The sequence below is a fragment of the Lysinibacillus xylanilyticus genome (genome assembly GCF_001708185.1).
Lineage (GTDB): Bacteria > Bacillota > Bacilli > Bacillales_A > Planococcaceae > Lysinibacillus > Lysinibacillus xylanilyticus_A.
This window is the reverse complement of the sequence record NZ_MDDN01000005.1, coordinates 1-57,671: the sequence shown is the minus strand read 5'-3', so window position 1 is coordinate 57,671 and position 57,671 is coordinate 1. Positions and strand designations below refer to the sequence as shown.

Below are 57,671 nucleotides of genomic sequence, written 5' to 3'. Positions count from 1 at the left end.
ATCTTTATGTTGAAGGATCATGAAAAATTTGCACCATCAATTTATAAATATTTCAGCGGTGAGCGCCGTGAATGGGTGAAGAAGACGTTAAGTGAAATTGATAGTGTATTACGTAGCTATATTCAAGGGCAGCTGCAAATTAGTTTTTTACTAGCGCTCATTATGTTTGTCGGGTATTTAATGATGGGTCTAGAGTATTCGTTGCTACTTGTTATATTCGCGTTCTTTATGAATATGATTCCGTTTATTGGACCTTGGATTGCCTTTGCACCAGCAGTAGTTGTAGCAGTTATTCAGGATCCCGTTCTAGTAATATGGGTATCGGTTGTCACACTCGTGGCACAGCAAATTGATAGTAACTTTATAACACCTAATGTTATGGGGAAAACACTCGATATACATCCGTTAACAGTTATTACGATTATTTTAGCTGCGGGTAATATTGCAGGCTTCATCGGCATTCTTATTGCTGTACCATTCTATGCCGTATTAAAAGTGATTGTATCCAATATTTATGATCAGCGTAACGCGATTAAGAATAAGGCTACGAAGTCAGTATAGGAGTCGAAAAAAATGGAACAGGAAATTGTGAAAGTTTTTAATGAGCAGCATGAACAGATTGGGACAGCAACAAGAGCAGAAGTACATGAAAAAGGGCTGTGGCATGAAACATTCCACTGTTGGCTTGTCAATGAGGACTATATTTATTTCCAAATCCGTAGTGCACAAAAAAAGGACTACCCTGGTTTACTTGATATTACAGCGGCAGGGCATCTGTTAGCCGCCGAGACAGTAGAATCAGGAATACGTGAAGTGAAGGAAGAGCTAGGACTTGATATTCACGTTCACGAGGTTGTTAAAATGGGCATGACGTCTTGTAGTATCGTTTCGGAAAATATGATCGACAATGAATTTTGTCATGTTTTTACATATCCATTCAAACATGATTGGGATTCGTTTGAACTTCAATATGAAGAAGTATCAGGGGTCGTTAGAGCAAAGCTTGATGAGGCAGAGGCATTCTTTTTAGGCGGAACAGCTACTCTTAATATTGAAGGCTATGAATATTTCCCTGATGGTAAACGAGTGAAAATTGTGCGCCCAGTTAGTATTGCACAATTTGTCCCTTATCGAGAACTATACGTTGCGCATGTTATTCAGTTTGTAAAAGAAAAAATGTTTAATAAAAAGTTATGAATTGTGGAGGATGTCTGAGAAAGCACTTCATAAGAGTTCTAGCATAATTGTAAATGGTAAAATCCGCTTCGCCTCCTGCGGGCAAGGTACGAGCCAAAGTGCTGTGCTCCTGACGCTGCGTCTAATCACGCTTCGTCGCACAACATAGTTTCGCTAACTCCATGGTGGGTCTGGTCTCGTTCTCTGGCTTTCCCCGCAGAGGCATACGCGGATTTTTATCTTTATATCAGAAAATAATTAGTATCTTCCCGCATAAAAATACTATTTTTGCCTCATTATTAAAAATTGAGAATAAAATTTTTTAAAAAACAAATCTCATGTATATAAGTTGATTGGAGTGGAAACAGGGCGACTCCTTGGGGATCAGCGTCACAGATGAGACCCTGCAGCGAAGCGAAGCGGCTCATCGGACGCCCCCAGGAAAGCGCCCTGTTGGAACGGAAATCAACCACACACTATGGACAAGAAGCCACTATTTTCACTTTTAGAACTGCTTATTTTACTTCAAACTAACAGGAAAAATAAGTTATACTGTAAGGTAGATTGAATAGAAAAGGAGCATTTTTATATGCTAACATTTGAACAAAAACAAACTATTATTGAGTCATTTCCTGAACTTACAAAGAAGGAGATTTCATTAAAACGCTTAAATTATCACTTGATGGATAGCCTTTATGAGAAGACCATTGTTGTAGAAAAGCTACATCCAAATGGCAACGGCTTTGTCTTTGTTGGTGATTTATTGCGCTATGAGGAAGAAGCAAACGATAAAGGGCTCGTAAATATTCGTGACTACAATGAACAACAGCTTCGTGAGATTATTGAAGATGCCATTCAATATTTATCGGAAGAAGAAGAGCAAGAGCCAATTGAAGAGATATGGCAAAGTCGTGAAGGTGTTCAATTAAAGCTAGCCTTTGAGCAACGTTCATGGAATGTTTATCATGGCGAAAATTTAGAGGAAGCCTTTGGTACACATGATGCTGCGAAAGAATATTTACTAGAAGAGGGCTTTCGTAAAAAGAAATAAGTAACCCGGGGGATCATAACAAATGAATGGGAAAAAAATAGTGGGAATAGTGATTGTTTCTGTTATAGCTGTATGTTTAATTTCAGTATTTTCGATAAAAAACTTTTATAAAAACAATGTGGAACAGCCAAATCGTGAAAATCGAGAAATTAATAAGTCCAAGAGCTTGAATTTAATTTTGCCACAGGCTACAATTATCTCGAATTCAAGATAATCGAGAGGTGGACTGTCAATGCAGCACGTTTTTCATAAAGGAACAGATGAGACAAAGCCGATTCTTTTACTGTTACATGGTACAGGTGGAAATGAACAAAGCTTAATTGGTCTTGCAAAGGAAATTGATGATACAGCAAGCATTTTAAGTGTGCGTGGAAATGTGCTTGAAAATGGCATGCCACGCTTTTTCCGTCGATTGGCGGAGGGTGTTTTTGATCTAGAGGATTTAATTTTCCGTACGAAGGAATTAAATGACTTTCTATTAGAGGCAGCGCAGCAGTATGGCTTTGATCGTAATCGAGTTGTAGCTATTGGCTATTCAAATGGTGCAAATATTGCTGCTAGCCTATTATTCCATTTTGAGGATGCTCTAACAGGCGCAATACTGCATCATCCAATGGTGCCTAGACGTGGTATTGAGTTGCCTGTACTTTCTTCAATCCCTGTTTTTATTGGTGCTGGAACGAATGATCCAATGTGTTCTGCACAGGAATCGGAAGACTTACAGGCGCTTTTAACGGCAGCAGGGGCAGAGGTGACGACGAAATGGTTTCATTATGGTCATCAGCTAACGATGCCTGAGGTAGAAGCAGCAAAAGAATGGTACGACCGTATTTATTCAAAATAAGACAAATCCGCAACCTTTGAGTGAGGGAGAGCTCACGGAAGGTTGCGGATTTTTTTACTTCTTTCAGTCGACTTCGGACGTAATTATGCCAAGCTATAATTGATCTCTATCTATTCTGTTTCTTCGCAAAGGGTAGCCACCAATTCCAATCCCCGAGGAGCTTCATAAGACTTGGTACGAGCATTAGACGAATAATAGTTGCATCGATGGCGACTGCAATGGCTATACCAACACCAATTTGCTTCACTGGCATCACATCTGTGAAAGCGAATGCCCCTGTTATGACAATCATAATAAGCGCTGCTGACGTAATGATACGACTTGTAGAGGTTAGACCCTCAATCGTAGCGCGTGTATTATCCGCACCTTTTTGATATTCCTCTTGAATACGTGATATTAAAAAGACTTCATAGTCCATACTTAAGCCGAATACAAGACAAAATACAATGACTGGAATTATGAGTACAATCGTTCCAGCTTCAATTCCCAAATGTCCGTATTGGAAAATATAGACGAGAATACCGAAGGCTGATGAAAGTCCAATGATATTCATAATAATCGCTTTCAGTGGGATTAAAATCGAACGGAAAGCGAGCATTAAAATAAAGAATGTTGATATGATAATAATGGATACGGCCAAGAGAATTTTACTAGAGATTTCATCAAAAATTTCTTGGTTGAATTTCGCAGGACCGCCGAGTGCAAAATTGACACCTAAATCTTGATCTTTCCAAGTTCGAGCGAATTTTTGAGCGGTAGTTGATGAACCAGCTGCATCCAATGTAATTGGGATAAAGAGTTGATTGCCCTTAGAAAACGTATCTTGAATTGGTTTTAATTGTTCTGCCACTTGTGGAATTTCCAAAGAAGCAGTTAGTTCCTCGGGTGACTTAATGTTCGCAGTCGTATAAATGGTTGCGACATCATTTACCAGTGGGTCATCGAGTAGCTTTTCTTGAATAGTGTAAATAAGCTCTCGGGCCTCACTATCTTCCCAGCCTTCCTTACGTTCTGCTAGTAAATATAAAGTTGAGGTATCACCAAGTCCGAACGTTTCATCTAATTTATCATACGCTGCACGTGCCTCATATTTTGTTGGTAATGAATCCACCTGAGGAATGGTAAGTTTAATATCCTTCAATGGAATCATACCAATACCTAGTAATAATAATGCTACAATAACGATGGTCACTGGATGTTTCATAACAAAACCTGCAAAGCCACGCCAACGATTTGCGCCACCAGGCTTTACACGTAATAATCGCCATTTATTTAGGCGGTCCCCTAATAGTGTCATAGTAGCAGGAAGCAAGGTTAAGCCAGAAAGTACGGCAAGTAATACAACAATGGTGCCTCCTAAAGCGATATTGTGAAATATTTCGACGTCAATGACAATCATGGCACCTAAACCGATCATGACGCAAACAGCAGAAAAGATGATAGAACGGCCAGCTGTCTGTATAGCGGTTTGAATAGCTTGTACAATGGATGTATGGGCACGTTCTTCGCGATATCGGTTAATAAACAATAAGGCGAAATCAATGCTTAATGCTAGTCCAAGCATAGGTACTATATTTAACACAAAAATCGATAAATTCACATTACCGCTAAGCAGTGTTAAAATTCCGAACGCAGTTACAACAGTGACAACACCAATAATGATCGGTAAGATTGAGGCTACAACAGTACCAAAAGCTAGTAATAGCACTATGATGGCGATTGGTAAGCCAATTGCTTCCGCTGACGCCAAATCCTTTTGACTGGCTGTATTAATGTCCTCTGAAATAACAGGCCCACCTGTAATGCTCACTCCGTCATCCTCTATTAAAGAACGGATGTCCTTCACTACATCAGGTAGATTGTCAACATCATTTTTAATATGAACCATTGCATAGGCTATACCATTCTTTTGTAAAGAAGGATCATCAAGCGGTGACTGGATTGAATGAATCTCCTTTACTTTTTCTAACTTTTTTAAAGTATCTTGAATTTTCTTATCCTCGGCCGGATCAAATACGACTAAGATTGTATCAGAAGGCAAATCAAATGTTTCTGCCAGCTCATTTGTGACGTAGGTATGATCTCCTTCAACAAAAAAGCCGTCTCCTTGAAGCTTGCTTGGAAGTTGTATGGCAAACATAGCCATCGCTATAAAAATGACGAACCATATTGCCACGATAGCTTTTGCGTGAGCTGTAATAAAGGCTGAAAAAGTTTTCATAGTAGTGTACGATCCTCCTTATAAATAGTGTAAAGGATGTGTCACATTTTGTCGTGTGATAATGTAAAAACTCCTGTCCGATAAGGAACAGGAGTCTTAGTATGCGATCAAAATCAATTATGCCTTGGCATAATTTCGTCCGGAATCGGCTTTAACTTCTTTCAGGAAAGAAGTTAAAAGAATAAAGCTAACAAGAAGTAAATAACAGCTGCCATAACGGCTGAAATTGGCATTGTAATAATCCAAGTAGTTACGATTTTACGTGCCATTCCCCAGTTTACACCACGAACACGTTGTGCCGAGCCGACACCCATGATAGAGGAAGAAATAACGTGTGTTGTGGATACTGGCAGGTGAATTAATGTAGCACCAAAGATAACTGAAGCAGAAGCTAAATCTGCTGCTACCCCATTTACAGGACGGATTTTCATGATTTTACCGCCGACTGTTTTAATAATCTTATAGCCACCGATAGAGGTACCAAGCCCCATTGCAGTTGCTGCTGATGCTCGTACCCAAAAAGGAATTTCATCTCCTGTATGCAAACCAGCGGCGATTAATGCCATCGTCATAATTCCCATTGCTTTTTGTGCATCGTTTGTACCATGTGTAAAAGATTGAATGGCAGCAGTGAAAATTTGCATTGTACGGAAACCTTTGTTCGTACGATATAAATTCAAGTTTTTAAACAATAATTTAAATAGTGTCATCATAATAAAGCCAGCGCAAATCGCAAGGATTGGAGATAGCACTAGTGCCATAATGATTTTAGTAAAACCGCTATAGTTTAGAACTCCGAAGCCGGAAGATGCAACTGCTGCACCAGCAATGGATCCAATCAGAGTGTGAGAAGAACTTGATGGAATACCGAAATACCATGTTAGTAAGTTCCAAACAATAGCTGAAATTAATGCTGCTAAAATAACGACTGAGCCTGTCGTGTCTCCTGGAAAGGCATTTAAAGCGAATGGATCTACAATGTCTTTTGTTAGAGCCTTTGCAACTCCGACGAAGGTAATCGCTCCGATAAAGTTCATCGTTGCAGCCAGCAGGATAGCTACACGAGGTTTCAATGCTCTAGTGGAAACTGAAGTTGCGATAGCATTTGCTGTATCGTGGAAGCCATTGATAAAGTCAAATGTTAGGGCAAAGATAACGACCAGTACGGTTAGAATAATGATTGTGTTCATTGTAAGTGCCCATCTCCTAATTACGCATTACGCATGATAATTGTTTCCATTGTATTTGCAACGTTTTGGCAATGATCAGCGATATCTTCAAGTTGCTCATATATATCTTTATATTTAATAAGTCGAATTGGATCTTTTTCATTTACAAATAATTTTTTAATAGATGAACGTTGTACTTCATCACATTCACGCTCGTAGTCTTTAATAAGAATTGCGTGTGGGCGCATGCCAATAAGATTCTTTTTCTTTAACTCTTCTGTTGCTTTAACAATTTCGTCAGCACTTTTTGAAATATAGCCTAAGAAAATACGCATTGATTCATCAACTTCTGTTAGGGAAAACATTTCAAAATGAGCGATACAATGCTCTGTACCATCTAATACATCGTCCATACGAATAGCAAATTCGAGAATATCTTCGCGTTCGATAGGTGTCATAAATGATTTGTTTAGCATCACGATCAGTTCATGAATAAGTTTATCACCAGCTGTTTCGTAATTTTTCATAGTAATGCTAATCTCTTTTAGGTCAGCTACACTGTTAATACGAAAATCATTTGCGTAATGTACGGCCTCTCTCATATTCTCAGCAATTTTATGCAAAGCTATAAAGAAAGGGTCTTGTTTTTTTGAGTTAAGCATGTAAATCGAATCCTCCTGGATATAATTAAATTGGCCTCTAAACTTTACTATCATAACAAAATCTTTAAATTATCTACATAAAATTCTTCGATTCTACAAAAAAATTTACAATCCTGTAATATACAATTTGTTCACAAAATAATAAAAGTATCACTGTATTTGTTTTTATTAATACAGATAAACACTTTAAAAATAGTGTTTTTAAAGATTCATACCTGCTGTTTAATACACAAATTATACTATCTGGACATAATATTTCAGAAAAAATTTTCAGTTGAATTGTAAAGGAAATGTAAAGGTGTCGCTTTGCTAAAAGTTTTCCCTTTTTCTTAAGAATATCTTCATTTTTATCCTTCAACTTTATTAAGAATTCTTGACTACAATGGAGAAAGCATGAGGAAGGGGCGTTTATTTGACAATGATTCAAGTCGAGAACTTACAACATACATTTTTAATAGGAAAAAAAGGCAAGGAAAAACAGGTTCCGGTATTAAAAGGTGTCAACTTCGAGGTGAAAAAAGGGGAAATTGTCGCAATTGTTGGTAAAAGTGGCTCTGGAAAATCAACTTTATTACAAACGTTAGCTGGATTTATGAAATCTGAACAAGGTTCTATTAAGATCAACGGAAAGGAAATAGCTAATCTCACGGAAGCAGAGAGTGCAGCTTTTCGCTTGCAACAGTTCGGATTTATCTTTCAAAACTTTCAACTGATGCCTGGCTTAACGGCGTTTGAAAATATAGAACTGCCATTAAAATTACAGGGTACTAAGAAAGCTGTGCGTAAAGCAAAGGTGAAAAAAATAATGGACAAGGTGGGTCTAACGGAGGTGGCAGACCATTATCCAAATGAATTATCGGGTGGTCAGCAACAGCGTGTTAGTATTGCCAGAGCTCTGATTACAAATCCACCTATTTTGTTGGCGGATGAGCCGACAGGAAGTCTTGATTCAGAAACAGAGCAAGATATATTGTTGCTTATTCAAAGTTTAAACCGTGAGCTTGGTTTAACATTTGTCATTATTACTCACGACGAGGAAGTAGCGACAATAGCACATCGACATTTCCGTATGTACGATGGTGAGCTTGTGAAGGAGGAAGTATAGCATGTTATTTAAAGATCAATTAGATTTTGTAACACAGCATATAAAGAAAAATAAAGTACGCGTTTTTATGACTGTGTTAGCAGCAACAATGGGCTGTGCATTTTTAATTGTCCTTGCATCAGTCGGATTTGGGCTTCAAGATTCATTACGCAATGAAATACTATCAAATGAAAAAGTTACGAAAATTCAAGTGTTTGGCGATAAACAATTTACTGAAGATGAAATACATGAAATAAAAGGTATAGAGCATGTGGAAACGGTGCTCGAAACGATTACTGTCAATGCGTCAGCACACTCATTTTTTGAGGGACGTGATACAAACTCTAATTTGTACGTTACTAATATGCAGAATTTTGAGCAAGTGAATGGCAAGCTTGCGGAAGGGAAGTATCCATCAAAGCCAAACGAAATCATTGTAGGTTATCATTTTGCTCAAACATTATTAAATGATGCTGAGCGCAATATTATTGTTGAAAAAAATAAAAAAGCTGAAGTGGAAGGCACGTATTATGATGGCAATGAAGAAGGGTATAAGGAATCTTTAATCGGTAAAGAGATTGAAATGTCTTTAGTTCCTAATACGGGTACTGTAGAAGAGACAGAGAAGATGAAATATACAATTGTCGGTGTGATGGAGAAGCCTTCTAATGATTGGATGATAAATAACTCAATTTATGTGGATGTAGAGCAAAAGCCTGTGCTAGCTGCAAATTTAGTAGCAGGTGATGTTAAAGAGGATGAAATGTTTTATTCGGAGTTTAATATTTTTGCTGATAGTATGGAAAATGTTAAGCCGATATTAGACAAACTAAAAGATAAAGGTTATAGCGTATACTCGGTTACTGAAGAACTGGATCAAATGAATGTATTTTTCCTAGTGTTAAAAATCGGTTTAATATTTGTAGGAACAATTGCTGTATTAATCGCATCAATTGGTATTTTCAATACTATGACAATGGCAGTTACAGAGCGTACTCGTGAAATCGGTGTTTTAAAGGCAATCGGGGCAAGTCCGAAGCTTATTCAACGATTGTTCTTAATGGAAAGCACCTTCATCGGTATTGTGGGTACTTTGATAGCTGTAGCAATTTCGTATGTCATTAGCTTTGTGGCAAATGCTGCATTGCCTTTAATTCTTGAAGCAGCAACAGGTGAAGATGCTTTTAGTAAAAGTGATATTATATTTTCATTAATTCCGTGGCAGCTTGTTATCATTGCATCAGCGATTAGTATTGGTGTAGCGATGATTTCAGGCTATCGCCCAGCGCGTAAGGCCACTAAAATTGACGTAATCCAAGCGTTACGACAAGAACTATAATTTGAAAGGGCGGTCCAGATGTTTTGGACTGCCCTTTCCATTTGATTGAACAAAATTTAGAAATACGAGCAGCAAGAAGACAAATACGCTCACTTCGATCACAAATATTCGTGAATAGGTTACAAGTACTCTTGTAACTCTTTTGCTAAAAATGGTGTAGCATTTAGTAACTTTAAAAATGCATCATAGTGAGCACGTTGTTCTAAGCTTGGCTTTTTGCCTGTACGATATGCTCGGATGAGAATGTTTTTCGGTGTATTTTCCATATCAATAAATTCCAGTAATTGAGCCTCGTAGCCAACAAGTGATAAAATTTCTGCTCGGATTGCGTCGGTTGCGAGCGCTGCGAAACGTTCCCGTACTAGGCCGTGCTGAAGCATGATATCAAGTGCTGGTGTGTTAAGTTGGCGATTTAGCTCATGTTGGCAACAAGGAACACTTAAAATAACACTCGCTCCCCATTTTACAGCGCGAGCTAATGCCATATCTGTAGCAACATCACAGGCGTGAAGCGTCACCACCATGTCCACAGCAGACTCATCATTATAATCATTAATATCTCCTACTTGAAATTCGAGTTGCTCATAGCCTAAATCCTGTGCAATTCGTGAACATTCTTCAATGACTTCTTTCTTTAAATCTAAGCCAGTGACACGGATATCTAGGCCTTTTTCAACTTTTAAATAATGGTATAGGGCGAATGTTAAATAGGATTTACCTGAGCCGAAATCTAAAATACGAACCTGACGATCCTTTTGTAAATATGTTAATGCATCATCTATAAATTCGATGAAGCGGTTAATTTGTTTAAATTTATCGTATTTTTGTTTTTTTATTTTTCCTTCTTCTGTTTGCACCCCAAGACGAATTAAAAAGGGGTATGGCTTATCCTCAGTTAGTAAATAGTTTTTCTTACGATTATGTGCTAAGTTTACTTGCTTTGGAGCCGAGGATTTATCAGATTTCCATAGTACTTTGTTCTTTTTTGATAGTTGTACATGTACTTTTTCATCCATAAAATCAATATGTGCTTGACGGTAATCGTTCAAAATGGCTTCTAGCTTCGCAGGGAAATCTTCTAATAGAATGTTTTCGTGTTTTAAAATACGTTCAAATTGGTATTCAATTTGTATATGATAAACATCCTTAAGCAACAGAGGCTTTAGTTTGATGCGTTTTACTTCGTTTGATTTCATACGGGGTTGACTGATTGTAGCAGTAACGAGCTGCTGTTGTAAAATTAGCTCCATAAGCTGTTCTTTCATTTCTTCAAATGTCATACATTTCGCCTTCTTTATCGTGTAATAGATGGCACTAGTTTATCACATTTTATGCAGTACAATGTTACTTTACATTTCGGAATTAGTTTTCTGAATGATTATAGGTTAAATTGTCTATTTGTTAATCTTCACCCAAAGTTGTGGATGACATTTGTTAAGATATATGTATTGTGTATAAGTTGATTGGAATGGAGACTGGGCGACTCCTTGGGGATCAGCGATAAAGGAACGAAGGCTAAGAGCATCACGTCCTGTGATAACGCCTTCGTGACCAACATCCTGCTGCTGCCGCTACGTAGCGTCAGCAACAAAGCGCCCAGTCGGAATGGAAATCAATTACACGTTATGGTGCTGAGCCATATTTATGGTATTTTTATTATAAGGTTTTTACTAAAGAAGACTAACTGGGAAAGAGGGGGAGAAATATGTCAGCAAACATGTATCAATTACTTGCGATTATTATTTATATGGTCGCTATGCTAGGGATCGGTTGGTATGCATTTATTAAAACATCGAATTTAACGGATTACATGCTTGGTGGGCGTTCGCTAGGTCCTGCTGTCACAGCGTTGAGCGCAGGTGCGGCAGATATGTCTGGCTGGTTGTTAATGGGTTTACCAGGTGCAATCTATTTAAATGGACTTGTTGAGGCTTGGATTGCCATTGGTTTAACAATTGGCGCTTATTTGAATTGGTTATTGGTAGCACCAAGGTTACGTGTATATACACAAGTTTCTAATGACTCAATTACCATTCCGAGTTATTTAGACAATCGTTTACGTGACAATACAAAGTTAATAAGAATTGCGTCAGGTATTATTATTTTAATCTTTTTTACATTTTATGTTTCTTCAGGAATGGTAGCGGGAGGCAAATTTTTCGATAGTTCCTTTGGATATGACTATCACACAGGCTTACTAATTGTATCTGGGGTTGTTGTGGCATATACATTATTTGGAGGATTTTTAGCAGTAAGTTATACAGACTTTTTACAAGGTCTAATTATGTTTTTAGCGCTTATTACTGTACCGTTATTCGGATTATTTTTAACAGGTGGAATTGGAGACACAATAGACTCTATTAAAATGGTGGATCCTGAACATTTGAGCTTATTACCATCCACTGTAACAGCGGCAGTCGTTATTTCATCACTTGCATGGGGACTAGGTTATTTTGGACAACCACATATTATCGTACGCTTTATGGCCATTAGCTCAGTAAAAGAAACAAAGCAGGCTCGTCGTATCGGTATTGGCTGGATGATGTTAAGCCTATTCGGGGCACTTGCCACAGCATTGGTAGGTGTGGCGTATTTTGAGCAAAATGCAGGTGAGTTAAAGGACGCTGAGACAGTATTTATTGTGCTTGGTCAAATATTATTCCATCCATTTATTGCAGGCATCATGCTAGCTGCTATATTAGCCGCAGTAATGAGTACCATTTCATCACAATTAATTGTTACTTCGTCAGCGCTTGTAGAAGACATTTACAAAGCGTTGTTTAATAAAACAGCGGACGATAAGCATTATGTCTTTATTGGCCGTGTCGCTGTTTTAGTTGTAGCTATTGTCGCAGCGATTTTAGCATGGAATCCAGACAGTTCTATTTTAAATTTAGTGGGCTTCGCTTGGGCAGGCTTCGGTGCGGCATTTGGTCCTGTAATATTGCTGTCACTATATTGGAGAAAATTGACGAATTACGGAGCACTCAGTGGGATGGTGGCAGGGGCTGCGACAGCTTTCATCTGGGGGAAAATTGACGTTTTATCAGATGCTTTATATGAGATTGTTCCAGGTTTCTTAGTGTGCTTAATCGTTGCGGTAGTTGTCAGTATTGTAACTTATAAACCGAATAAGGATATTGAAGACGAATTCAATCGTACTGAAGTATTACTAAAAGAAGAACGGTAGTAAATGAATGAGAATGCGCCTTTTGCATAGGAGGGCGCATTTTTAGGTATGAACGTTAGTAAAAGCAAGAGTTAGCTTTTAAACGACATGGATTTGTGCATTATATGGTAAGATGGAGAAAATTTGTCGTAGTAGTACTAAGGTATTAGTGGGAGGTTTGTGGATGGATAGAATTAAAGAAGTAGATATTTTATTGGAAAAAGCCATTTTGGTTGGCGTAAATTTACGGAATGATGAGCATTTTGATTATTCAATGGAGGAGCTGAAAAATTTAGCTGAAGCTTTAAATGTTGAAGTTGCTGGCATTATCACGCAAAATTTAGAGCGCATTACGCCATCTCATTATGTTGGTACTGGTAAAATTGAAGAAATAAAAAACTTTTATGATGAAGCACAAGCGAATTTAGTGATTTTTAATGATGAATTATCACCTTCACAAATCCGTAATTTAGAGCGTGATTTAGAAACGAAGGTTATTGATAGAACAATGTTGATTTTGGATATTTTTGGACGTCGTGCTAAAACACGTGAAGCACAGATGCAGGTCGAGTTAGCTCAATTGCAATATATGCTACCGCGATTAGTCGGCTTGCATGCGTCGCTCAGCCGTCAAGGTGGTGGCACAGGTGGTGGCTTTAAAAACCGTGGTGCTGGTGAGACAAAACTAGAACTAGACCGTCGGAAAATTGAGGATCAGATTACGAAAATTAAGAAGGAGCTAGAGCATGTAAAGGAACAACGAGAGACGCAGCGTAAGCAACGACGCAAAAACGCTATCCCTGTCGTTTCCATTGTTGGTTATACGAATGCTGGTAAGTCAACTATTATGAATCAGCTACTTGCTAAGATAGGGCAAGAAGATCATAAACAAGTGTTTGAAAAGGATATGCTTTTTGCCACACTTGAAACATCTGTCCGTCAAATAGAATTGCCAGATAAAAAGACATTCTTATTAACAGATACAGTTGGTTTCGTCAGCAAACTACCACACCATCTAGTAAAGGCGTTCCGCTCAACATTAGAAGAAGCTCGTGATGCCGACTTATTACTACATGTTGTGGATGTTTCTAATTCTGAGCATGGCTTTATGATGGAAGTAACAAATGAAACGCTTAAAGCGGTCGGTGTTGAGGGGATTCCGACAATTTATGTATATAATAAAGCTGATATAGCAAACGTCCCATACCCTGTTGTCAGCGGTGATAATATTTGGATCTCAGCGAAGCAAGGGATTGGATTAGAGGAATTACTGCAAATGATACGTCAGCATATTTTCTCTGATTATATAACATGTAAAATGCTTATTCCGTATGAACAGGGGAATATTGTATCTTATTTAAATGAACATGCCTCTGTCTATGAAACAGCATATGAAGAAAATGGTACGTTACTAACACTAGAGGTAAAAGAAGCGGATTATGCAAAATATCAGCAATATGTAATTAAATAATCAACTACATCATTGATCTAAAAGTATGCCAGAGGTACTTCGCTTCTAGCATGCTTTTTTTGTTAAAATGCGTCGTCGTGAAAGCAGTTTTATGTCGCGGTGCATGAAATTTTAGATAATCCTAGCTAGTTTGTTAAAATAACGAAAAATCTGACTATAATGTATTTTAGAATAATTTTATGTGAGGTTTGTAATTTAGTGGGTATCAAGGAGTAAAGAAACTTAGGAATATCAATGGTTTTGGTATAATTGCAGGAAAAACGTTCAGAATTTATAGAAAAGTGATAAATTTTCAACATTTTTTAAAACTCTTGAAAAAGTTTTTAAAACACTTTAGTATGATAAAACAAAGTTTTTTATCCTTATCAATGGGTAATAATATTTTTATTAAATAATGAAATTGGGAGAGGATATTTTTATGTCTACTAAAGATGAAATTGTAAAATCCGTCCCTCAAAATGGCTTTGTCGGACACCCTAAAGGGCTCTTTACATTATTTTTCACAGAATTTTGGGAACGATTCTCATACTACGGTATGCGAGCAATTCTGATTTTCTTTATGTATTATGAATTGAATGAAGGCGGTCTAGGTCTGGATCGTGGAACAGCGAACTCCATTATGGCCATCTACGGCTCACTTGTTTACATGTCGGGAATAATTGGTGGCTGGATTGCCGATCGACTGTTAGGTACACGTAGAACTATCTTCTATGGTGGCGTGTTCATTATGATTGGTCATTTACTGCTAGCGTTACCTGGTGGTGTGGGCATGTTATTTGCTTCAATGGCCTTTATTGTCATCGGGACAGGCTTATTAAAACCGAATGTTTCTAGCGTTGTTGGAGATATTTATGCTGAAGCTGATAATCGTCGTGATGCAGGTTTTTCAATTTTCTATATGGGTATTAATATGGGAGCATTCATTGCACCATTTATTGTCGGAACAATTGGACAAAAGTATAGTTTCCACCTTGGCTTCGGTGTAGCAGGGTTAGGGATGTTAATTGGTTTAATTGTATATAAATTAACAGAGAAAAAATATCTAGGTGTAGCAGGCTTACAAGTAAACAATCCATTAAAGCCTGAAGAGCGAAAAAAAGTCTTTACACGATTCGCAATTGCTGCTTTACTGATCATCATCGTAGGTGGTATTGGCATTAAAACTGGTGTATTGACAGTGGATGTTTTTAGTTTAATTATTACAGCTCTTGGGATTATCATTCCAACAGTGTTCTTTATTGTTATGTATCGCAGTGAAAAAACAACAAAAGATGAGAAGTCTCGTCTACTTGCATATATTCCGTTGTTTTTATCAGCAGTGATGTTTTGGGCAATCCAGGAGCAGGGCGCTACAATTTTAGCTACGTATGCTGATTCACGTACACAGTTGAATATTGGCGGCTTCCAGCTTCAATCTTCATGGTTCCAATCATTAAACCCATTATTCGTCATTACGTTGGCGCCATTATTTGCAATGTTATGGTTAAAATTGGGTGATAAACAACCATCTACACCTCGTAAATTTGCATTTTCGTTATTCTTCGCAGGATTATCATTCTTAGTTATGATGATTCCAGCATATTTATCAGGTGGAGAAACTTTAGTAAGTCCATGGTGGTTAGTACTGTCATTCTTCTTAGTTGTAGTTGGGGAGCTATTATTATCTCCAGTAGGGTTATCAGCCACTACAAAATTGGCTCCAAAGGCTTTTGCTGCACAAACAATGTCACTTTGGTTTTTAACAAGTGCCGCAGCGCAAGCTATTAACGCACAGCTTGTTAAGGTTTATGAAGCGGTAAGCGAATTCACTTACTTCGGCTTCTTAGGTTTCTTATCTATTGTTTTAGGGATTATAATATTATTACTTTCGCCTATCATTTCAAAAGCTATGCGAGGTATTAACTAATTAAAAGGTGTGAGTACAGTTATTCAAATAACTGTACTTGCACCTTTTTTGTATTAAGGGGCATGAAACATTTAGAAGAGCTGGAGTGGAGAATAGAAGAGCTAAAGTGACGGATAGAGCTATCGAAGCGACGGAAAGAACTCAGAGCGACGGAAAGAAGAGCCAAGGTGACGGATAGAACTATCGAAGCGACGGAAAGAAGAGCCAAAGTGACGGATAGAACTCAGAGCGACGGAAAGAAGAGCCGAGGTGACGGATAGAACCATTGAAGCGACGGAAAGAAGAGCTAAGGTGACGGATAGAACTCAGAGCGACGGAAAGAAGAGCTAAGGTGACGGATAGAGCCATTGAAGCGACGGGAAGAAAAGCCAAGGTGACGGATAGAACCATTGAAGCGACGGAAAGAAGAGCCGAGGTGACGGATAGAACTCAGAGCGACAGAAAGAAGAGCCAAAGTGACGGATAGAACTCAGAGCGACGGAAAGAAGAGTTGAAGCGACGGATAGAACCATTGAAGCGACGGAAAGAAAAGCCAAGGTGACGGATAGAACTCAGAGCGACGGAAAGAAGAGCTGAGGTGACGGATAGAACCATCGAAGCGACGGAAAGAAAAGCCAAGGTGACGGATAGAACTCAGAGCGACGGAAAGAAGAGTTGAGGTGACGGATAGAACTATCGAAGCGACGGAAAGAAAAGCCAAGGTGACGGATAGAACTCAGAGCGACGGAAAGAAGAGCCGAGGTGACGGATAGAACTATCGAAGCGACGGAAAGAAAAGCCGAGGTGACGGAAAGAACTCAGAGCGACGGAAAGAAGAGCTAAGGTGACGGATAGAACCATTGAAGCGACGGAAAGAAGAGCCAAAGTGACGGATTAACTATTAAATAGAACATCATAAAGCATCACGTCCAGTGATAATACCTTCGTGACCAACATCGCGTTGCCACCGCTACGCTTTCGCCCCAACCACCATCCGTTGCCACCGCTACGCTTCGCCCCAACCACCATCCGTTGCCACCGCTACGCTTCGCCCCAACCGCCATCTGTTGCCGCCGCTACGCTTCGCCCCAACCGCCATCTGTTGCCACCGCTACGCTTCGCCCCAACCACCATCTGTTTGCTACCGCTACGCTTCGCCTCAACCCCGATCTGTCGCCGCCGCTACGCTTTCGCGCAAACCCCGCGTGTTGCTCCAAGCAGCTCATCGGACGCTTTACGATAGAGCTGAGTCGGAACGGAAATGAATCCAGCTTTATAGATGGGATCAATTTATCACAATCTGAAAGTGATTGATTTTATCGTGTAATAGATTTGCTGAATGTGGGTATAAGTTTGTAGAAAAGATTTTATTTTAGTTATAATAATCTTAATAGTACGAAAATTCAGGGGGTTGGCGCTGTGAAGGAAGCTTTGGATCGTTTGAGGCCGAGATTAATGGAGATTTTCACGTATTTACACGCGAATGCGGAAATAAGCTGGCATGAGGTAGAAACCACAAATTATATTTTTGATTTACTAACACGTGAAGGTTTTTCGCCGGTGCGCTTTAAAAACATTACAGGGCTTTATGTTGATGTGGGAAATGGTGAGCCTAAAGTTGGTTTGCGTACGGACATTGACGCGCTATGGCAGGAGGTAGATGGCGAATTTCGGGCGAATCACTCCTGTGGGCATGATGGTCATATGACGATGGCAATTGGTGCGCTATTACTTTTGAAAGAGCTTGCTCCATCATTCAACGGTACAATTCGTGTTATTTTTCAACCTGCTGAAGAAAAAGGGACAGGTGCTTTAGCTGTTTTAAAAGAAGGAATCATTGATGATTTAGACTTTTTATTTGGTGTTCATGTAAGACCTGTTCATGAGCTTGAAGATGGTACATATTGTGCTGCGTTGTATCATGGAGCCTCTCGATTGCTCGAAGGAGAAATTATTGGAGAAGATGCCCATGCTGCAAGACCGCATCTCGGCGTAAATGCGATTGAGGTAGGGGCGACTATTATCGAGGATTTAAGAACGATTCATACAGATCCAATGGTTCCAGTATCAATTAAGATGACAAAATTCCAAGCTGGAGGAGACGCTGGCAATATTATTCCTGGTAATGCATCGTTCACCATTGATATTCGCGCTCAAAAAAATGATGTGATGGATGCCCTTGCCCAAGGAGTAAAGCGAGTCATTGACTCCGCTAAGCTTTTGTATAAGGTACAGATTGAATTACGTACTGTAGCAAATGTAGTAGCAGCTGAGGTAGACCTAACTGCTCAAAATATTATGGAACAGGCAATTGTCCAAGCGGTGGGGCTGTCGAAACTAAGAAAGCCAGTACGTACACCAGGAGGGGAAGATTTTCATCATTATGCCGTTCAAAGGCCGCATTTAAAATCTACAATGTTAGGTTTAGGCTGTGGGTTAACACCAGGATTACATCATCCAAAGATGAAATTTAAGCAGGCAAGGCTAGTAACAGGAGTTGAGATCCTTACAAGAGCAGTATTGTTAGCGCTGGCATCGGGGAAAACAAAGGAGGGTTCAGCATAATGTTAAAAAGAGTGCGCATACAAAAAATAATGACATCTACAGAGATTGCGAAAGTACAAACTTTGAACGCGGAAATTTGGGGGAGTCAGGCTATTCCCTTGCATCAATTGTTAGCAGTTGTACAAAATGGTGGACTTGTGCTTGGGGCATATTTGGGTGAAAAGCTAATTGGCTTTAATTATTGTTTTGTTGGTTGCCGTGAAGGGATGATGTATTTACACTCACACATGATTGGGGTGGAGAAAACATATCGTGAACAAGGTGTAGGTGAATTATTAAAGCATGCCCAGCAGGAATATGCAAAAGAACATGGATTTCAACTTGTGCGATGGCTATTTGATCCGCTAGAAGCACGGATGGCTAATTTATCATTTTTGAAGCTCAATGCTTTTAGTTATCAGTATGAAAATGATTATTATGGTCCACTCCAGGATGATTTTAACGAGGGACTACCTTCAGATCGTATTGTAATAGAGTGGTGGATTGAACGCGATCAGATGGAGGATTCCCTGGACGAATTGGAAGAAGAAGCTGAAGGAATTGTATCGTGGTCTTTGACGGTGGATGGTTTACCTGTACTCGATATTGATAGTGAATTTCAGCGAGATCAATCCTTTTATAAGGACGCCTATTTATTACCTATTCCTCAATTTTTACAAAAGATAAAAGTAGAGAGTCCTAAGCTTGCGGAGGACTGGCGTTATAAAGTTCGTACTATTTTAACGACATTATTTGACCAAAATTATGCGATAGTTCGAATGAAGAAGCATGATGAATATGTGCATAGCTATCTGTTAGTCAGACGCTCCTTATTAGCTTTATAATAAGGATAAGGAGTGAATTTTTGTGAAACTAGATCAGATTACAGTGCGACATATAAAAATGCCTATGAAAGCACCATTTTCAACGAGTTTTGGCACAATTGATGAAAAAGAATTCTTACTTATAGAAGCGAAAGATCAATCGGGGAATGTAGGATGGGGAGAAGCTGTTGCCTTTGTAGCGCCTTGGTATACAGAAGAGACATTAAAAACAACATGGCATATGCTTGAAGACTTTTTGATACCCATCTTGTTACATAAAGAGATTGGGCATCCAGATGAAGTCAGTACATTGTTTTCCACTATTCGTCGTAATTGCATGGCGAAGGCCTCTATTGAAGGGGCTATATGGGATATTTATGCTCAGCAAACAAAACAATCACTTGCTCAAGCGTTAGGTGGAGATAAGGAGCGAATAGAAGTAGGCGTGAGCGTAGGTATTCAATCTTCTACAGAGGCATTAATTGATTTATTAAAAAGTCATGTAAATAAAGGCTATAAACGAGTAAAAGTAAAAATTAAGCCTGGCCACGATGTAGAAGTTATTCGTGCTATTCGAGCTGAGATGCCAGATTTACCATTAATGGTAGATGCTAATTCGGCTTATACATTGGATGATATGAATGTATTGCAGCAACTTGATGCATTTAATTTATTAATGATTGAACAGCCATTAGCGGTAGATGATATTGTCGATCATGCTAAGCTGCAGAGAAAGTTAAAAACGCCTATTTGCTTAGATGAAAGCATCACCTCCTATGAGGATGCTCGAAAAGCGATAGAGCTTGGTAGTTGTGGTGTGATCAATATCAAAATAGGGCGTGTTGGCGGTTTAACAGAAGCTAGGAGAATTCATGATTTATGCGAAGCGAATAATATTCCTGTTTGGTGTGGCGGTATGTTAGAGGCGGGAATCGGACGAGCGCATAATATTGCATTAACATCACTCACGAATTTTATATTGCCCGGAGATACTGCCGGCTCTAGCCATTATTGGTATGAGGATATCATTACACCTGAAGTAATTGTAGAAGATGGTTATATTCATGTGCCACAAACGGCCGGAATTGGATACACACCTAATATGAAGGTAATTGATAAGCTAACAATCAGTAAGAAGGTCTATAAATAATAGGTTCATCACCAAATGTTGTAAATGACTTTTGGAAAAATGTCTACTATGTAAATTAGTTGATTGGAGTGGAGGCTGGGTGACTCCTTGGGGATAAGCGATAGAGGAACGAAGGATAAAACCATCACGTCCTGTGATAAAGCCTTCGTGACCTACATCGGTGCTGTTGCTGTCGCTGCGCTTTCGCACAAACAAAACCCTCTGCTGCCGCTTCGTTAGCACTACGCTTTCGCGCAAAAAACATCTGTTGGCCCAAGCGACTCATTGGACGCCCCCAAGAAGCTTTGCTCTGTGCGACAGCGGCAAATGTTTATCTGCGCGAAAGCGAAGCGACAGCGGCAAATGGTTTATCTGCGCGAAAGTGCAACGACAGCAACAACAAAGCGCCCAGTCGGAACGGAAATCAACCACACGTTTTGATGATGATCCCAATAATAGGATAAACGGGGAGAGAACTGATTGAAAAAAAGTTTGCAAATCGGTGGTGCCTATGTAGGAATTATCGTCGGTGCGGGGTTTGCATCAGGACAGGAAATCGTACTATATTTTACGAGCTATGGCTTTTATGGAATTTATGGTGCACTTATTGCTACGATTGGATTTGCTTTAGTAGGGATGTGCATTGCACAAATTAGCTCAAGGCTACGTACGAAATCACATAAGGATTTGATTTATCAAATTTCAGGCAATACTGTAGGTTTTGTGATGGATTGTTTACTGTCGCTCTTCTTATTTGGTGTAGCAGTAATCATGTTTGCAGGAGCGGGTGCTACTTTTCAACAAATGTTTGGACTGCCAGTTTGGCTGGGGAGTATTTGCATGATTGTACTTACAATAGCGACAGTTATGATGAATATGAAAAGCATTATAAACATTATTGCTATTGCCACACCTTATCTGTTAACAATTGTATCGATCATTGCGGTCTATTCATTAGCTACGATGGATTTAACTTTTGTAGAACAAGCTGTTATTGCACGGCAAGCACAGCCAAGCTCTAAAAGTTGGTGGGTTATGGCCTTACTGTATATGTCTTTTAATATCGGTGTATGTTTTTCGCTATTAACTGTTATGTGTGGATCTATCCGCAATGAGAAAGTGGCAGGGATGGGAGGCGTTATTGGTGGGATTTTGCTAGGAGCTTTAATTTTGCTTATTAACCTTTCCCTTCTTGCGAAAATGAATGTAATCGTTGGTATAGATATACCGATGCTAGTCTTAGCAAATGAGATTCATCCTCTAGTCGGTCTACTAATGTCAATTTCTCTATTAGGGATGATTTATAATACAGCAGTGGGGATGTTCTATTCTTTCATGGTAAGATTTTTAAAACCAAGCAGGCCTAGTTTTAAAATAGCTGCTGTCTTTATTGGTGGTTTGGGTTTTTTAGCAAGCCTTGCTGGTTTTACGACGCTTGTAGCAAAGTTATATGCTGTAATGGGGTATGTCGGTTTTGTTTTAGTAGTTTTTATTGTTGTTGCATGGCTCAGAGGAGTTCGACAAATGGCTTAATTGATGAGGTAATTGAGAAGGAATTAGTATGTTATTCTCAATTACCTTTTTATATGTATGGGAAATGTAGAGCTATTCAACCTCGGAAATAATAGAAACTACAAAAATTACGTTATTATAGCGTGGTTTTTATGGTTTCTTGAATAAAACGATAACAATTCTCAATTGAAGGTTGACTGAGAATAGAAACATGCTTATAATGAGAATCGTAAGTAATGATAATCGTTTTCATCAAAAAGTCAATTACGAGCAAAAATGAATCTACCGGGGATTACAATGAAAATAAGATATCTTTTAACAGCAACTGTAGTGTTGTCAATTGTGTCACTATTTATCGGTGTAGTAGATATTAAACCTAGCGACCTTTTAGACTTCGAATCAGAAGAAACTAGACTATTCTTAATTAGTCGTATACCGAGACTTGTAGCAATTTTGTTAGCAGGTGCAGGTATGAGTATTGCTGGTTTAATTATGCAAAGCTTAAGTAGGAATAAGTTCGTGTCACCAACAACAGCAGGTACTTTAGATGCTACTAAGTTGGGTATACTAATTTCGATGATGTTTTTCTCAAATGTCACATATTTTCAAAAAATTACCTTCGCTTTCATATTTGCTTTAGCCGGCACATTATTGTTTATGCAAATATTAAATCGAATAAAGTTTAAAGATGCGATTTTTATACCGCTTATTGGCTTAATGTTTGGGAATATCCTTTCGTCGATTACAACGTTCTTTGCGTATAAGGCGGATATTATCCAAAACATTTCTGCATGGTTACAAGGAGATTTCTCATTAATGATGAAAGGTCGTTATGAGCTTTTATACATAAGTGTACCCGTGCTGATTATAGCTTACATGTATGCGAATCGCTTCACAGTGGCTGGAATGGGGGAGGATTTTGCAAAAAACCTTGGTCTCTCCTATAAATTCGTTATGAATTTAGGTTTAGTGTTAGTAGCACTTATTTCAACGACAGTGGTACTTACTGTTGGCGTGATTCCATTCCTTGGTTTAATCATTCCCAATATAATTTCCTTGTTCAAAGGGGATAATCTCGCTAAGACATTGCCTCATACAGCGTTACTTGGGATGTCGTTTTTATTAATATGTGACATTATAGGGCGTGTACTGATTTTCCCTTATGAAATTCCAATTAGTATGACGGTAGGCGTCATCGGAAGTGCGATCTTCCTATTTATGTTGTTTAGGGGGAAAGCATATGCGTAACCGTACAAAAATGTTGATTTTACTAGGGTTGGCTGTAGCTTCTATTTTACTATATGTATTTTATGAACTTAATGGTAACTATCATTATGCGTTTCCACGTCGCCTTATTAAAGTGTTTGCGATGTCGTTAACGGGAATTGCGATTGCTTATTCAACAGTGGTTTTCCAAACGATTACACATAACCGTATTTTAACGCCAAGTGTAATGGGACTTGATGCATTATATATGTTGGTTCAGACGTTCATCTATTACTTCTTTGGCTCGATGTCGATATTCGTCATTAACGCCAAATACAATTTCTTACTAGCTGTTTTAGCCATGGTTGTCTTTGCGTTAATTTTTTATCGTGTATTGTTCAAGGAAGGAAAACGCCCGATTTATTTCTTGCTGCTTGTCGGTATGATTGTCGGAACGTTTTTAGGAAGCGTGTCAACGTTCTTCCAAGTATTAATAGACCCGAATGAGTTTTTAAGCTTACAAAGTAAAATGTTTGCAAGCTTCAATAATGTGAATTCGGATTTAGTGTGGCTTGCAGCTGTTGTCATAATCATTACCTTTATTTATGGTTGGCGTCACATGAACCAATTAGACGTAATGTCTCTTGGTCGTGATACAGCAATTAACCTAGGGGTACCGTATGATAAGCTTGTACAGCGTATGCTCATAGTATCTTCGGTGCTAATCGCCGTTTCTACAGCTCTTGTTGGACCTATTACATTCTTTGGCTTAATCGTGGCAAATTTATCGTATCAATTTTTTAAGACGTACAAGCACTCTGTGTTAATCGCAGGTTCTTGTGTGATGAGTGTTATTGCTTTAGTCGGTGGACAGTGGATGGTCGAACGTATTTTTAATTTCGATACAACACTTAGCGTTATTATAAACTTTGTAGGTGGTGTGTACTTCATCTACTTATTATTGAAGGAAAGTAGGTCAGCAGGATGATCCAAGTAAAAGCAATCTCCAAGTATTTTGGAAAAAAACCGGTCATTCAAGATGTCAGTGTCGACGTTGCACCAGGGAAAATTACGTCTTTTATTGGACCGAATGGTGCAGGTAAATCAACATTGCTTTCAATGGTAAGCCGTTTACTTAATGCAGATACTGGAGAAGTATTACTCGATAAATCCGAGGTACGTCATTGGAAGTCGGACGATTTTGCGAAGCGTGTATCGATTTTAAAGCAGTCAAATTATATGAATGTACGCCTAACAATTCGTGAACTTGTTTCATTTGGCCGTTTTCCTTATTCAAAGGGGAATTTAAAGCCAGAGGATGAGCAAAAGGTAGACGAGGCAATTCAATATATGAATTTAGATGATATGCAGCACAATTATTTGGATGAATTATCAGGTGGTCAACGTCAACGTGCATTTATCGCAATGGTTATTGCACAGGACACAGACTATATTTTGCTTGATGAGCCGCTCAATAATTTGGACATGAAGCACTCTGTGCAAATCATGAAAATTTTGCGTAAGCTGGTTGATGAGCTAGGGAAAACAGTTATCATCGTATTACACGATATTAACTTTGCTTCCGTATACTCTGACCATATTGTCGCATTAAAAAATGGACGTGTTGTCAAAGACGGTCCAACAAACGACATCATTAACTCTGATGCGCTTAAGGAAATCTATGATATGGATATCCCCGTTCAAGAACAGAATGGTTGTCGTATTTGCGTGTATTTTAACTCATAGAAGTAATAACGGATGGTTATATCCATCTGAATAATAAATAATAATGTTAAGGGAGCAATTTTACAATGAAAAATTGGAAGTTTCTTACTGTGTTAATGGCGATGATGCTATTAGTATTAGCTGCTTGCGGCTCAAAGGACGATGCAAAAAAAGAGGATGCAGATTCTAAAACTGATAGTAAGCCTGCTGAAGAGAAAAAGGAAGGAGCTTCAGCTTACCCAATTACTATTCCAGGTAGCACTAATGGTGAGAGTACATTTGAAGAAGTAACGCTTAAAGAACAACCAAAGAATGTTGTAGTATTTGACTATGGTTTCCTTGATACTTTAGATGCTTTAGGCGTCGAAGTTGTGGGTGTTCCTCAAAAAACAGTTCCTAGCTATTTAAGCAAATATTCAGATACAACTTATGTAAATGTGGGATCTTTAAAAGAGCCTGATTTTGAAGCATTATCTTCAATGAATCCAGATATTATTTTCATTTCTGGTCGTCAAGCTCCTGCTTACGAAGAATTATCTAAAATTGCGCCTACTGTATATGTTGGTGTAGATAATGCTAATTTCATGGAATCATTCAAAGCTAATACTGAATTAGCTGGTAAAATCTTTGGTAAAGAAAAAGAAGCTGCTGATGCATTTGCTGCATACGAAGCAAAAGTAGAAGAAGTTAAAGCTAAAACAGCTTCATCTGATGAAAAAGCTCTAATCGTTTTAGGATCTGAAGGTTCATTATCTGCATATGGTCCTGGTTCACGTTTTGGTGTAATTCATGATGTATATGGTGTAAAAGCTGCTGATGAAAACATTAAAGCTGAAACACATGGTGACAATGTAAGCTTCGAGTATGTCCGTGAGACAAATCCAGATGTTTTATTTGTTGTTGACCGTGACTCTGCTGTAAACCCTGAAGGTGAGTCTGGTACGAAAGCTGCGATTGAAAACGAAATCGTTGGGGCTACTAACGCTGCGAAAAACAATAAAATCTTCTATTTAGATTCACAAGTTTGGTATTTATCTGGAGGCGGTTTAACTTCTGAAACTCAAAAAATTGATGACGTTTTAAAGGCGTTTGAATAATATGTTTGTACAAATTAAACGTATTGTCGTTACAGAAGGGCATTCGGATAAAATTATTGAGCGCTTTGGTGCAAAAGAAGATGGTCCAACATTACTTGAACAACAACCAGGTTTTATTGATAAGCAAGTACTCTTAAAAAAAGTACGCCGTGGTGATGAGGAAGTGCTAATTGTGATTCGTTGGGAATCAGAAGAGGCATGGAAAAATTGGGAGAAGAACCCTGAGCATGTTGCTGGTCATAAAGCAAGTGCAGGTAAACCGAAACCCGATTATATGATCGAAAGCGGTCAAGAAGTTTATTATGTAAAAGGTTAATAATTAGAGGTGTCTCAAAATTCATTTGAGGCACTTTTTTGGTTCTGCGTAGAGGCATAGCAGGCCGTCTCTCCTTTGTAGTATGTAAGTAGAAACAAAAGTGACGGATAGAAAGTCAGATAGGATGGGGAGGCGCATTTGCAACTGTGCCATCCCCATTATTTATAGCAGTGGGCGCACGAAAATAAATTAATTATGCCTCGATATAAATGTGTCTAGGTTAAATAATTAGGATGGATAACAATGGTTAACCACCATAACTGTTTTAATGACGCTTAAAACCTAAACCTAGTGTTTAATGGACGCTTTATTCCATGAATTAAATGCCGCAGTAATGTTAAAAGAAATTCCGCTGTCATTAATGGAAACCCCTATAAAATGGGTAGTCGATCGTTTAGGTGTCCAATTTACTTCCATCACAGTAATAGATTTCCCTGAAGAGGAACTATCCATTTCTAATTCTAAATTATTGAGATATTCAGGTAAGCCGACCAATTCGCCTATTTTTACAGCATTTATACTAGAGGAAGTGCTAGAGCGATAGCCTCTTGCATTGATGATACTACAGCTTGGAGACGTATAGATTATAGGCGAATGTATGTTCAATCCTGACGTAAATGGACCTATTAAAGGCAACATAGACAGACTTGCTTCAGATACTCTTAAAATTCCATAGGGCTCAATAAAATTGTCGAGCTTTTGCAAAAAAGTATCCTCAAATCCAGGAATATCGCAAATAAGATTTGAAAATGTAGACAGGTTATTATACTCTGCTAACGTTTCTTGGTACGCTTGTTGCTCGGCATGAATAATTATTTGCTCAATATATTGCTGTTCATTCGAAAGCTTTTTAATGTTGATTTCTTCATCAGAGACACGAATTGTACAGGAAAAAGTTGCCGTAAGTATTAGAATGTTTTCATTTACTTCATTTTTCATTTCAATCACTCCCAGTATTGGCGATTTTCCTTGCTAGTAGTTTTAAATTGTTCCAATATTTTAGTTTTGAATTAATCAGAGATAGTGTAACGTGCAATACAATAAATTTGTCTTAGCTTAATGTAAGCGTATCATCAGTGAGGACGCCATTTCAATGTTAGGTTTACGCCAAAAAATGGCGGTCAAGCATACAACACCGCCACTTTTTTCACTATTCCTTAACAAAAGAATGGCGTGGTTTCCAGATATACCGCCACTTTTTGGCGGTATATAGAGTCATCGCCATAACGTGGGGTTGATTTTCGTTTTTTACTGAGTGCTTTACACCTTCGTTCCTCTAGTAGCTCGCTTCAGAGTTCATCTGTACCGCTGATTCCTAAAGAGTTGACCGGCTAAACGCCAACTAACTTAATGTGCATGCTATACGTTTTAACATATATCATTACTACTTTTGATGATGAGTACATATGTAAAATATTTACTTTATATTTTTTTGTATAGTATTAATTCCCATTAATCTGTATACTATTTGATAATATATTTAGGGGAGGAGAGGAATATTGAAGGGACTGAACGAACGGATTAATGAATCATTGGACATTCTTATTAAAAACGAGGCATTGATAGGTTATGAACTACGATCAATGCTTAAAAGCTTTAAGGAAGAAAAAAAAGAAGTTGGTTATTCGTTTGGTGAAATTTGTTATTGGCATTATGAAGCATTTACAGATTGTTTGAACGAGGACATTTATAAAATTGCTGCAGCGATTGAACTTTTAATTTTGTCCTTTGATATTATCGATGACATACAGGATCAGGATTCGAACTATAGCTGGAGTAAAACACCTGAATTATCATTAAATGTTGCTATATCTATGCTAGTTATGGCTTCTAGAATTATAAGTGGAACTTCTTTCGAACATAAAGGTTCTGCTATTCAGATACTAGAAGAATATGCATTACGGAGTATAAATGGTCAGCAGCTAGATTTACTTAATATTTGTAGGGATGAGCAATCATATTTACAAATGATTGACCAAAAGTCTGGTTCTTTAACAGCAATGGGTTGTTTAATTGGTGAAGTGCTTGCAAAAGGAGAAATATCTTCCGAGGTTGAGGAGTATGGGAAATACATAGGTATTATCCAACAAATCAAAAATGATGTTCAAAGTTTAAAAGCTTGGGGACCTAAAAATGATCTGCTAAATAAAAGATACTCATTGCCTATTATTTATCTTTTATCACAGAAAAATGATGTTTCTAAAGCTGTAATAAATTATTACAACGGTGATATAGAGGCAATTTTGGATAATAATGCTACAGAGAACGAGTTGACACATGGTGGTGCAATACGATATGCCATTACTATAAAAAATGTTTACAAGTTTAAAGCATTAAATCATCTTGAAAATGTGGCTATAAACGAATTAGGTAAAGACTTCCTAAAAAAACTAATGAAATGAGGAGAGAGTTGTTTGATGAATGTAATTCAATATCTAGAACAAAATCCAGACCTAGTTGCTCCATTAAAAACACAAAAAGCCTCATTGATTGGAATTTCGTCTGTAGAACAAAAAGCAACTTTAGATGCGTTTAGTAGTGAAATAGAATTGGATAGTAAATTTTGGGAGTAAAAACGTTGAGTAGTAAGTTATTTTGGCCCGCTATAATGCTCTATTTAGTGATTGGTCTTTATCTGAATTATGTGAGTTATAGCGTGCCGTTATTAGAAATTAAGGTAGAAAAAGAGAATGGCAAGTGGGGAGTAACGCAGCCCTATTATAAAGACTGGACGGGATGGAGAAATATCTCATCAGATGATGTTATTTTAAGAGTAGATGATGTGCCAATGGATCATCTAAATCAGCTAAAATATAAATCTAAAATAATGGCGGCTAATAAAATAACAATAATGAAGCCAAATGGAGATATACAAGACATACATATCAAACATTTAGATATTCCTCACCAATTCTACTATATATTCTTAATTCCAGCTTGTTATTATGTTTTAACTCTATTCATTACGTTCTATCTACATTTTAATCAAAAAAATACAAAGCTTACTAACTTACTTATTCTTTTTATGCTAACTGTTGCATTAGCTTATGTAAGTAGTGGAGTATCTAGTAGAGTAAACGGAATTGGGATTATAGTAAATCGTAGCAGTATGATATTATGTTTAGTCTTATTATTACATTTTTTAAGAGATTATCATTTATTTATAAAAATAAATTGGCTGTTTACAAATAACATTAAATTCTTTTATATATTCCCAGTAATCGCTTTTTTACTGGCCAGTATTAGTGTTTTCTATCCAACTTCTTATTATTTTTTTAATGATGTAGTATTAACCCTTTTCTTTATTATTCTTCTTCTTATACTTAGTATCTTATTACTAAGCTATTTCAAATATAAATCACCTAAGTTGAAAATATTGTTAAGTAGTATATTGATACCATTTCTGCCATTTCTTTTTTTGTATTCACTCCCTGAAATTTTTTTTGATAAGCATATTCTTTCAGGTGAAACTAGCTCTTTATTTTTATTGCTTATTCCTTTTAGCTTTATCTTTACACAGTTAGCAGAACGATTATTTGATATTGAATACCATATTACAAGACTTCGTTATTATATAATCTTTTCATTGATATTTACGTTATGGTTTACAGTAGGTTTGTATTGGATTGCAGGAAAATATTTAACTATACCCGTATCAACATGTGTTTCATGCTTTACTTTTACATCGTTAATTTTTCTTTTTTACATAAAAGAGAAGGTCGATTATCGAAAACGGAAAATTTTATTTTCGACAAAAGGGGATTATATACATCAACTATATACTGCTGTAGATAGAATTGGTAAAACGATTAAAATAAATGAGCTTCTAGAGAAGTTTGCACATGAGGTTTCATTACATCTTGAGCTAGAGCAGGTATTTGTATTAACCTATGACTATGACACTAATCAATTTACTTCAACGATTGAGGGAAGGCTTTCAATTAATCCAGCGTTAATAGAGGATATAAAATTAGGGGAAATACGGAAAATTGAGAACATCTACTTAGCCTTTCTCCATCAAGATGCTCATTTTAAAAGAGCCTTAGTATTGGAACATAATAACTCGATTCATATAAAAGATGAAGAGCTTCTATGGCTTGAATTGCTTTTATTATATGTAAATAATTTTATTGAAAATACAAAGATGGTGGAAGAACTGTTAGAGGAACTAAAGCATATGAGACAGGCAGATGATAGTCAATTACCTTGGTTAAACAAGCTGCTATGGTTAAGATTTGAAGAGGAGAAATATCAATTAGCTCAAGAATTACATGACACTAATTTACAAGAACAGCTACATATTGCTCGGGAAGTTGATGTTCTGGTAAATGCAAAGGATCCTGCCGATATTCAACAAAAACTTGTGAAGATTCATAAGCAGATGGTTGTGTCTTTACATGAATTAAGAGCTTATTGTGAAAACTTGAAGCCTCCATTATTAGATACATTAGGGCTAAATGCAGCATTAGAAAAGCTAATTCGTAAAGTAATAGAAAGAGCAAGCTTTGAGTTGTTTTATAAGATAGATCGTCTTTATTTAGAGGATGAGCGTATGAATTTAATGATCTATCGATTATTTCAAGAATTACTCAACAATGCTATGAAACATTCCTATGCAACAACAGTTGCCATTCATCTTCAAGAAACTGGCGATGGTTTTAAAATTATTTATAAGGATGATGGTGTAGGCTGTAATGTTGATGATATTATTGTGGCAGAATCGATGGGAATTCGGGGTATGCAAGAGCGTGTAAAGGCATTTAACGGGTATTTTTACATTGATTCACAAGTGAATGAAGGAATGTCTATTAGAATTACAGTAAAAGAAGGAAGTGACACACTTGATTACGATGCTTATAGTGGATGATCACCCTATTGTGTTAGAGGGAACGAAAAAATTATTTCAAGAAAATGAAGATATTATAGTTGATACAGAAAGTGATGCAACTCATGTCATACAGAGAATTAAAAACAAGCCGTATGATATCTACTTAATTGATATAAATATGCCATTTGAAAATGGTATTAACTTAGCCCGCAACATAAAAGCTACCCAGTCAAATGCTTCAATTATCCTTTATACAGGTGATGATATTACAGATTATTATCCACTTATTTTGGAACGAAAAATAGAAGGTATTTTAGCTAAAACAGCCTCCAAAGAACAAATATTACGAACTGTACGAGCTATTGCAAACGGTGAAATTGTTTTACCGCAAAATTTCTTGGATTTTCTCGATAATCGATTTAAACTGCAGGATGCGAAGCTCGATATCCACTTAAATGAAAAAGAAAAGAAAATTTTAAGATTGATTGCTAAAGGACATACGAACAAAGCAATTGCATTAGAGTTAAATATTCCTCAGCGAACAACAGAGAGATATTTAACACAGTTGTTTTCTTTGTTGAATGTAGATTCGCGTACCGATGCTGTAAATCTTGCAGAAAGAATGAATTTACTATAGTTTAGCTATATGTTAAAGTTATTGATGTTGGTATTTTTTGGTTCTTATTCAAAAGTTGCAGATGACATTTGTTAAGGTTTGGGTGAATTTAAAATACTATCTATTAAATTGGTTAATTTTTCTTTAATTATAATATTAAATACCTATATTGTTTTGAAACACCGCCAATTTTTGGCGGTGTTTTTTGATGCCCGCCAAATCACGCCAAAAATTGGGGCAACACCGCCAAAAAAATGGCGTAAACCCACCGTTGAAATATCGGTGTTAGTACTGGTACGCTTAAGATAATCGTGGTAAGTAGATTTGTTATAGTGAGTAATAATATATATAAGATTTCGTTTAAAATAAGCAGCCTGGCTATCTATGAATAAAGTAGAGATTGTAGATTTTTTAAGATACTAGCTAGTCAACATACTTCACCATAAAACTTTATATAAAGGTAGGCGTGTATTTTGAAAGTAGAACTTGAAAATTTATTTTCTATAGATGAATCTAGTCAAGAGCAAGTCATTAAAGTGTATAATCGCTATGGGATTTGTATTGATGCCCCTGAAATAAGAAAAAAGAATTTAAAGGCATCATTTAATCCTATTTTTACATTAAATGAAAATTTAACATATGAACATGTAGCAGCATTATATAAATCATTGGAACGCGAATTAGGGATTGTTTCAATTGGAGAACGTTTTTACTTTGATTTTTCGGAGAGTGAATATGAGCAAGCACCATTGTTTACATTAAATTCAACAGGTAACTCACCTGATATGTTTATAGAAGATAGAGGGACTTTATTTTCTATAAGCACCTATTGCCAACATTGTGGACTTTTAGAAAAAGAGCAACTTTCACCATTGGTGATAGATACAACACAAATGAGAGATCGCCATCTAGTACATGTGAGTGGATATTGGGTAGCTTCACAAGAATTAGTGAACTTAATGAAGCGAGAGAATATTAGAGGCTATGATCTTTTAGAGGTAATTCATCAAGGACCGGAAGAAGGGAAGCAACAAGCTTTTCAAATTATACCGACACAAGTATTACCTGAATGTAGCACTGAAAGAGTTAAGTTGTATTTTGCGACAGAGCAACCTCCGTGTCGTTGCGGATTAAGTGGGGTTATCAACGGACCTGATAGTTATAAGTATGAAAATTTAACAAACTTAACAGGTGATATATTCTTCTCGGCAGAATGGAGCCATGATGGAAGATATTTGTATAGAAAAACTTTGTTTAGTAGAAAATTTAGAGAATTGGTTATTAAAAACAATATATCTCGTGAGGTAAAAGGCGAGAAGGATACAAACTTTGGACCAATGGATTGGCTATTTGATCCTGTATTATTAAAATAATTCAAACTGAATTTGATATTGAGGGATGAGGAAGTGTTTATTTTGTTTAGAAAGATAATATCTATTGTTGCAATCTTATTTATCGTTGCGTTGGTACTTTCAAATTATTTTAATAAACCTGACAAAAAAACATTTGTCATTACCCTAGAAAGAGGGAGCTCGTTGAGTTAAATAGTAAATTTACCTCTAACTTACTTAAATATGTTATGATGTGAAAAATAAAACAACATGGCATGACTAGTTTTGAGGTGAAGTATGAAGTGAAGAAATGGGCATATCCTTTGGCGATATTAACGCTAATTACCTTTTTTGTGTTACGTGCTAATTATGAAAGTAAGTGGATCATTAATTTTGATAATAAAATGGCAGATCTATTTTTCGGTAATCGTTTTATAGAGTTTTTTCATTATATAGGAGAACCGGCATTTGTAGTAACTGTAGCGATATTATTAGTTGTGTATTTAGCATGGAAGATAAAAAATTACCGAGCTATATTATTTGTTTTATTAACAATTGCAGCTGGAAACGTTCTTAACCAATTATTGAAAAAATGGGTACAACGACCAAGACCTGAAATTGAAGAACAATTAACATCCTTTAGCTTTCCATCAGGGCATTCTATGACAGGTATCTTGTATTTATTTACAATTGCTTATATATTTTCGGAGAATAATAGTAAGGGACGTAAGACGTTGCTTTGGCTTGGGGCAATTATATTAACAGTGCTTATTGGTTTGTCTCGGGTTGCTGGAGCTCGTCATTTTGCTTCAGATGTATTGGCTGGATGGAGTATGGGTTATACTTGGTTCATAATCTGTGTCATTTGGTATGAACGTCGCAAAAGACACTTTAAAGTAAATAATAAATCATGAACTTACAAAGGGAGCCGTCTTAAATGGAGACAGGCTCCCTTTGTTATGGTTATTTTGAAATAGCCTTGTTTACCTTAATAAGCTCTTTTACAGCGTCTAAGCAATCATAGAATGTCTCAAAGTGCTTGTGAGGAATATGAAGGTCTTCACAGCGTTTAATAAGATAATCCCTAGCAAGTACTAAATCTGCCTGTTTTGCAGCCTCAAAATCAGAAAGGGAATCTCCAATCACGATTTTAAAATGATCGCTCTGTGCCACTTTTCGCATGACGCTTGGTTTGCAACAGCCACAGCCCTGTGTCTCAAATTTCTCACATTCTTCATCACAGCTATTGGGAAAGACTAGCTTAATTTGTTGATCTGAAAAATCGGCGCTATTGCAATATATACCAGAAAAGGGGCCATATTTTTTTAGTAGTGGCTCAATGAAAAAATCGACACCACCACTAACAATGTAAAACGGAATATGTTCTTCTCGTGCAAAACGAACGAAATCACCAAAGCCCTCACGTATAATGGCTGTATCCAGTAAATATTGAATAACAGTATCCTTTTGTTTAGTTGATAATAGCTCGAACATTGCTGATACGCCATCTTTAAAGGATATTGTTTGTTTCATCATTGCTTTAGCAATTTTCTCAGATTCCTCGGGTACGAATTGAGTCATAAGTGAGACGATATTATCAGTTTCTGTTATCGTGCCATCAAAATCACAGAATATAATTGGTTTCAAGCTACTTCCTCCTTCAAAAAGAAACGCCTACTTTTATAGTAGACGTCCAAAATTTACCTGTACACCATATTCATCGGCTTTTGTTAAGATAATTTGATGCTCTTGGAATTGATTTTCCATGGCATTTACGAAATTCTGTGCAATAGCAGTAGGGATGATGGAAATCAGCGTTGGTCCTGCGCCGCTTAAGGCTGTTCCAAATGCACCGTTAGCCTTTGCGGCTGCACGAATTTCTTTATATTGTGGAATTAGTTTGGCACGGAAAGGCTCATGAAATAAATCTGTTTCCATATAGTGTCCTGCACGCTCAAAATCACGAGCCATTAATGACGCAGCCAACATATTAGCATTTGCAGAAGCATGCACCGAATATGCTCGATCAAATTGTTCTGGTAAAACAGAACGAGATTCACTTGTTTTTAGTTCGACATCGGGTACATATACAACAAAGGAAGCATCAATATCATTTACATGGAGTGTATCCACAACACCGTTCTCATCCATTGATGAAATTGTTAATCCTCCTAATACGGAAGCTGTTGCGTTGTCTGGGTGTCCTTCGATTTGTGAGGATAAATTGAGTTTATCCTGTACAGTTAAGCCTAGCGCACAGACTTGATTAGTAAGTTCAATTCCAGCAACGATTACTGCAGCACTGCTCCCTAAGCCACGGGCTAAAGGAAGTTCACTTGCCATTTCAACACGGCAGGCAGGTAGCTGCTTACCGTATTGATCAGCAATTTTTTTGGCAATCACGTATAGTAAGTGTTCTTCAAGCTCAAACTCTTTAGGACCATTATCGTCAAGGTGGATAATTTCCCATCTATCTTGTAAAGACACAGTTAGTTTTAAGTATAGAGACAAGCCGAGTCCTATTGAATCAAAGCCAGGTCCTAGATTGGCTGTGCTCCCAGGAACTGAGATTTGCCACATGTTACTCATAGTACGCCCTCGATATATTTTCGAATTTCTTCTTCATCGTTTTTAAGTGAGACAACATCTACAGTTGAGACGTTCATTGCAGTATCAGGGTCTTTCAAGCCATTACCAGTGAATATTGTAACAACTTTAGAGCCCTTTGCAATTTTGCCATTTTCAACTGATTTAATAACACCAGCTAATGAAGCCGCCGAACCAGGCTCAACGAAAATCCCTTCAGTGCCAGCAATTAATTTATAAGCAGCTAAAATTTCTTCGTCTGTAACCGAATCAATAATTCCACCTGATTCATCACGGGCAGCCTCGGCAAATTTCCAACTTGCAGGATTACCGATACGAATCGCAGTTGCCACTGTTTCCGGATTTGCAATTGGTTCACCTTTTACAATCGCAGCTGCACCTTCAGCTTCAAAGCCAAACATCTTTGGTAGACCAGAGCCTTTTGCAGCGTCATATTCTTTAAAGCCTTTCCAGTATGCCGTTATATTACCTGCGTTACCGACAGGGATGCATAGATAATCTGGAGCCGCTCCTAAAGCATCTACAATTTCAAATGATGCTGTTTTTTGACCTTCTATACGGTATGGATTTACAGAGTTTACAAGTGCCACAGGAGTTGTTTCACTCACTTGGCGAACAATATTCAATGCATCATCAAAGTTACCATCGATTTCAATAATTTTTGCACCATACATTGTCGCCTGAGCTAGCTTACCTAGGGCTACTTTTCCTTTAGGGATAACAACTATAGACTGAATTCCAGCACGTGTTGCATAAGCTGCTGCTGCTGCAGATGTGTTACCAGTAGAGGCACAAATAACGCACTTACTACCGTCCTCGATAGCTTTTGCAACGGCAAATACCATACCACGATCTTTAAATGAGCCTGTTGGATTTGCACCTTCGATTTTTCCATAGAGTTCAATGCCAAGCTTTTTAGATAAATTTACTAAATGTATAAGAGGTGTATTACCTTCGTTTAAAGTTAGGGCAGGTGTGTTTTCTGTTACGGGTAAAAATTGTTTATATTCTTCAATAAGGCCTTTCCACATAACGTTTACGATCTCCTTTTGTTCTTATAGAAAGAACAGTTGTTTTTGTATAAAAGACATTTTAACGCAAATTGCCCTATGTTTTCAATAGCATTTCATAAATTGTCGAAACAATTCGGTAATTTGAATTTTACTTGTCACTTTCTTGAAACAACTGTATAGTAAACGTAACGATGTAAAGTCAAGTGTAAAGACAGGTGGTTAAAATGACAACAAATAGAGTAACAGCGAGTAAGTCTCAACAATCTATTTCTCGCAATAAACTTTTGGGAGTAGCAGGTGTAGGCTGGCTTTTCGATGCAATGGATGTAGGAATATTATCATTCGTTATTGCAGCATTAGCAGCTGAATGGGGATTAACACCAAGTCAATCGGGCTGGATAGGTAGCATTAACTCGATTGGGATGGCTGTAGGAGCGTTGGTTTTCGGCGTGTTTGCTGATAAAGTGGGACGTAAGCAAATTTTTATGTGGACGCTTGTATTATTCTCTATTGCAAGTGGCTTGTCTGCATTTACAACTACATTAGCAGCTTTTATGGCACTACGTTTTTTGGTAGGCATGGGGCTAGGAGGAGAATTACCAGTCGCATCAACGCTAGTTTCTGAGAGTGTAGAAGCAAAAGAGCGTGGGCGAGTGGTTGTTTTACTGGAAAGCTTTTGGGCAGTCGGTTGGTTAATCGCTGCACTAATCTCGTACTTCGTTATTCCTACATGGGGATGGCGAGTTGCTTTATTGTTAACAGCAATTCCGGCATTATATGCAATTTATCTTCGTTGGCACTTACCAGATTCACCACAATTTACAGTGAAGGCGGAGTCAAAAAAAAGAAGCGTTGGACAAAATATTCGAGATGTTTGGTCTAAAAAATATGCACGCCCGACACTTATGTTATGGGTGTTATGGTTTACGGTTGTATTTTCGTATTACGGTATGTTTTTATGGCTACCAAGTGTAATGGTTGGTAAGGGCTTTGATATGATTACGAGCTTTAAATATGTTCTTATTATGACGTTTGCGCAGCTACCTGGTTATTTTACAGCAGCATGGTTTATAGAAAAATTTGGACGGAAGTTTGTACTTGTTTCCTATTTAATGGGTACAGCTGTAAGTGCTTTCATTTTTGGTAATGCTGAAACAATAGCAGTACTATTAGGGTCAGGGATGTTTTTATCGTTCTTTAACTTAGGGGCATGGGGTGCACTTTATGCTTACACACCAGAGCAGTATCCTGCCATTATTCGAGGTACAGGTGCAGGAATGGCAGCAGCTGTAGGGCGCATTGGTGGTATTTTTGGACCTCTGTTAGTAGGTTCTTTATTAACGGCTGGCTATGATATTGGCTTTATCTTTGCGATTTTCTGTGGATCTATCATTATCGGAGTTGTCGGTGTACTGTTTTTGGGGAAAGAGACGAAGCAAATCGAATTAGAATAATAAAATGGAAAATGTCTTGGATTAACTATCGTCCAAGACATTTTTATATGCTTATGATGCCGATACAATAAAGCGTAATTAATTTTCTTTATTAAATACATAAAAATAAGATATTATAAATTTTTATACAAATGATTTTATGTATCTGTTAGAATTACAAATCCATACAAAATTATAGCTGTTAGATTATGTTGATAAAGATACTATGAATAACATTGATGCAATGTCATTTTTCGCGAACTATTATATTAGCAAGTTAAAGCATTGAAGATTTTTCTGAAAAGTCATTGTATTCAAATTGTAATCGTGATACTGTATTTTTAATCATAATTTAGCGTCAGTAGGAAACAATCTCCATTCTTGAAATTTCATTGAAAGAAAGGTTGTTAGAAATGAGTATTAATGAAGAAATAAAAAGAAGATTTGTTAGGTTGTCGAAGGGACAGCGTAAAGTTGCACAATTTGTTATGAATAACCCTTCAGCTGTAATTGGGAACGGAGCAGCTGAAGTTGGTAGACAGGCGAATGTTAGTGAATCGACAGTTATTCGTTTTTGTTATGCGATGGATTTATCGGGCTATGTAGAGCTTCAAGATGAAATTAGAAGCTACTTAATGACTCAAAATGATGAGCTGAGTCTTCAACCTACATATTCTTCAAGCAAGGGGAATACTTCAAGTTTTGGTAAGGTAATGCAACGTGATATTCAAAATATTCAAGATACAATTCATTTGATAAACGATCATATGCTTCAAAAAAGCTCGAAATGGATGCATGAGGCAGATAATGTTTACATTTTAGGTACTCGTCAAGCTGCGTCCATAGCAAATTGGTTATCGTCCACACTGACAACTTTACGTCCAAATGTGAAACAGCTTCGCTCAGAATCTGATGATATTGTACAGCAAATTAACAGTATGGGGGAGCGAACAACGTTAATAGTTTTTTCGTGGGACAAGCATTCTAATGATATTCAAACGATTGTAGAAATTGCAAAGAAGAAAAAGGCAAGAATTATTGCCATTACCTGTTCGGCGTTGTCGTCTTTTCGGGAATATGCAAGTGCGTTATTTACACTTGGTATGAAAAAGCAATCTGCATTGGACGTTATTCCAGTTTTGTTTTCGTTTTTACATGCGTTAATTGAGGAAATGGTTAGTCAGGATAAGGCGCAATATGAGAAATATCAGCAATCGTATGAGCAAGTAGAAAATAATTTATTATTCTTAGATGCGGCAAGAGAAAAGCAAGTTTTCTAAGTATATATTAACGCGTAGAAAATGTACGATACGTATCTATGCGTTTTTTTTTATTACAGGGCTATACATAAAAAAGATGTCCAAATAATTTTTAGACATCTTTGAAAAAGAAGCTTATAAAATTTTACTTAAGCTATATTCGTTAATAAAGGCATCATTTAGTTTAATAGCATTTAATCGAATACCTTCTTGCTGAAACCCTAGTTTTTTAAACAAATTTAAAGCACGATCATTATGCTCCATAACAGTTAATTCTAAGCGCGAAATATGTCGCTGTTTAGACCAGCTTTCAACTGCCTTCATAAGAGCTGAACCGATACCTTGTTGTTGATACTCTTCTTTAACAGCTAAGTGGACTGCTGCAACATGCTTAACTTTAGAATGTTTATATCCATGGATGACGGCATAGCCAGCAAAAATACCATTTAATATACAGAGTAAAATCGTACGGTTTTTCAGCTGTTTCCAATAGACTAAATCCTTACGAAGCTGTTGAACGGTAAGATCTAATTCATTTTGCATGTTATACATGAAGTCAGTTTGTTGGAAAATTTCTTCTTGCAAATGAATAAATGATCTAGCGTCTGATGCTTCCAATGCGCGAATTATGTATGCAGATTGGTGATCTTCATTTTTAATATTGCTTGTAGTCTTCATTTGTGTACGCGAGAAAGTTACGCTAGTGCCGAGCTTTACATCAATTACATAGTAGCCTGCATTTGTCCATGACAAATAGTGAGAAAGAGGGGGTTTTGTTTTCTTCCACCAGCTTCTATTTAAGTATGCTGCATTTGGTAAAGCTTGTCCCATAATATTTTCTAGTTCGTTAAAAGATAAAGTAATTTCTTGTTGTAATGCTACTTCAAAATAATTTGCTAAAGGAATATACTTTTTTTCCATCTTCTTTGTCATCGTAATCCCCATTTCCTGTATACCCTAAAATATAGATACCTGATGATAGCATAAAATTATGGTTTCTTAAATATAAAAACGCAACTATATATCTATTTATAGTGAAAATTTTTAATGAACTATATATTGTTATTATTAAATGTTAAAAATGGGATGGAAAAAGTAGATAAATATAATAAATTTAATGATGATTAAGAAATAGTCATCTGAGAATGACTATTTGTTAAAACGTATAAATACATGAAGATGTAGGAGAACCTATTAAAGACAAACTTTCACTTTATATCATGTTAGCTCATAAGGTATGATAAAATAAAATGCAAATGTTATTGCCATTTAGGAGGAATAAATTTAATGAGTAAAGTTTTAGTTTTCGGACATAAAAATCCAGATACAGACACAATTACGTCTGCTATTGTATATGCATATTTAAAGCAACAAATCGGAGTAGATGCGGAAGCTGTACGTCTTGGGGAAGTGAATAATGAAACAAAATTTGCATTAGACAAATTTGGCTTTGAGGCACCACGATTAATTTCTTCGGTAGTTGGGGAAGCAGAAAAAGTAATTCTTGTGGACCACAATGAATTCCAGCAATCAGCTGATGGCATTGAAGAAGTACAAATTACAGAAGTAATCGATCATCACCGTATTGCTAACTTCCAAACGGCTGATCCACTATATTACCGTGCAGAACCTGTAGGCTGTACTGCAACAATTTTAAACAAAATTTTCAAGGAAAATGGCGTAGAAATCCCTGCAAATATCGCTGGATTAATGCTTTCTGCCATCGTTTCTGATACATTATTATTCAAATCTCCAACTTGCACAGAACAAGATGTAAAAGCTGGTGAGGAACTAGCTAAAATTGCAGGTGTTGATGTTGCTGAATACGGATTAGCAATGCTTAAAGCAGGGGCTGACCTTTCAGATAAATCATTAGAAGATCTTTTATCTTTAGATGCAAAAGAATTCCAATTCGGAGAATATAAATCTGTAGTAGCTCAGGTAAACGCAGTCGATATTAACGATGTGCTTGGCCGCCAAGAGGAACTAGAAATTTTGTTAAACAAAAATGTAGCTGAAAATGGCTTAGACCTATTCTTCTTCGTTGTAACAGATATTTTAAACAATGACTCAACAGCTGTTGCTATTGGACAAGTAGCAGAGGCTGCAGCAAAAGGATTTGGTGCTGAGCTTGTAAATAATCGAGTAATTTTACCAGGTGTCGTATCTCGTAAAAAACAAATCGTTCCAGTTTTAACTGACGCATTGAAATAATGGAAAAGAGGTTGCCCTAAAAAAGGCAACCTCTTTTTTTAATCTAGCTTTAATGGACGCACAGCAGGGCCTTCAAGTACTTCACCTTGGGCATTAAAACGGGAGCCGTGACAAGGGCAATCCCAAGTTTCATCGGCTTCATTCCATTTTGTTTTACAGCCTAAATGCGTGCAAGTTGGTGCATTGCCATGTCTAATATAACCAGATACAAACTCCTTTGCAACGAAGCCGCCTACCTTTAGCATTTGCATGAACTGAGCGCCAAATTTCGTACGTGCTGGTGAATAAAGGGCCATTGCTCCATCCTCATTCCTTGCCCCAGTTATTAGAGAGGATAGTAAATCTCCAGCTACAAAAGAATTAGAAATTCCCCATTTTCGATAGCCAGTTGCAATGAAAACATGAGGCAAGGACTGCGTAATCCTGCCGACATAAGGTACCATATCAGGTGTTTCAATGTCTTGCGCTGACCATCGATAGATTGGATCCTGATCGAAATGCCCCTTCATTTCATTTTGAATAGCTTCATAATAGGGCTCCGTATTAGTTGTTTCACCTGCAATATGATTAGCTCCACCTAATACTAAATAATGCTCGTCGTTAATGGTAGCCGTCCGAATAGAGCGAGTAGGAGTATCTACGCATAAATATTGTCCTTGCAGGGTATCAGTAATTTTAGCAGCAACCATATAAGAGCGACTGTTAGATAGTTTAAAAAGCTGTAGCCCTTTAAAGGCTTCGATGGGATAGTGTGTGCACAAAACAAGCTTGTTATATTGAACCGACATATCACTTGCGGTTTGTAAGTTATTTTGTGGTATGTTTAAATGCTGAACACGGGTATTTGTATAAATTTTTGCTCCCAACGATTGCGCTTCTTTTGCAAGGAAGTTACAAACCTCTACAGGATTTATTTGAGCTTGCTGGGACATACTTAGCGCTTTTGTTATCGGAAAGGGAAGCTCTGTATCAGAAGTGATTTTCGCCGTAATATTTAATACTTTATAGGCATTCCATTCTTTTAATAATTGGGCATAGCCTTCTTTAGTTTGGCAATAAAGCAATGAATCTACTTGTTGAATACTCTTCTTAGGGAGCAACTGTAAAGCCTTTTCAACAGCCAGTTGATTGAGCTGATAATAGAGCCGTGCCTCATCTACAGAAAGTTTTTCTATTAGATTGCCATAAACTAAGCTATGTTGCGCAGTTAATTTTCCCGTTGAGTTACCAGTCGTACCATGACTGATGTGAGAATTTGCCTCAAGCAAGACTACATCTACACCGGATTTTGCTAAGACATAGGCAGTGTATAGTCCCGTCAAGCCTCCACCGATTATACATACATCACAAGTCGTTGATGCAGGAAGAGATGTTAGGGAGACGGGATCAGTTGTTGCCAGCCAAAGAGATTGTGTCATACATAAACCTCACATTGTTTTTAAGTTCAGTATGTAGATTGATTTGAAAATTTATGCAATGAAGCAGAAAAATTGCCTTAATGTCAGGATTGCCGCTACAATGTAGCAAAAGGAGCGTGACTCGTTATGAAAATTGAAATCTGGTCAGATTATGTATGCCCATTTTGTTATATTGGTAAAAAACAATTAGAGCAGGCTATTCAGGATACTGGTTTTGCAGGACAGGTGGAGCTCGTTTATAAAAGTTATCAACTTGACCCAACAACGCCTGAAGATACAAATTTGTCTACGTATGAATATTTAGCGAATAAGTACGGGATGACGCTAGAAAAAGCGAAGGAAATGGCGCAAGGTGTTGCAGCTCGTGCGAAAGAGGTTGGTCTGGACTATAACTTCGATAAGCTAATGGAAGAAAATACATTAAAAGCACATCGTTTAGTAAAATGGGCGGAACAGCAAGGGGATGTGACAGCGCTGGTAGAAGCATTGTTACACAATTATTTTATCGAAGCAAAGCGTATCGGGCAGGATGACGTATTAATCGATATTGCTGAGCAAGTAGGTTTGAATCGTGAAGAAGTGACAAAGGTACTTTCTAGCGATGATTTTAAAACAGAGGTAGAGACTGATATACAAGAGGGGCTACAACTTGGCGTACGAGGCGTACCGTTCTTTGTGTTAAATCGTAAGTACGGTATTTCAGGAGCACAACCTCAAGAAGTTTTTGAAGAAACTTTGCGTAAAGTAGCAGAGGAAGAAGGCTTACAATCTGGATTAAAGGTCGCAGGGTCTGAAGATGGTGGAGTTTGTACAGATGATAGCTGTAAATTTTAATTCTGTCGGAGAAAAGTAAAAAATAATAGGACCCGATTACGTTTGGAAGGAAGCTGATCAGATTAATGGTGAACCCGTCACTTCCAACATTTCAGTCAAAAGTCTGAGTCTACTAGCGTTGACTTTTAATAGAGAATTTTTTAAGATACTAATATATCTTGAATTCGAGATAAATTAAACTGTGAATTTAAAGGGAGAATTTATATAATGAACGTATTAGTAGTAAAAGCTAACAACCGTCCTGACGGTATTTCAACAAAAATGTATGACACATTTATGGAAAATCTACAAGGTGTAAATGTAACGACTTTTGACGTATTCGCAGAAGACATGCCTTATTTCGGTCAAGATCTTTTCAATGCTTTTGGTAAAGTACAAAATGGTGAAGAGTTAACTAACATTGAATCCCGTCTTTTAGCGGCTAAACAAAAAGCTATGGATGCTTTAACTGCAGCTGACGTAGTCGTGTTTGCTTTCCCTCTTTGGAACTTAACAATTCCAGCAACTTTACAAACTTTCATTGATTATGTATTCCAATCTGGTTATACATTTAAATATAATGAAAACGGTCAATTAGTAGGTTTAATGACTGACAAAAAAGCTATTATTTTAAATGCTCGTGGCGGTTACTATTCATTACCAGAAGCTCAGCCAATGGAAATGTCAGTTAACTACATTAAAAACGTTGTTGGTGGCATATTTGGGATGGAAATTATTGAAGAAGTGATCATTGAAGGTCATAATGCTTCACCAGATAAAGCTCAAGAGATTATTGCAAATGGCCTAGAGGCAGTAAAAAAAGTAGCTCAATCTTTACAAACTGTAAATGTATAATAAATTATTTATTGATAAAAGTTCTCTCTAATTTGAGAGGACTTTTTTTACTTCTTTCATAGAGGTACGGTAATGGTAAGGAGGTCTGACATATTGGTACTAGGCACTTTTTATTGATTTACATTTAATAACATCAGATTATAATAAATGATTATGTCATAATATTAATCGATCATTTTTAGGTAAAGTGTTTAGCTATTCTTCTAAAATTACATACAATTAGGACTATTTATTCAGTAAAAATACAGATTAGTATAATATAATAGAAATCGTAGGAAAATAATAGATTTATAGGAGGCTGTTACATGAATAAGAAAATAATAACTAAATTCTTTGCGATGTTACTTATTCTATTCACGGTGTTGCCATTTGGATTTTCCGCAAATGCTGCATCAAACGATGTGACACGTGGAGATTACGTGAAAGAATTAGTGGAAAGCTTAAATGTCGAGCTAGGTGATGGTTCTAATCTTGCCTTCACTGATGTCCCTAAGGATTTAGCCCCGTATGTAGAAAAAGCAGTAGAACTAAAACTTATTAAAGGTAAAACTGCGACATTGTTTGGTCCAAACGATAAATTGACACGTCAACAAGCATTTGTTATTTCTGCTCGTGGATTAGTCAATGAAAACGCTCCACTTTCTGTATTAGATCAGTTTAAAGATGCAGATCAAGTTGCTAGCACACATAAGCAAGATTTAGCAAATGCTGTTGCAGCAAACATATTACAAGGCTTTGAGGATAACACAATTCGTCCTCGTGACTATGTAACAACTGAGCAAATGCAAAGCATTGTTGAACGTTTTGTAGCTGAATACAAATTACCTACATCTGCAACTACAGTGGATCTTCAAATTTTAGGTACAACAGATATTCATACAAACCTTGTAAATTACAATTATTTCTTAGATGCTGAATCAGCTACTGTAGGTTTAGCAAACACTGCTACATTAATTGAACAAGCTCGTACTGAGAACCCGAATACATTATTATTTGATAATGGCGATTTAATTCAAGGAACGCCATTAGGATCTTATAAAGCGCTAGAAAACCCTTTAAAGCCAGGGGAGGTTCATCCAGCTATAGCAGCACTTAACGTACTGAAATATGATGGTGGAACTTTAGGGAATCATGAGTTTAACTATGGCTTAGAGTTTTTAGATGAAGTATTAAATGATGCAAAATATCCAGTCGTAAATGCTAACACTTACGATGCTAAAACAAAAAAACGTATGTTTTCACCTTATGTCATTCTTGATAAAGAGGTTGTAGATAATACGGGTAAAAAGCACACACTTAAAGTTGGTGTTACAGGTATCGTACCTACGAAAATTGTTGAATGGGATGCGATCCATTTAGCAGGTAAGGTAGAAATGCAAGAACCAGTTGAAGCGGTAAAAGAAGTTGTACCAGAAATGCAAAAGGCTGGAGCAGACGTAATCGTGGTTCTTTCACACTCTGGTATTGGTGAGGACACTTATGTAAAAGGTGCCGAAAACGTTGGATACCAGATCTCTGAGATAGAGGGTGTCGATGCTTTAATTACAGGTCACTCTCATTTAACGTTCCCAGGGGACTATAAAAATCTGAAAAATGTTGACCAAGAAAAAGGTACAATTAACGGTGTACCTACTGTAATGGCAGGAAGCTATGGTAGCTATCTTGGAGTCATCGACTTAAAGCTAGAACAACAAGGTTCTAAATGGGCTGTAGTGGATGGACAAGGTTCTATCCGTTCTATTAAACAAGAAGGCTTACAACCATCTAAAGCAGTTTTAGATGCAGTTAAAGAAGCGCATGAAGGAACGTTAAAGTATATTCGTCAACCTGTTGGTGAGACAAAAGCACCGATTCATAGTTACTTCTCAATGGTTCAAGACGATTCTTCAATTCAAATCGTGACGCAAGCTCAAAAATGGTTTGTTGAAAAAGAATTAAAAGGTACTGCTGATGAAAACACACCACTTCTTTCAGCTGGTGCACCTTTCAAAGCAGGCTCACGTAACAACCCTGCAGATTATACAAACATTCCTGTAGGTCCGCTTGCGATTAAAAATATGGCAGACATCTATCATTTTGACAATACTGTTTCAACGATTAAAGTAACAGGAGCACAAGCCATTGAATGGTTAGAAATGGCTGCTGGTATATTTGCTACAATCGATCCGAATAAAACGGAAGAACAAAACATTATTGACCCAGAAGCACGTTCTTACAATTTTGATGTATTAGATGGTTTAACATATCAAATTGATGTAACTTCACCGCCTAAATATGATCGTCGTGGTGACTTAGTAGACGAAAAAGCAAACCGTATTAAAAACGTACAATATAACGGTAAACCAATTGATCTAAATCAAGAATTCATCATTATTACAAACAACTACCGTGTTGGTGGTTCTTATGGTGCTACATTCAAAAATACAGATGGCTCTAATGTAACAAATTATGCGTACGAAAATCGCCAAGCTGTTATTGACTACATCATGGAAAACAAAACAATTAATCCTGCTGCGGATAATAACTGGTCATTTGCACCATTCCCAGCAAATACAAAAATTATTTACCACTCTGCTAAGGATGCACAAAAAGTCATTCCTGCAGGCAGCAATATCGAATATTTAGGAGATACAGAAGGCGGCTTTGGTAAATATTTAATTAAATAATGAAAATGAAAAGGAGAGTGCGAATGAATCGCTGCTCTCCTTTTTATGTCGTTCAAAGGTCTGATACCTTGTTCCTTGAAATGTTAACATGGCAAAATCTCCATCTGCAAGTTGCCCATAATCACGACCACTCATTTTTAATTCTAGACGATCGCTCTTAATAAAGTGGTCATAATTTTAAAGGCGGGTGCATCTATAAGTAGTATGTAGTCATTAGATTCCATGGTCATCCATGAAGTGGTCGGCCAAGGTTAATTTCTATATCCTTGCTTTATTTGAGCATAGAGGTACATAGTTTTCCATTAATAAAACTTATAAATTATTTTTGGTAATTAAATATAAAATAATAAATAAATTACGATAAGTAAATAAGTTACTTCAAATTTACTTTTCTTAAATTAATCGTTACAATAGAGTACATAAGAGGTGAAAATAATGAATGAGACAAATTTATGTCCTCGTTTAGCTAAAGCAATGGATTTAATCGGAAAACGCTGGACAGGGCTAATTTTATATCAATTATTAGATGGACCACAGCGCTTTAATGAGATTGAATCTGCATTACCTGTTAGTGGTCGTTTATTATCTGAACGTTTAAAAGAGCTAGAAAAAGAAGGGCTTGTTGAACGCAGAGTGTATTCAGAGGTACCAGTGCGTGTAGAATATTCTTTAACAGATAAAGGTCGGGCATTAGAAGGGGCAATCCGCAATATTGAATCATGGGCAACGAGTTGGCTTTAATGTAGGTCTATTGGAATTTTGATGGTGGGTGAACAATCGGCTATTTATGTCACTAGGAATGACCACGAATTTTCTTTATGATATTCATCATCTCTGCACAGGTAGCCTCGCTGTCTGTTAAGGCGAGATAAAAAATACCCTTCATTTCACTTGTCAAATTAGGGTTCTATATCCATACTAGTGTAGGAGTAAGAAGGACGTTAGAAAGGAATTAGCTTCATGACAAAAGAACAATGGGTGACGGATTTAGCACAGAGCGTTAATCCGGCCAATATTAAGTTAGATGAATCATTACAGCAATATACTATGACAAAATTAGGTGGTAAAGCGGATGTTTTCGTTCTTGTTGAAACAGAGGATGAGGCAGCAACGGTTATTCGTTATGCTAACATGAATAATATACCATTATTAATGTTAGGTAATGGATCTAATATGGTCGTTCGTGATGGCGGTCATCGAGGAATCGTTGTTACATTTTCACTTTTAGATGAAATTCATATTAATGGTGACCATGTCTACGCGCAAAGCGGTGCGCTTATAAAAGATGTATCAAAGCTAGCAGCAACAGCATCTTTAACAGGCTTTGAATTCGCATGTGGTATCCCTGGTTCAATAGGTGGAGCTATGGCAATGAACGCAGGTGCATATGGTGGCGAAATTAAGGATATTATTATTTCATCAAAAGTGCTAACAAGAGAAGGCGACATTTTAATATTATCGAAAGAAGAGCTTGAACTTGGTTATCGTCAAAGTATCATTGCTAAAAAAGGTTACTATGTATTATCATCCGAATTTCAATTAGCTAAAGGTGTGCAGGAAGAAATTGATGCAAAAATTGCTGATTTAACGTTGCAGCGAGAATCTAAGCAGCCGTTAGAATACCCATCTGCAGGGAGTGTTTTTAAGCGCCCGCCAGGTCACTTTGCAGGTAAGCTTATTCAAGATAGTGGCTTACAAGGTAAAGGTGTAGGTGATGCAGAGGTATCAACGAAGCATGCAGGCTTTATTGTTAATAAAGGTAATGCAACGGCTACTGACTATATTGCAACAATCGACATGGTACAACGAGTAGTTAAAGAAAAATTTGGCATCGATTTAGAAACAGAAGTAAAAATCGTTGGTGATGACTTATAAAACTCTACGCTCTTCGCTAATGGCGGAGGGCGTTTTTTGAGGAGTGAAACAGTAAATGAAATTTATATCTTGGAATGTCAATGGAATTCGAGCTTGCTTGGGTAAAGGGTTTTTAGATTTTTTCAATCACGTAGATGCAGATTTTTTCTGTATTCAAGAATCGAAGTGTCAGGCTGGACAAGTGGAGATTTCACTTGAGGGATATGAGCAATATTGGAATTATGCACAGAAGAAAGGTTATTCAGGTACAGCGATTTTTACAAAGCATACGCCACTTGCAGTACGTTATGGCGTTGGTGAGGATGAATCACAAGAAGAGGGGAGAATTATTACATTAGAGTATGAAGATTTTTACTTAGTGAATGTTTATACCCCAAATTCACAGCGTGATTTAGCTAGATTACCTCTTCGTTTAGAGTGGGAGGATCGGTTAGCGCTATATTTAAAAGAGCTAGATGCCAAGAAACCGATAGTATACTGTGGCGATTTAAATGTTGCACATATGGAAATTGATTTAAAAAATGCAAAGTCGAATGTTGGTAATTCAGGTTTTACATATGAAGAACGTGCAAAAATGACTGAGCTATTGGCAAGTGGTTTTGTGGATTCATTCCGCTATATGCATCCAGATACAAGAGATCACTATACATGGTGGTCTTATATGAATAAAGTACGCGAGCGTAATATTGGGTGGCGTATTGATTACTTTATTGTGTCTGAGAGATTAAAAGACAAAATTGATGTGGCAAATATTCATTCACATATTATGGGTAGTGACCATTGTCCAATCGAATTACAGCTTAATAACTAGTGTCTATTAAAAATCGGTGTACATTTTGTGCACTGATTTTTTTGCTTATGTGAATTTAAAATTAATTGGAGTAATAAAGATATACATCATTTACATTCAAACACTCATTTGAATATGATGGAATATTATGCTATAGTGAAAACAATCAAACGAACATTTGAATGAGGTGAGGAAATGCAAAAAGAAGTATGTGAAGTAACGCATGTTAACGAAGAAGCGGTCAAAAAGGTACAACAGCAAATGCCAGATCTATCAGGAGTAGCAAAATTTTTAAAAGCATTATCTGATGAAACAAGACTCAAAATTGCATATGCCTTAACGGTCGAGGATGAATTATGTGTTTGTGATGTTGCCTCCATTATTGGCTCGTCAGTAGCAACAGCATCGCATCATTTACGTTATTTGAAAGATAATAACTTAGCAAAATCGTATCGTAAAGGAAAGCAGATGTATTACTCTTTAGCTGATGAGCATGTGTATCAAATTGTAACGGTTGCCTATGAACATGTGAAAGAGGGGATTGTAAATGGGAGCGACGCCAACTAAACAAGAATACAGGCTACAAAACTTGTCTTGTGCCAGCTGTGCAGCAAAGTTCGAAAAAAATGTGAAAGCTATTCCAGCGGTACAGGATGCACAAGTTAATTTCGGTGCTTCAAAAATAACAGTTATTGGTGATATTGGCGTTGATCAACTTGAAGAGGCAGGTGCTTTCGACGGCATAAAAGTATCCCATTCAACAGTAAAAACACTTGGAAAATCAACACCTTTTTATCGAAAAATAGAAAATATATTAGCTGGTATTTCCTTGTTATTTGTAGTGCTAGGATATGTGTTTGGGGCAATACGTAGTGAAACGGATCCACTGGCTATTGGGATGTTTATTATCGCGATTCTAGTTGGGGGAATTGGCATTTTTAAAACAGGCTTCCGCAATCTAGCACGCTTTGAATTTGATATGAAGACGCTGATGACCATTGCCATAATAGGTGCGGCTATTATAGGAGAATGGGAAGAAGCGGCTGTTGTTGTCTTTTTGTTTGCGGTTAGTGAGGCACTTGAAGCGTATTCGATGGATAAAGCACGTCAATCAATTCGTCAGCTTATGGATATCGCTCCTCCAACGGCAACAGTAAAGCGGGCACATGGTGAGCATTTCCATGAATTCGAGCTACCAACTGAGGAAATTGAAATTGGGGATATTTTAATCGTTAAACCTGGTCAGAAGATTGCTATGGACGGAATTGTAGTGAGTGGATTGTCAGCAGTGAATCAGGCAGCGATTACAGGCGAATCTATTCCTGTTAATAAAACGGTCGATGATGAAGTATTTGCAGGTACTTTAAATGAAGAAGGTGCCTTAGAGGTACGTGTGACAAAGCGAGTAGAGGACACAACAATTGCAAAAATTATTCATCTTGTTGAAGAGGCACAGGCAGAAAAAGCACCTTCACAGCAGTTCGTTGATCGCTTTGCGAAATACTACACACCGGCAATTATGATTATTGCCTTACTAGTGGCCGTTATACCACCTTTATTTATAGGTGATTGGCAACATTGGATTTATCAAGGATTAGCAGTCCTTGTTGTAGGTTGTCCATGTGCACTTGTTGTTTCTACACCAGTTGCTATCGTTACAGCAATTGGGAATGCCGCTAGACAAGGCGTTCTTATTAAAGGAGGTATTCATTTAGAGCAGCTCGGTCATATTGAAGCAATAGCATTTGATAAGACAGGTACACTGACAAAAGGGAAACCTGCTGTAACGGATATTTTTACAGCGAAAGGGATGTCTGAGGAATGTGTTTTACAGCTGGTAGCAGCAGTTGAAAAACAATCGCAACATCCATTAGCTAAAGCTATTTTGCAGGCATTGCATGATAAAAATTTAACAGAGCTTATACCGACAGACTTTCAATCCGTAACAGGTATGGGCGCTTATGCAACGGTTAATGGCCAAATAATCTATGTAGGAAGCTTAAAATGGATTGCTACTTTAACGACTGTTGATGAGATGGTAAAAGAACAGGTTAAAAAACTTCAAAAACAGGGTAAAACAGTTGTAGCAGCTGTTAGTAATGATCAGTATATTGGGATGATTGGAATTGCTGATCAATTACGTCAAGAGAGTAAAGATGTCTTGGATAAGTTAAATGGTCTAAAAATAAAGCATAAAGTTATGCTGACAGGCGATGCAGAACCAACAGCACAGGCAATTGCAACTTCTTTAAAAATGACAGATGTGAGAGCAAGTTTATTACCAGCAGAAAAATTAATGGCCATTAAAGATTTACGTGCACAGTTTGGCGCAGTGGCGATGGTAGGAGATGGTGTCAATGATGCACCCGCACTTGCTTCAGCCAATGTTGGCATTGCAATGGGAGGTGCTGGCACTGATGCAGCACTAGAAACAGCGGATATCGCATTAATGGGTGATGATTTATCGAAACTTCCATATACAATTGGTTTAAGTAGAAAAACATTACGCATCATTAAAGAGAACATTATATTTGCCCTAGTCTTAAAAGTAGTGGCCCTGTTACTCGTTATCCCGGGATGGTTAACATTATGGATTGCAATCTTTGCAGATATGGGCGCTACATTACTAGTTGTTTTTAATTCATTACGATTAATCAAAACTAAGAAGTAGTAAATAAGATGTGATTCGGTGACAAATGTAGGTCATTAATCTCGCTAAGAAGCTAGTCGTTTTTATACTACTAGTGATTCTTGAAAAAAAACCTTGTTACCGCTATTATGGTTTCAGGAATAATGTAACAATAATATAAACGAGGCGATGGTTTGAATATGTCAGATCCTATTTTAGTAAATGTTACAGAGGAAATTGTGCGTGGTTTAGTAAGCTTTCTACTACGAGGACCGGAATATCAAACATTTTGTAAATGTGAAATCTGTGAACTTGATGCAGTGGCACTTACACTGAATGCATTGCCTAGTAAGTATGTTACATCTTTGGAATCCCGAGATGAAGCGTTTAAAGTGATAAATACTCCTGAAAATATCGAACGAATTAATAAAGAGATTATTCATGCATTACATGTGGTAAATAAGCATCCTCGACATAAAGTGGAGCCAACTTCTAGATGAAGCTGGCCCTTTTTTGATTGCCCATGTAGTGTTTTTCTGGCATATGTATTTTCAGTTAACTTTTAAGCCAAGCTTGTAGTAAACTAGAGAGTAAGAAAAGGAAAGAGAGGGAATAGGATATGCCAACACCTAGTATGGAGGACCATATCGAACAAATATATTTATTAATCGCTAATAAAGGGTATGCCCGTGTGTCTGACATTGCTGAAGCATTATCTGTTCTTCCTTCTTCTGTTACAAAAATGGTTCAAAAATTAGATAAAGATGGTTATTTAGTTTATGAAAAATACCGTGGACTTACATTGACGCCCAAAGGAGAAAAGCTTGGAAAACGTCTTGTACAGCGCCATGAGCTTCTAGAGCAATTTTTGCGAATCATTGGTGTAGATGAAGAGCGTATTTACGATGATGTAGAAGGAATCGAACATCATTTAAGTTGGAATTCAATCGACCGAATTGCGGATCTTGTACAGGTAATGGAAGAAAATCCGGACATCGCGAAAAAACTAGAGGCAACTAAGATACAACATAATCTATAAAGTTTTTTGCGAAAATGATGGTGTGAAGGAAAGGAAGACAATATGAACGAATTAAAATCAGGTGAAGTTGTTACGTTAACTGTATTAGAGCAACAAGCATCGAAATGGATCTTAACAAATGGAGTTGACGAACTACCTTTAAATGCTTCAGAGGTAACAGAGCCACTTGCAGTAGGTGATCGCCTTGAAGTATTTTTATTTGCGGATCGTCGTGGTGATTTAGCGGCTACGACAGCTATCCCCACTTTCGTACAAGGTGAATACGGTTGGGCTCGTGTCCTAAGAGTAGCCGAGCGTGAAGGGGCTTTTGTAGATATCGGTACTTCACGTGAAGTGCTAGTGAAAGCGGAAGATTTACCTGCAATAACAGAGCTTTGGCCAGCGCCAGGCGACCATGTATTTATGACATTACGTACAGATCGCAATGGTGATTTATTTGGACGTTTAGCAACTGAAGAAAAAATCTCGGAATTATATGAAGGTGCATTTGAAGACATGCACAATAAAAACATTAAGGCACGCCCATATCGTTTATTACCAGTAGGCTCATTTTTATTGGGCGTAGAAATTCCGTACCGCATTTTTGTCCATGAATCAGAGCGTAATGCAGAACCTCGTCTTGGACAAGACGTAGTTGTTCGTATAATTGATGTAAAAGATGATGGTTCAATGAATGGTTCACTTTTACCACGTAAGCATGAGCGTATTTCTGACGATGCTCAGCGAATTTTAAACTATTTACAAGAGGTTGGGGGCAAAATGCCTTTTGGCGATAAATCCTCTCCTGAAGAAATTCAAGAAATGTTCCATATGAGTAAGGCTGCATTTAAACGTGCATTAGGAACACTGCTGAAAGCTGGTAAAGTGAAACAGCAAAACGGTTGGACTGAAGAAATTTAGGGCATAAGAAGCCACGAAATAGTGAGATGCTAAAGAGTGGGGATACTGCCAGAATAAAAGAAATGACGAGAGACAACATTGAAACCTTCTCGTCTTTTTTTCGTACTAATTACTGTATAATGGCGTACATTATACAGACCAAATGTGTTTTCTAACGAAAGGGGTCACACAATTTGAAAAAAACGTGGATGAAAATACTAACAGCGACTATGTTAGTATTTGGCGTGATGGCACCAGCAACAAGTTTTGCAGCTGATAATACGCCACCAAAAGCAATTGATGAAAAACTAGGCGTACCGATCGTCGTATATGGAGCAAACTTATCTGAGGCTGAAAAAGAGTCTGTTAAAAAATCATTAAAAGTGGATGAAGAGCCTGAAATTGAAGAAATAACAGTATCAGGTCAAGACTTAGTTAAATATATTAAAGATAGTAATTCAAGCTCTCGTATGTATTCTTCTGCTAAAATTACGCGCAAGAATGCAGGAGAAGGTTTAGTTATTGAGATTGTTACACCATCAAATATTACACAAGTTACGTCTGAAATGTATGCAAACGCAATGCTAACAGCAGGTATTGAAGATGCAACAGTACAGGTGGCTGCACCAAAAGCAGTAACAGGTCATTCAGCGCTTGTGGGAATTTACAAAGCCTACGAAGTAACAACAGGTGAAAAACTTGATATTGATCGTACAGATGTTGCCAACGAAGAATTATCTGTTGCAACTACTCTTGCACAATCAGCAGGGGTGGACGATGCCAAGGTTGCACAATTACTAACGGAAATCAAAAAACAAATTGCAGAATCAAAGCCAGCAACTCGAGAAGATGTTGAACAGATTGTGCAAGAGCAATTAAACAAGCTTGAAATTAATTTAAGTGAACAGGACCGTCAATTGCTAGTTGATTTGATGGACAAAATTAGTAAGCTAGACATTGATTTTAGTAAATGGTCTGAACAATTAGATGATATTAGCAATACAATAAAAGAGAAATTTGGCGCACTTATGGAAGATGAAGGATTTTGGGCAAGTGTGCAAAATTTCTTTGCTAATTTAAAGGATACAATTTCTTCATGGTTTAATTAATTCATAGAAAAGAGTCTGCAACACTTCCTCCTGATTGCTAGAGGAAAGTGAGCAGATTCTTTTATTTTTATCATCTTTGTTCAAGGGATTGGATTTTTTAAGTGCACCCACTATCTTTGTAAAAATGTAAAAGGCTATGTTACTATGAAAAAAAGGAGTGATGAGAAATGGAATTTCAATTACAGCAGCTAGCAGAAAATAAACTTGCTTTTGTCTATGAGCAAGAAGGGGAAAGGTTAGCAGAAATTACATGGCAACAAAAGGGGCAAGTAATGGTAATGGATCACACATATGTATCAGATAAGCTCCGTGGACAAGGTGTGGCCAAAAAATTATTAGAATATGCAGCGGCATACGCCCGTGGAAATGGCTATAAAATGGAAGCTGTTTGTTCCTATGTAGTTGCAGCATTTGAAAAATCTAATGCTTATGATGATGTAAAACAATAAAAAATAAGGCGATCTGCAATTGTTAAGTATGCAGATTGCCTTTTAACTTTTTTAGCAAAAGTTTTTTGTACCGAAAGCGAAGTGGCAGGTACAGAAGTCGTCCGCTCTATAGGTGGTGAGATGAATGCATAATTGATTCCTGTGGAAAAATATCCAAGATGCTCCTTACAGTAAAAGGATACTATAAATTAGTGCAGTTAAGAGACTCGCTCCACCTATTAATGAAGCCAAATCTACCCAATCATATACTAAGTCTAGATCTTTCATAATAACCACTCTCCTGTTGCTAGTATTAATACATTAATTACCTTTATTCGTCCTTTATAATCATAAATAATTACAAAATTAGGCTCCTCACTATAACGATCTAACAGAAACGAAAGGGATAGAGAATTCTCACCTTATATATGCTATAACATAAATAAAAATTATGTTTAGTCTAATAAAAATAAGGAAAAGATATAATACGAGCCACTATTTTGGGAGGGATTTATAATGGCAAAACGTAAAGGAACAGGTGTTGTGATTGCAGGGTTAGCTGGATTAGCAGCATCTTATTTAAGTAAAAAAGAAAACCGAGATAAAGCATTAAGTATGTTCAATGGTGCAAAATCTAAATTGGGATCTTATCTGAATACAACGAATATGGACATGCACACAAACATTTCAGAACGTATAACTACTGAAGTCGCGACAGAAGCTGGAACATCCCCAACGAAAATAGCTTCAAACGAAATGGTTGCTGAAGGTGGAGGACATACAGGTATTCATTATTATCATGAAGAAATTCATGAAAAAAAGAAATAAATAAAAAACCTTCTCATCTCTGAACTGCTCCCTGTCAAGTAGACAGTGGAAATAATAAAAAGCTTTTAAGCGGCTTTAGCCCTATATTCTAATGGGCTTAAGCCGTTTAATCGTTCTTGGTATCTATCGTTATTGTAAAACTGGATATAATCCTCAATCGCTTGTTGTAACGCTTCAAATGTTTGGTACTTATGTAAATAATACTTTTCACATTTCAATGTTCCCCAAAATGATTCCATTGGTCCGTTATCTATACATTTGCCTACACGGGACATGCTATGAATCATCTCTGCTCCATCTATTCTTCTTTTAAATCCATGTGATGTGTACTGATAGCCACGATCACTATGAAGTAACGGTTGTTCTCCATCTTTTAAAGTAAGCATTGCTAAATCAAACGTCTTAAATACCAATTCATTATTATTTGAATGCCCCAATACATAACTGATAATAGAGCCATCGTAAAGATCTAGAATAGCGCTTAAATAAGCTTTCTTTCCATTTCCTAATTTGAACTCCGTCACATCTGTTACCCATTTTTCGTTGGGTTTGCTTGCAGTAAATTCACGATTTAATCGATTTTCAGCGACATGTTGTGCAGGTGAAGAAACATATCG

General features: G+C 37.2%; 55 protein-coding genes (1 of these 55 running past the window's edge). 43 read left to right on the top strand and 12 right to left on the bottom strand.

Translation table 11 applies throughout. The features are described from left to right. From BFJ97_RS12195 to BFJ97_RS12175, 4 genes are all read left to right on the top strand, one after another. Positions 1 to 561 carry the 3' portion of an AI-2E family transporter gene (locus tag BFJ97_RS12195; RefSeq protein ID WP_083227023.1) on the top strand. The gene continues 525 nt to the left of window position 1, outside the view, so only the last 561 of its 1,086 coding nucleotides appear in the window; the start codon falls outside the window, past its left edge; it ends in the stop codon at positions 559 to 561. A gap of 12 nt (positions 562 to 573) precedes the next feature. Further along, a complete protein-coding gene (locus BFJ97_RS12190) occupies positions 574 to 1,197 on the top strand; it encodes an NUDIX hydrolase (protein ID WP_068984932.1) in 624 nt (207 codons plus the stop codon). Positions 1,198 to 1,765: 568 nt separating this feature from the next. Further along, on the top strand, positions 1,766 to 2,227 hold the full coding sequence (locus tag BFJ97_RS12185; protein ID WP_068984931.1) for a hypothetical protein: 462 nt from the start codon (positions 1,766 to 1,768) through the stop codon (positions 2,225 to 2,227). Positions 2,228 to 2,459: 232 nt separating this feature from the next. Further along, entirely contained in the window at positions 2,460 to 3,071 is a 612-nt protein-coding gene (locus BFJ97_RS12175; protein WP_068984929.1) for an alpha/beta hydrolase, read from the top strand. 106 nt (positions 3,072 to 3,177) lie between these two features. On the opposite strand, the gene BFJ97_RS12170 is transcribed toward BFJ97_RS12175, so the two are convergent. The 3 genes from BFJ97_RS12170 to BFJ97_RS12160 all read right to left on the bottom strand — a co-directional run bounded on the left by BFJ97_RS12170 (position 3,178) and on the right by BFJ97_RS12160 (position 7,123). Next, positions 3,178 to 5,292: an MMPL family transporter gene (locus tag BFJ97_RS12170; protein ID WP_068984928.1), complete on the bottom strand. Its 2,115-nt coding sequence runs from the start codon at positions 5,290 to 5,292 to the stop codon at positions 3,178 to 3,180. Between the two features lie 173 nt (positions 5,293 to 5,465). Then, positions 5,466 to 6,482 (bottom strand): inorganic phosphate transporter, encoded by a 1,017-nt coding sequence (locus BFJ97_RS12165; protein ID WP_068984927.1) that lies wholly within the window; start codon positions 6,480 to 6,482, stop codon positions 5,466 to 5,468. Positions 6,483 to 6,502: 20 nt separating this feature from the next. Further along, on the bottom strand, positions 6,503 to 7,123 hold the full coding sequence (locus BFJ97_RS12160; RefSeq protein ID WP_068984926.1) for a DUF47 domain-containing protein: 621 nt from the start codon (positions 7,121 to 7,123) through the stop codon (positions 6,503 to 6,505). Positions 7,124 to 7,541: 418 nt separating this feature from the next. Between BFJ97_RS12160 and BFJ97_RS12155 the strand changes: the two genes are divergently transcribed. Both BFJ97_RS12155 and BFJ97_RS12150 read left to right on the top strand, forming a co-directional pair. Continuing rightward, positions 7,542 to 8,228, top strand: a complete 687-nt coding sequence (locus tag BFJ97_RS12155; RefSeq protein ID WP_068985091.1) for an ABC transporter ATP-binding protein — start codon at positions 7,542 to 7,544, stop codon at positions 8,226 to 8,228. Between the two features lies 1 nt (position 8,229). Beyond that, positions 8,230 to 9,546 (top strand): ABC transporter permease, encoded by a 1,317-nt coding sequence (locus BFJ97_RS12150; protein ID WP_068984925.1) that lies wholly within the window; start codon positions 8,230 to 8,232, stop codon positions 9,544 to 9,546. 119 nt (positions 9,547 to 9,665) lie between these two features. On the opposite strand, the gene BFJ97_RS12145 is transcribed toward BFJ97_RS12150, so the two are convergent. Beyond that, a complete protein-coding gene (locus BFJ97_RS12145; RefSeq protein WP_068984924.1) occupies positions 9,666 to 10,826 on the bottom strand; it encodes a class I SAM-dependent methyltransferase in 1,161 nt (386 codons plus the stop codon). Positions 10,827 to 11,251: 425 nt separating this feature from the next. Here BFJ97_RS12145 and putP point away from each other — a divergent pair, with 425 nt between their 5' ends. From putP to BFJ97_RS12085, 14 genes are all read left to right on the top strand, one after another. Further along, complete coding sequence (gene putP, locus BFJ97_RS12140) at positions 11,252 to 12,736, top strand: sodium/proline symporter PutP (RefSeq protein ID WP_068984923.1); 1,485 nt, start codon at positions 11,252 to 11,254, stop codon at positions 12,734 to 12,736. A 163-nt stretch (positions 12,737 to 12,899) separates the two neighbouring features. After that, positions 12,900 to 14,186 (top strand): GTPase HflX, encoded by a 1,287-nt coding sequence (gene hflX / locus BFJ97_RS12135; RefSeq protein WP_068984922.1) that lies wholly within the window; start codon positions 12,900 to 12,902, stop codon positions 14,184 to 14,186. 418 nt (positions 14,187 to 14,604) lie between these two features. Further along, the gene (locus tag BFJ97_RS12130; protein WP_068984921.1) at positions 14,605 to 16,092 is read left to right on the top strand and encodes a peptide MFS transporter; all 1,488 of its coding nucleotides are present in this window, start codon (positions 14,605 to 14,607) and stop codon (positions 16,090 to 16,092) included. Between the two features lie 331 nt (positions 16,093 to 16,423). After that, the gene (locus BFJ97_RS25455) at positions 16,424 to 16,558 is read left to right on the top strand and encodes a hypothetical protein (RefSeq protein WP_302621795.1); all 135 of its coding nucleotides are present in this window, start codon (positions 16,424 to 16,426) and stop codon (positions 16,556 to 16,558) included. A 932-nt stretch (positions 16,559 to 17,490) separates the two neighbouring features. Continuing rightward, positions 17,491 to 18,636, top strand: coding sequence for a M20 peptidase aminoacylase family protein (locus BFJ97_RS12125; protein WP_068984920.1), 1,146 nt, complete (start codon positions 17,491 to 17,493; stop codon positions 18,634 to 18,636). Continuing rightward, the gene (locus tag BFJ97_RS12120; protein ID WP_068984919.1) at positions 18,636 to 19,460 is read left to right on the top strand and encodes a GNAT family N-acetyltransferase; all 825 of its coding nucleotides are present in this window, start codon (positions 18,636 to 18,638) and stop codon (positions 19,458 to 19,460) included. Before BFJ97_RS12125 ends, BFJ97_RS12120 begins: the two co-directional genes overlap by 1 nt. Positions 19,461 to 19,482: 22 nt before the next feature. Next, positions 19,483 to 20,589 (top strand): o-succinylbenzoate synthase, encoded by a 1,107-nt coding sequence (gene menC / locus BFJ97_RS12115; protein WP_068984918.1) that lies wholly within the window; start codon positions 19,483 to 19,485, stop codon positions 20,587 to 20,589. A 291-nt stretch (positions 20,590 to 20,880) separates the two neighbouring features. Further along, a complete protein-coding gene (locus tag BFJ97_RS25450) occupies positions 20,881 to 21,009 on the top strand; it encodes a hypothetical protein (RefSeq protein WP_302621794.1) in 129 nt (42 codons plus the stop codon). Positions 21,010 to 21,048: 39 nt separating this feature from the next. Further along, positions 21,049 to 22,101: a YkvI family membrane protein gene (locus BFJ97_RS12110; RefSeq protein ID WP_068984917.1), complete on the top strand. Its 1,053-nt coding sequence runs from the start codon at positions 21,049 to 21,051 to the stop codon at positions 22,099 to 22,101. Positions 22,102 to 22,377: 276 nt separating this feature from the next. After that, complete coding sequence (locus BFJ97_RS12105; RefSeq protein ID WP_068984916.1) at positions 22,378 to 23,328, top strand: ABC transporter permease; 951 nt, start codon at positions 22,378 to 22,380, stop codon at positions 23,326 to 23,328. Further along, the gene (locus tag BFJ97_RS12100) at positions 23,321 to 24,274 is read left to right on the top strand and encodes an iron chelate uptake ABC transporter family permease subunit (RefSeq protein WP_068984915.1); all 954 of its coding nucleotides are present in this window, start codon (positions 23,321 to 23,323) and stop codon (positions 24,272 to 24,274) included. The genes BFJ97_RS12105 and BFJ97_RS12100 overlap by 8 nt, the downstream gene beginning before the upstream one ends. Beyond that, positions 24,271 to 25,032, top strand: coding sequence for an iron ABC transporter ATP-binding protein (locus tag BFJ97_RS12095; RefSeq protein ID WP_068984914.1), 762 nt, complete (start codon positions 24,271 to 24,273; stop codon positions 25,030 to 25,032). Before BFJ97_RS12100 ends, BFJ97_RS12095 begins: the two co-directional genes overlap by 4 nt. Before the next feature lie 65 nt (positions 25,033 to 25,097). Continuing rightward, positions 25,098 to 26,108 (top strand): siderophore ABC transporter substrate-binding protein, encoded by a 1,011-nt coding sequence (locus BFJ97_RS12090; RefSeq protein WP_068984913.1) that lies wholly within the window; start codon positions 25,098 to 25,100, stop codon positions 26,106 to 26,108. 1 nt (position 26,109) lies between these two features. Then, entirely contained in the window at positions 26,110 to 26,424 is a 315-nt protein-coding gene (locus BFJ97_RS12085; RefSeq protein WP_068984912.1) for an antibiotic biosynthesis monooxygenase family protein, read from the top strand. Between the two features lie 288 nt (positions 26,425 to 26,712). Here the strand turns inward: BFJ97_RS12085 and BFJ97_RS12080 are convergent, their stop codons facing one another. Further along, positions 26,713 to 27,363, bottom strand: a complete 651-nt coding sequence (locus tag BFJ97_RS12080) for a hypothetical protein (protein WP_068984911.1) — start codon at positions 27,361 to 27,363, stop codon at positions 26,713 to 26,715. Between the two features lie 560 nt (positions 27,364 to 27,923). On the opposite strand from BFJ97_RS12080, the gene BFJ97_RS12075 reads away from it, so the two are divergent. The 6 genes from BFJ97_RS12075 to BFJ97_RS12050 all read left to right on the top strand — a co-directional run bounded on the left by BFJ97_RS12075 (position 27,924) and on the right by BFJ97_RS12050 (position 34,113). Next, positions 27,924 to 28,826 carry a polyprenyl synthetase family protein gene (locus BFJ97_RS12075; protein ID WP_068984910.1) on the top strand — a complete coding sequence of 301 codons (903 nt, stop codon included), beginning with the start codon at positions 27,924 to 27,926 and terminating at the stop codon, positions 28,824 to 28,826. A gap of 12 nt (positions 28,827 to 28,838) precedes the next feature. Next, positions 28,839 to 28,997 carry a competence pheromone ComX gene (gene comX, locus BFJ97_RS12070; protein WP_068984909.1) on the top strand — a complete coding sequence of 53 codons (159 nt, stop codon included), beginning with the start codon at positions 28,839 to 28,841 and terminating at the stop codon, positions 28,995 to 28,997. 35 nt (positions 28,998 to 29,032) lie between these two features. Then, the gene (locus BFJ97_RS12065; protein ID WP_068985090.1) at positions 29,033 to 31,291 is read left to right on the top strand and encodes a sensor histidine kinase; all 2,259 of its coding nucleotides are present in this window, start codon (positions 29,033 to 29,035) and stop codon (positions 31,289 to 31,291) included. Next, complete coding sequence (locus BFJ97_RS12060; protein ID WP_254660166.1) at positions 31,275 to 31,889, top strand: response regulator; 615 nt, start codon at positions 31,275 to 31,277, stop codon at positions 31,887 to 31,889. The genes BFJ97_RS12065 and BFJ97_RS12060 overlap by 17 nt, the downstream gene beginning before the upstream one ends. Before the next feature lie 452 nt (positions 31,890 to 32,341). Beyond that, on the top strand, positions 32,342 to 33,241 hold the full coding sequence (locus tag BFJ97_RS12055; protein ID WP_068984907.1) for a hypothetical protein: 900 nt from the start codon (positions 32,342 to 32,344) through the stop codon (positions 33,239 to 33,241). Positions 33,242 to 33,501: 260 nt separating this feature from the next. Next, positions 33,502 to 34,113 (top strand): phosphatase PAP2 family protein, encoded by a 612-nt coding sequence (locus BFJ97_RS12050; RefSeq protein WP_068984906.1) that lies wholly within the window; start codon positions 33,502 to 33,504, stop codon positions 34,111 to 34,113. Between the two features lie 49 nt (positions 34,114 to 34,162). On the opposite strand, the gene BFJ97_RS12045 is transcribed toward BFJ97_RS12050, so the two are convergent. The 3 genes from BFJ97_RS12045 to thrC are packed head-to-tail and all read right to left on the bottom strand — an operon-like array spanning position 34,163 to position 36,837. After that, positions 34,163 to 34,846 (bottom strand): 2-hydroxy-3-keto-5-methylthiopentenyl-1-phosphate phosphatase, encoded by a 684-nt coding sequence (locus BFJ97_RS12045; RefSeq protein ID WP_068984905.1) that lies wholly within the window; start codon positions 34,844 to 34,846, stop codon positions 34,163 to 34,165. A gap of 33 nt (positions 34,847 to 34,879) precedes the next feature. Further along, positions 34,880 to 35,788, bottom strand: coding sequence for a homoserine kinase (gene thrB / locus BFJ97_RS12040; RefSeq protein ID WP_068984904.1), 909 nt, complete (start codon positions 35,786 to 35,788; stop codon positions 34,880 to 34,882). Then, positions 35,785 to 36,837 carry a threonine synthase gene (thrC, locus tag BFJ97_RS12035; RefSeq protein WP_068984903.1) on the bottom strand — a complete coding sequence of 351 codons (1,053 nt, stop codon included), beginning with the start codon at positions 36,835 to 36,837 and terminating at the stop codon, positions 35,785 to 35,787. Before thrC ends, thrB begins: the two co-directional genes overlap by 4 nt. Positions 36,838 to 37,043: 206 nt before the next feature. Here thrC and BFJ97_RS12030 point away from each other — a divergent pair, with 206 nt between their 5' ends. Together BFJ97_RS12030 and BFJ97_RS12025 are read left to right on the top strand one after the other, a co-directional pair. Beyond that, complete coding sequence (locus BFJ97_RS12030) at positions 37,044 to 38,273, top strand: MFS transporter (protein ID WP_068984902.1); 1,230 nt, start codon at positions 37,044 to 37,046, stop codon at positions 38,271 to 38,273. Positions 38,274 to 38,665: 392 nt separating this feature from the next. Next, positions 38,666 to 39,532, top strand: coding sequence for a MurR/RpiR family transcriptional regulator (locus BFJ97_RS12025; protein WP_068984901.1), 867 nt, complete (start codon positions 38,666 to 38,668; stop codon positions 39,530 to 39,532). Between the two features lie 114 nt (positions 39,533 to 39,646). Here BFJ97_RS12025 and BFJ97_RS12020 read toward each other — a convergent pair whose 3' ends face one another. Next, positions 39,647 to 40,444 (bottom strand): GNAT family N-acetyltransferase, encoded by a 798-nt coding sequence (locus tag BFJ97_RS12020; RefSeq protein WP_068984900.1) that lies wholly within the window; start codon positions 40,442 to 40,444, stop codon positions 39,647 to 39,649. 354 nt (positions 40,445 to 40,798) lie between these two features. Here BFJ97_RS12020 and BFJ97_RS12015 point away from each other — a divergent pair, with 354 nt between their 5' ends. Further along, the gene (locus BFJ97_RS12015) at positions 40,799 to 41,725 is read left to right on the top strand and encodes a manganese-dependent inorganic pyrophosphatase (protein WP_068984899.1); all 927 of its coding nucleotides are present in this window, start codon (positions 40,799 to 40,801) and stop codon (positions 41,723 to 41,725) included. Positions 41,726 to 41,763: 38 nt separating this feature from the next. On the opposite strand, the gene BFJ97_RS12010 is transcribed toward BFJ97_RS12015, so the two are convergent. Continuing rightward, positions 41,764 to 43,143: an FAD-dependent oxidoreductase gene (locus tag BFJ97_RS12010; protein ID WP_068984898.1), complete on the bottom strand. Its 1,380-nt coding sequence runs from the start codon at positions 43,141 to 43,143 to the stop codon at positions 41,764 to 41,766. Positions 43,144 to 43,269: 126 nt separating this feature from the next. Between BFJ97_RS12010 and BFJ97_RS12005 the strand changes: the two genes are divergently transcribed. The 3 genes from BFJ97_RS12005 (at position 43,270) to BFJ97_RS11995 (ending at position 47,477) form a co-directional block, all read left to right on the top strand. Continuing rightward, the gene (locus BFJ97_RS12005; protein ID WP_068984897.1) at positions 43,270 to 43,977 is read left to right on the top strand and encodes a DsbA family oxidoreductase; all 708 of its coding nucleotides are present in this window, start codon (positions 43,270 to 43,272) and stop codon (positions 43,975 to 43,977) included. Between the two features lie 207 nt (positions 43,978 to 44,184). Then, positions 44,185 to 44,811, top strand: a complete 627-nt coding sequence (locus tag BFJ97_RS12000; protein ID WP_068984896.1) for an FMN-dependent NADH-azoreductase — start codon at positions 44,185 to 44,187, stop codon at positions 44,809 to 44,811. Positions 44,812 to 45,116: 305 nt separating this feature from the next. Beyond that, positions 45,117 to 47,477 (top strand): bifunctional 2',3'-cyclic-nucleotide 2'-phosphodiesterase/3'-nucleotidase, encoded by a 2,361-nt coding sequence (locus tag BFJ97_RS11995; RefSeq protein ID WP_068984895.1) that lies wholly within the window; start codon positions 45,117 to 45,119, stop codon positions 47,475 to 47,477. On the opposite strand, the gene BFJ97_RS25710 is transcribed toward BFJ97_RS11995, so the two are convergent. Beyond that, positions 47,466 to 47,639, bottom strand: a complete 174-nt coding sequence (locus tag BFJ97_RS25710) for a DUF2500 family protein (RefSeq protein ID WP_368072748.1) — start codon at positions 47,637 to 47,639, stop codon at positions 47,466 to 47,468. The two genes, BFJ97_RS11995 and BFJ97_RS25710, sit on opposite strands and share 12 nt — an antisense overlap. 273 nt (positions 47,640 to 47,912) lie before the next feature. Between BFJ97_RS25710 and BFJ97_RS11990 the strand changes: the two genes are divergently transcribed. The 11 genes from BFJ97_RS11990 (at position 47,913) to BFJ97_RS11940 (ending at position 57,054) form a co-directional block, all read left to right on the top strand. Next, entirely contained in the window at positions 47,913 to 48,218 is a 306-nt protein-coding gene (locus tag BFJ97_RS11990) for a winged helix-turn-helix transcriptional regulator (RefSeq protein WP_068984894.1), read from the top strand. A 219-nt stretch (positions 48,219 to 48,437) separates the two neighbouring features. After that, positions 48,438 to 49,352 (top strand): UDP-N-acetylmuramate dehydrogenase, encoded by a 915-nt coding sequence (gene murB / locus BFJ97_RS11985; RefSeq protein ID WP_068984893.1) that lies wholly within the window; start codon positions 48,438 to 48,440, stop codon positions 49,350 to 49,352. A gap of 55 nt (positions 49,353 to 49,407) precedes the next feature. Then, positions 49,408 to 50,163 (top strand): exodeoxyribonuclease III, encoded by a 756-nt coding sequence (locus tag BFJ97_RS11980; RefSeq protein ID WP_068984892.1) that lies wholly within the window; start codon positions 49,408 to 49,410, stop codon positions 50,161 to 50,163. A 174-nt stretch (positions 50,164 to 50,337) separates the two neighbouring features. Further along, the gene (locus BFJ97_RS11975; RefSeq protein WP_068984891.1) at positions 50,338 to 50,709 is read left to right on the top strand and encodes an ArsR/SmtB family transcription factor; all 372 of its coding nucleotides are present in this window, start codon (positions 50,338 to 50,340) and stop codon (positions 50,707 to 50,709) included. After that, positions 50,690 to 52,813 (top strand): heavy metal translocating P-type ATPase, encoded by a 2,124-nt coding sequence (locus BFJ97_RS11970; protein ID WP_068984890.1) that lies wholly within the window; start codon positions 50,690 to 50,692, stop codon positions 52,811 to 52,813. Before BFJ97_RS11975 ends, BFJ97_RS11970 begins: the two co-directional genes overlap by 20 nt. A 158-nt stretch (positions 52,814 to 52,971) precedes the next feature. Next, the gene (locus BFJ97_RS11965; protein ID WP_375200828.1) at positions 52,972 to 53,271 is read left to right on the top strand and encodes a late competence development ComFB family protein; all 300 of its coding nucleotides are present in this window, start codon (positions 52,972 to 52,974) and stop codon (positions 53,269 to 53,271) included. Between the two features lie 119 nt (positions 53,272 to 53,390). Further along, the gene (mntR, locus tag BFJ97_RS11960; protein ID WP_068984888.1) at positions 53,391 to 53,810 is read left to right on the top strand and encodes a transcriptional regulator MntR; all 420 of its coding nucleotides are present in this window, start codon (positions 53,391 to 53,393) and stop codon (positions 53,808 to 53,810) included. A gap of 42 nt (positions 53,811 to 53,852) precedes the next feature. After that, positions 53,853 to 54,710 (top strand): CvfB family protein, encoded by an 858-nt coding sequence (locus BFJ97_RS11955; protein ID WP_068984887.1) that lies wholly within the window; start codon positions 53,853 to 53,855, stop codon positions 54,708 to 54,710. Positions 54,711 to 54,883: 173 nt separating this feature from the next. After that, entirely contained in the window at positions 54,884 to 55,798 is a 915-nt protein-coding gene (locus BFJ97_RS11950) for a DUF1002 domain-containing protein (protein WP_068984886.1), read from the top strand. Between the two features lie 167 nt (positions 55,799 to 55,965). Beyond that, positions 55,966 to 56,247: a GNAT family N-acetyltransferase gene (locus tag BFJ97_RS11945; protein WP_068984885.1), complete on the top strand. Its 282-nt coding sequence runs from the start codon at positions 55,966 to 55,968 to the stop codon at positions 56,245 to 56,247. 495 nt (positions 56,248 to 56,742) lie between these two features. After that, positions 56,743 to 57,054 carry a hypothetical protein gene (locus tag BFJ97_RS11940; RefSeq protein WP_068984884.1) on the top strand — a complete coding sequence of 104 codons (312 nt, stop codon included), beginning with the start codon at positions 56,743 to 56,745 and terminating at the stop codon, positions 57,052 to 57,054. A gap of 65 nt (positions 57,055 to 57,119) precedes the next feature. Here BFJ97_RS11940 and BFJ97_RS11935 read toward each other — a convergent pair. Then, positions 57,120 to 57,671: IS3 family transposase (locus BFJ97_RS11935; RefSeq protein WP_068984883.1), on the bottom strand; the 552-nt coding region annotated here is incomplete at its 5' end.

Bases quoted from the DNA above. Each gene is read 5' to 3' on its own strand.
- BFJ97_RS12090 (WP_068984913.1), top strand. From the start codon at position 25,098: ATGAAAAATTGGAAGTTTCTTACTGTGTTAATGGCGATGATGCTATTA.
- BFJ97_RS12085 (WP_068984912.1), top strand. From the start codon at position 26,110: ATGTTTGTACAAATTAAACGTATTGTCGTTACAGAAGGGCATTCGGAT.
- BFJ97_RS12005 (WP_068984897.1), top strand. From the start codon at position 43,270: ATGAAAATTGAAATCTGGTCAGATTATGTATGCCCATTTTGTTATATT.
- BFJ97_RS11975 (WP_068984891.1), top strand. From the start codon at position 50,338: ATGCAAAAAGAAGTATGTGAAGTAACGCATGTTAACGAAGAAGCGGTC.
- murB (WP_068984893.1), top strand. From the start codon at position 48,438: ATGACAAAAGAACAATGGGTGACGGATTTAGCACAGAGCGTTAATCCG.
- hflX (WP_068984922.1), top strand. From the start codon at position 12,900: ATGGATAGAATTAAAGAAGTAGATATTTTATTGGAAAAAGCCATTTTG.
- BFJ97_RS12190 (WP_068984932.1), top strand. From the start codon at position 574: ATGGAACAGGAAATTGTGAAAGTTTTTAATGAGCAGCATGAACAGATT.
- BFJ97_RS12000 (WP_068984896.1), top strand. From the start codon at position 44,185: ATGAACGTATTAGTAGTAAAAGCTAACAACCGTCCTGACGGTATTTCA.
- BFJ97_RS12030 (WP_068984902.1), top strand. From the start codon at position 37,044: ATGACAACAAATAGAGTAACAGCGAGTAAGTCTCAACAATCTATTTCT.
- BFJ97_RS12160 (WP_068984926.1), bottom strand. From the start codon at position 7,123: ATGCTTAACTCAAAAAAACAAGACCCTTTCTTTATAGCTTTGCATAAA.
- BFJ97_RS12105 (WP_068984916.1), top strand. From the start codon at position 22,378: ATGAAAATAAGATATCTTTTAACAGCAACTGTAGTGTTGTCAATTGTG.
- BFJ97_RS11970 (WP_068984890.1), top strand. From the start codon at position 50,690: ATGGGAGCGACGCCAACTAAACAAGAATACAGGCTACAAAACTTGTCT.
- BFJ97_RS12130 (WP_068984921.1), top strand. From the start codon at position 14,605: ATGTCTACTAAAGATGAAATTGTAAAATCCGTCCCTCAAAATGGCTTT.
- BFJ97_RS11980 (WP_068984892.1), top strand. From the start codon at position 49,408: ATGAAATTTATATCTTGGAATGTCAATGGAATTCGAGCTTGCTTGGGT.
- BFJ97_RS11990 (WP_068984894.1), top strand. From the start codon at position 47,913: ATGAATGAGACAAATTTATGTCCTCGTTTAGCTAAAGCAATGGATTTA.
- BFJ97_RS11995 (WP_068984895.1), top strand. From the start codon at position 45,117: ATGAATAAGAAAATAATAACTAAATTCTTTGCGATGTTACTTATTCTA.
- mntR (WP_068984888.1), top strand. From the start codon at position 53,391: ATGCCAACACCTAGTATGGAGGACCATATCGAACAAATATATTTATTA.
- BFJ97_RS12155 (WP_068985091.1), top strand. From the start codon at position 7,542: ATGATTCAAGTCGAGAACTTACAACATACATTTTTAATAGGAAAAAAA.
- BFJ97_RS12175 (WP_068984929.1), top strand. From the start codon at position 2,460: ATGCAGCACGTTTTTCATAAAGGAACAGATGAGACAAAGCCGATTCTT.
- thrC (WP_068984903.1), bottom strand. From the start codon at position 36,837: ATGTGGAAAGGCCTTATTGAAGAATATAAACAATTTTTACCCGTAACA.
- BFJ97_RS11955 (WP_068984887.1), top strand. From the start codon at position 53,853: ATGAACGAATTAAAATCAGGTGAAGTTGTTACGTTAACTGTATTAGAG.
- BFJ97_RS12170 (WP_068984928.1), bottom strand. From the start codon at position 5,292: ATGAAAACTTTTTCAGCCTTTATTACAGCTCACGCAAAAGCTATCGTG.
- BFJ97_RS12145 (WP_068984924.1), bottom strand. From the start codon at position 10,826: ATGACATTTGAAGAAATGAAAGAACAGCTTATGGAGCTAATTTTACAA.
- BFJ97_RS11945 (WP_068984885.1), top strand. From the start codon at position 55,966: ATGGAATTTCAATTACAGCAGCTAGCAGAAAATAAACTTGCTTTTGTC.
- BFJ97_RS12185 (WP_068984931.1), top strand. From the start codon at position 1,766: ATGCTAACATTTGAACAAAAACAAACTATTATTGAGTCATTTCCTGAA.
- BFJ97_RS12120 (WP_068984919.1), top strand. From the start codon at position 18,636: ATGTTAAAAAGAGTGCGCATACAAAAAATAATGACATCTACAGAGATT.
- BFJ97_RS12100 (WP_068984915.1), top strand. From the start codon at position 23,321: ATGCGTAACCGTACAAAAATGTTGATTTTACTAGGGTTGGCTGTAGCT.
- putP (WP_068984923.1), top strand. From the start codon at position 11,252: ATGTCAGCAAACATGTATCAATTACTTGCGATTATTATTTATATGGTC.
- BFJ97_RS11965 (WP_375200828.1), top strand. From the start codon at position 52,972: ATGTCAGATCCTATTTTAGTAAATGTTACAGAGGAAATTGTGCGTGGT.
- BFJ97_RS12010 (WP_068984898.1), bottom strand. From the start codon at position 43,143: ATGACACAATCTCTTTGGCTGGCAACAACTGATCCCGTCTCCCTAACA.
- BFJ97_RS11940 (WP_068984884.1), top strand. From the start codon at position 56,743: ATGGCAAAACGTAAAGGAACAGGTGTTGTGATTGCAGGGTTAGCTGGA.
- thrB (WP_068984904.1), bottom strand. From the start codon at position 35,788: ATGAGTAACATGTGGCAAATCTCAGTTCCTGGGAGCACAGCCAATCTA.
- BFJ97_RS12095 (WP_068984914.1), top strand. From the start codon at position 24,271: ATGATCCAAGTAAAAGCAATCTCCAAGTATTTTGGAAAAAAACCGGTC.
- BFJ97_RS12060 (WP_254660166.1), top strand. From the start codon at position 31,275: ATGCTTATAGTGGATGATCACCCTATTGTGTTAGAGGGAACGAAAAAA.
- BFJ97_RS12165 (WP_068984927.1), bottom strand. From the start codon at position 6,482: ATGAACACAATCATTATTCTAACCGTACTGGTCGTTATCTTTGCCCTA.
- BFJ97_RS12025 (WP_068984901.1), top strand. From the start codon at position 38,666: ATGAGTATTAATGAAGAAATAAAAAGAAGATTTGTTAGGTTGTCGAAG.
- BFJ97_RS12080 (WP_068984911.1), bottom strand. From the start codon at position 27,363: ATGAAAAATGAAGTAAATGAAAACATTCTAATACTTACGGCAACTTTT.
- BFJ97_RS12065 (WP_068985090.1), top strand. From the start codon at position 29,033: ATGCTCTATTTAGTGATTGGTCTTTATCTGAATTATGTGAGTTATAGC.
- BFJ97_RS12020 (WP_068984900.1), bottom strand. From the start codon at position 40,444: ATGACAAAGAAGATGGAAAAAAAGTATATTCCTTTAGCAAATTATTTT.
- BFJ97_RS12015 (WP_068984899.1), top strand. From the start codon at position 40,799: ATGAGTAAAGTTTTAGTTTTCGGACATAAAAATCCAGATACAGACACA.
- BFJ97_RS12150 (WP_068984925.1), top strand. From the start codon at position 8,230: ATGTTATTTAAAGATCAATTAGATTTTGTAACACAGCATATAAAGAAA.